Below are 49,911 nucleotides of genomic sequence, written 5' to 3'. Positions count from 1 at the left end.
TAAGCTAGTAACGCTCTATAACAGTTAGAAACTCTACTATAGTGTGTGAAGACTTCTATGACACCCTCACCCATACGTATAGTAAGGGTAGAACCGTGTCCTATGGTGTTGCGATAAAGGCACAGATGATTATGAGTATGAAAAGTCCGATGCTTTTCTCCCCACTTTCTTGACTGAGAAATATCCAAATGAGGGGAAACATGAGGACCGCGGCGAGATGCTGGATTATGGCCATGCTCAGAGTCCTCCCTTCATTTTACTGACGTGCTAAGATGTGTGTGCCTCAATAGCATAATTATGGGGGTTACGTCGACCACATCACTCTAAATTCTGATAGGAGTGGAGTATTCGGGGATATAGTAGTGAAAATAAGGGTGGTTGCACCCCCATGTGGTACCATACTGAGGGAATAGTGGTACCAGATAGACTGATAATCTTAAGTTATCTGTTTTGATGGTACTGGGGTGCTATTTGACTCTCGACGGTGGCGATAATGGTGTGAGTGGCCTACCTTTAGATTAGTAGGGCCATGTGACGACCCACCTGTGGGAAAGAGATGGGGGGTCAAGATTAGAGAGTGGACTAACGATCATGGTAACAGGTGGGAGCAGTACACTCCCTCGATGGAGATGGGGATTAAGGGTAGCATAGTGAATATTCCATAGGATGCTCTCTAAGCGACTTTAGGTGTAATATGACCAATACCACTCAAAAATTATTAAATGGTCCCTATGGCTCTTTCTCGGACTCCTATGAACAACACACAGTTGTAAGTACAGTCACACCCAGAGTAGATCAAGAGACTTCCCCCCTCCGACCCTCTTTTGCTGTTGTTGTGTCACCCTCCGATTGAGTGGATACTCGATGGCGGTGATGGGAGCGAGGGGAACCTACCCCTGCGGTTGGTTCCACGAGCGACCAGAGCCGACGAGAGTTCCACGACCACCCCCATTTTCCACCTATCTGAGAAACTTCCCCTCGAATCTCCTTTACACGCACCCTCGTAGGCGCATAATGCGCTTGCACTCGCCCGATCCAGTAATATGGAATAACATTAGTGGGGTACACCATACGTCTGATATACTATCAATATGAGAGCCACATTACTGTAATATACCATAATAGTGTAATACTGCATTATGATGTTCCTGCGCACGCACGTAGCCCCACCTTTGTCTATAATTTCGCTACCCACCTGAATTTATTTCTGGGGCAAGTAGAACTGACAGCCTGCCACAACGTTTTCGGGGATCGCTCCCGTATTACCGCACGAGTAGGTATGCCGAGTGACGAACCGACCCCCATCGAACGCACCGCGAGCGAACCGGTGGCGACGCGCTACGACCTCGTGCTCGCAGTGATCCCGCTCACGCTTCTCGGCGGGGCGATCGCCGGGATGGCCACCGGGATCGATATCCAGACGGGTGTGGCGGCCGGGAGCGTCGGTGCGCTCTGTACGCTCGGCTACGCGATTTTTGGTGATCCCCCGATCGAACGCGGTGGCGGCCGACAGGCGAGCTAGTTATTTCGCGATCGGATCGTCCGAACGCTGCTGGAACGCCTGTTTCACCTGGAGCGCCGCGGACGCGGCGAGCCCCTGTGCGACTTCCGCGCGTTCGTCCGCGGGCACGAGGTCGGTGTCGTTCTCGTCGAACTCGGGCGTGAACCCGGCGCTGACCGGGTTACCGGCCGGCGGGCGGACGGCGACCGTCGCGTGCGTCCCCTGTTGATTCTGCCCGATCTCCGCGCCGACGATGTACTCGTCGGGGAGATACGTCCGGGTCTCGGCGGCGATCCGCGCGAGACTGTCGCGGAGCGCACGGCGTTGCTCCGGCGTCAACGCCGCCTCGTCGTCGTCCGTCGGGTTCCCGCCCGGTCCGGCGTACGGCGTATTACCGTTCATACACACGAACAGGGGCTACGCGGTTGAAATGCCTTCCCCCACCCTCAGAGAATGGGGTCGCTTTCGCCGTAACAAGCGACGACCACCGCCGACGCGTACTCGCCGGCGTCGGCTTCGATACTGGCCGTCTCGACGTGTTCGCCGTCGAATTCCCAGTCGCGCAGGTCGCGCCCCGCATCGAGGCCGGCACGGACCCGCGTTTCGACGTCGTCGGGATCGGTCTCGTCGGCGACTTCGTAGAAGAGCCCCGGCCCACCGGTCTCGCGCGACCAGCCGAGCCCGGCGGAGACGTGGCGGGGTCCGGCGGCGTTCGCGTGCGCCTCGACCACCGTCAAGCGCTCGCCCGCGGGCCCGAGATCGGGTGCGGTACCGACGGCTTTGACGGTTGCGTCCGCCGGAATCACGGAGGAGACGGCGACGAGGTTGTAGTTGTGGACGCTCGCGTCGGCGAGCGCCGCGTCGTAGGCGGCCATCGCCGTGGGGGCCGTGCCCGTCCCCCAGACGACGCGTATCGTAGCCATACGGCGTCTATCGGCCGATCGGGTGAAGAAGTGTCGAAATCCTACTGCACGTAGGCGGCGTAGCCCGGCGTCCCGTTCTCCTCCTCGCGCTGGATCTTCGCGAGGGCGTCCTCGAAGTCCGCCATCGTCACCGTCTCGCGGTCGTCGCGGATGGCGAACATCCCGGCCTCGGTGGTGAGCGATTCGAGTTCCGCACCGCTGAACCCCTCGGTATCGCGTGCGAGTGCCTCGTAATCGACAGCTTCGGCGAGGTTCATCCCGCGCGTGTGAATGTCGAGGATGCGCTCGCGGGCCTCCTGGTCGGGCTCGGGCACTTCGATGAGCCGGTCGAAGCGACCCGGGCGGAGGATGGCGGAGTCGAGCATGTCGAAACGGTTGGTGGCGGCGATGATGCGGATGTCGCCGCGCTCGTCGAAGCCGTCCATCTCGTTGAGGAGCTGCATCATCGTCCGCTGGACCTCCGCGTCACCCGACGTCTTCGAGTCCGTCCGCTCCGCGGCGACGGCGTCGATCTCGTCGATGAAGAGGATCGCGGGCTCCTCCTGTTCGGCGAGATCGAAAAGGTCACGGACCAACCGGGAGCCCTCGCCGATGAACTTCTGGACGAGCTCGCTGCCGGCCATCTTGATGAACGTCGCGTCAGTCTCGTTCGCGACGGCTTTTGCCATCATCGTCTTCCCGGTGCCCGGCGGGCCGTGGAGGAGCACGCCGCTCGGCGGTTCGACGCCGACCTGCTCGAACTGCTCGGGGTTGACGAGCGGGTCCTCGACGGCCTCGCGGACCTCGCGGAGCTCCTTCTCGAGGCCGCCGATGTCCGCGTACTCGACGGACGGCGACTGATCGACCTCCATTGCCTGCGCACGGGCGTCCGTCTCGTCGTCGAGGACGCCCTGGATACTGAACGAGTCGTTGATTGTGACGCGATCGCCGACCTCGACGCGATCGCGCGTCCGATCGGAGACGTCGGTCAGCACCTCCTGGTTGTTCCCGTGTTGCTTGACGACCGCGCCGTCCTCGGAGAGGTCCTCGACGGTGGCGAGGTAGAGGGACGCGGTCTTCAGCGTCTCGTTCTCACGCTGAAGGTCGTCGACGTCCTCGCGGAGGTCGGCACGATGATCCCGCACCGCCGAAAGCTGCTCTTCGAGCTGGTCGTTGACGTCGACCAGCCGGCGGAGGTGGTCTCTGAGCGCCGCCAACCGCTCTTCCGGGCTCGATTCGGGATCGAGCTCGAGCGTCGGCCGGTCAGGGAGAGTAGGGCTACGAGACATCCGTTGGCCGTACTAGGCACCGCATAAAGAAGTTCCTTTGGGTCACGGACACACCCCCCGGCGAACGGTTACAGGAGGTGGTCCTCGGCGCGATCGAGATACTCCCGGTAGACGCCGATCGCGGACTCGATTGGGGCCGGCGAGGACATGTCGACGCCGGCGTCGCGAAGCAGTTCGAGCGGGTACTCGGTCGAGCCACGCGTCAGGAAGTCGATGTACGCCTCCGCGGCACCCTCCTTGCCTGCGAGGATCCCCTCGGTGAGCGCGACCGCGGCGCTGATCCCCGTGCTGTACTGGTAGACGTAGTAGTTGTAGTAGAAGTGGGGGATGCGCATCCACTCGCGGGCGATGTGGTCGTCCACGCGCGCGTCCCCGTAGAACTCGCGTTTCAGATCTCCGTACTCGGCGTCGAGGGCGTCCGGCGTCAGCGGCTCGCCGTTCTCCTCCATCGTGTGGATGGTGTGCTCGAAGTCGGCGAACAGCGTCTGCCGGAAGAGGGTCGAGCGGAAGCGTTCGAGGTACTGATCGAGGACGTGTGCGCGCAGCGCCTCATCAGCGGTGTGCTCGAGGAGATACTGCGTCAGCAGGCTCTCGTTGACCGTCGAGGCCACCTCCGCGACGAAGATCTCGTAGTCGTTGTAGACGTAGGGCTGGTGTTCGCTCGACAGTTGGCTGTGCAGCGAGTGGCCGAGCTCGTGCGCGAGCGTGTACACCGAGTCGAGGTCGCCCTGGTAGTTCATCAGGATGAACGGCTGGGTGTCGTACGTCCCGCCGGAGTACGCCCCCGAGCGCTTGCCCTCGTTCTCGTAGACGTCCACCCACCCCGACTCCAACCCCTCCGCGACGCGCTCCTGGTAGTCCTCACCGAGCGGTGCGACGGCTTCGACGACGTACTCGCGGGCCTGCTCGTAGTCGATGTCGGGCTCCTCGGCGTCCGTCAACGGCATGTAGAGGTCCCACATCTCCAGGTCGTCGACGTCGAGCGCTCGGCGCTTCAGGTCGGCGTGGTGATGGAGCGCATCGAGGTTCCCCCGGACCGTCTCCACGAGATTGTCGTACACCTCGACGGGGATGTTGGGGCCGTCGAGCGCCGCCTCGCGCGCCGTGTCGTAGCCACGCACCTGCGCGCGCTTCACGTCCCCCTTCGTCGAATACTGCAACGAGGCACCGATGGTGTTCCGAACGTCCGAGATCCGGTCATAGAACGACTCGTGGACCGTCTGTCTGAACTCACGGTCGCGCTCCTGGAGGAGCGTCGTGAAGTTCGCCTGCGTGATCGTGACGTCCTCGCCGGCGGGCCCCTCCACCGTCGGGAACTCCAGATCGGCGTTCGTGAGCATCCCGTACACCTCGCCGGGCGCGCCCATGACCTCGCCGAACTCCGAGATGACCTCCTCGACCTCCGCCGAGCGCGTGTGCGCCTTCATCCGGAAGACGTCGTCCAGATAGTGCTCGTAGAGTTCGAGGCCGTCCGTGGCCGCGACCATCCGATCGAGTTCGTCCCGATCGAGCGACTGGAGTTCGGGTTCGAGGAAGCTCGTCGCCGAGGAGAGTTTGGAGGCGAGCGCGGAGCCCCGCGACTTCAGCGCCTGGGCCTCCTGATCGCGCGTGTCCTCGTCGGCGCGCATCCGGGCGTACGCCGCGAGCGTCGAGACGGTGCGCGCGACGTCCTCGTACGCCTCCAAGAACTCGAGGAGCGTCTCGCCGTCCGCGGTCACGCGTCCCTCGTAGTCACGGAGCTCCTCAATATCCGCTTTCGCCCGCTCGAAGTCGTCCTCCCACGCCTCGGTCGAGTCATAGACGCTCTTCAGATCCCACTTGTCCGCCGCGTCGATCTCCTCGCGCTCGGGGACGGTACTCATTAGGCTGACACAGGGACTGCGGCGCTGTTAAGCGTTCCTCACCGTTCAGAGTCGACGCCCTCGACAACGGTCCCAGCGACGCGGACGAGTGCACGGTGCTCGGCGCGCTCGTCGGCGAAGAACGCACGAGTGTCGCGGGCCGCGCGCCCGTCGCGCTCGAACTCGACCTCGAATCGCGGGCCGTCGTAGTCGACCGCCGCGAGGACCAGCGGCTCCGGCGGCGCTTCGGGGACGCCCGCGTGGCCGGGAAGCGCTGCGGTGGCGAGGACGCGTTCGACCTTCGCCGGCGGGACCGCACCCGTCGCCACGCTCCGTACGAGCGACGCGACGCGGCGGACGAACCCGCGGGGGAAGCCACCGGCGCGCGCCCGTAGGATGAGGAAGTCACCGTCGGGATCGACAGTGAGCGCGAGGTCGCGTTCCGTCCCGGTATCGTCGCTCGTCAAGTTGTGGAAGTCGTGTACGCCGGAGAGTCGCCGAGCGGCCGCGTGGGCGCGTTCGAGGGCCGCGTCCGGTGCGTAGAGGTGGTAGACGTACTCGCGCGCGACGGCGTGGTGCGTGGCGTGAAAGGCGTCCGAAACGTCCGCGTGCGCCCACGCCCAGACGGCGTCGTGGAGTTCGGCGTTGAGCGCGCGCGGCGTCAGCCACTCGGGGCAGTCGAAGGCTACCGTCTGCGCGAGCGCGGAGACGCCCGCATCCGTCCGTCCCGCGGCCGCGTAGCCGGTCGGCTTGTCCGCGTCCATGCCGAGGACCCCGTGCGCGCGCAGCGCATCGAAGAGCGCGTCCTCAACCGTCGGAACGGTCGGCTGGCGCTGGAAGCCGTGGAACGGTCGGCCGTCGTAGGCGAGGCGGAACGCGCGGCGCATCCTCGACGCCTACGCGAAGTCGTCGTGGCGCGGTTCGTCGTGCTCGCCGGGGAACGCATCGACGGGAACCTGCGTCTGGTCGCCCGACGCCATGTCCTTCACCGTCACGTTGCCGTCGGCGAGATCGCGTTCGCCCACGATAACGACCGTCTCCGCGTTGATCGAGTCCGCGTAGTTCATCTGCGCACCGAAGGAACGCCCCGAGACGTCGGTCTCGACGACGTGCCCGCGATCGCGGAGGTCCCGCGCGACGCGCGCGGCGACATCGCGAACGTCACCCACGGAGAGCACGTAGTAGTCCGTTCGGATCTCCTCTTCGGGCCAAACGCCGGCGCGCTGACAGAGGAGGGGGAGCGTCGAGTAGCCCGTGGCGAAGCCGACCGCGGGCGTTGGCTGGCCGCCGAAGGATTCGATGAGATCATCGTAGCGCCCGCCGCCGAAGACCGAGCGGCCGACCTCGCCGGTCGAGTCGAAGCACTCGAAGACGACGCCCGTGTAGTAGTCGAGGCCGCGCGCCGTCGCGAGCGAGACGTCGACGTACTCGCGCACACCGTAGTCCTCCGTCGCAGCGAGTACCGCACGAAGGTTCTCGACGGCGTCCGTCACGCGCTCGCTCTCCGCGAAGTCCACGAGGTCATCGAGGTCGTTCGACGCGATCACGTCGTCAAACGCCTCCGCCTGCGCGGTGGAGAGCCCGGTGCCCGCGAGCCGGTCGATGTAGTCGTCGTAGTCGAGTTTCGCGCGCTTGTCGACGACGCGGATCGCGTCCCGGACCTGCACGTCCGCATCGAAGCTCTCCAGCGCGCCGCCGAGGACGTCCCGGTGGCTGACGTGGAACTCGAAGTCCTCGCCCGTGAGGCCGAGCGACGTGAGTGCGTCCGCCGCCGTCGCGAGCACCTCCGCGTCCGCTTCGGGCTCGCTCGACCCGAAGACGTCCACGTTCGTCTGGTAGAACTCGCGGTTGCGCCCCGACTGAGGCTCCTCGTAGCGCCAGAAGTCCCGCGTCGAGTACCACTTGATCGGCTTCGAGAGCGCCTGCTGTTTCGCGACGACCATCCGTGCCACCGTCGGCGTCAGTTCGGGCGTCAGCGTGACGTGCCGACCGCCCTGGTCTTCGAAGTCGTAGAGTTCGGAAACGATCTCGTCGCCGGATTTGTCCGTCCACATCTCCGCGCGCTCCATCGCGGGCGTGCCGATCTCGCGAAAGCCGTAGCGACGCGCCGCGTCCTCGACGGCGTCCATCGCCTCCCGCCGCGCGCGCATCTCGCCGGGGTAGAAATCGCGGAACCCCTTGAGCCGGTCGTACATATCCCGAAATTCGCTCGGGACGCGCTTGAAGCCTGTCCTTCGACGCCGTCACTGCGCGATCAGCGCGATCCCGGCGACGGCGAGCGCCGACGCCGCCAACCGCGTCCGGAATCCCTCCTCGGCGAGGAGGACGCCACCGAGGACGACCGCCACGACCGACTGGGCGTTGATGATCGTCGCGGCGACGCTCGCCGAGGTCACCGAGAACGACAGCGTCGTCGCGACGCGCGCGAGCGCCACGACGACCGCGATCCCGACGAACAACGGAAGGTCCGCCCGGAGCCCCTCATCCGGCCAGTCACGGGCCGCGATGGGCGCGAGGAGCAACGCCGGGCCGATGAGGCTCACGATCACCCAGTACGCCGTCGGGACGCCGACGTCCTGCAACGCCACGCGTTTCGCCACGTCGCTAACACCGTAACACGCCGCGGAGAGGAGCGCGAGGCGCACGGCGTGCGAGCGCGTGAGGTTGCGCAGCGGATCGAGGACGCGCCCACCCTCGTAGTTCGCGAGGTAGACGGCCGCCGTCACGACGCCGATTCCGACCACCTGCAACGGCCCGAGGGCCACCGGCAGGAGGAGGAGTTCGAGGGGCAGGACGAAGACGGGCACGATCTTCGCGACCGGCGCGACGAGCGTCACGTCGCCCGCCGCGAGCGCGCGCGTCACCAGCAAAAAGCCCAGCGCCGCGAACGCTACCGTGACGCCGACGATCGCGACCCCGAACGCCGAAAACGATGGGAGTGTCGGGAATCCCCCGAGGTAGGCGTACGCCCCCGGGAGGTACCACGCGGTCGCGATCGTGTTGACGACGACGGCGATTACCGCACCGGAGTAGCCCGAGAAATACCGCTTCAGCGAGTAGAGGTAGCCGCCCCACAGCAGCGCGGCGGCGAGGGCGGGGAAGAGGCCGGGGACCATACAGGGGCGACCCCGCCGAGTGCGGAAAGCGTTCCGCCTTCTATCGGCGCGAGATGTCGAAGTCCTTCGAGTCCGGTTTCAGCTCGCGCAGCAGCTCCTTCATCTGCTCCTCGTCGAGCTGGTCCTGAAGGCGTCCCGAGCGACCGAGGGCCACGACCTGCTGTTCGACGCGCTCGGCGAGGTCGGGCTTGCTCATCTTCACCGAGTTCAGCCGGCGGCGCGCGCCGTCCGAGAGGTACTGGCGCAACATCGCCTTCTTCTGGTCTTCAGCCTGCTGTTGGGCCTGCTGCTGGGCCTCGGGGTTCGCACCCGATCCCGCGTTGCCGCCGCCCTGCTGTTGTTGTTTCAGCTGCTCTCGCTTCTGCTTGCGGAGTTCCTCCAGTCGATCGTCGTCAGGGTTCTCACTCATACACCCGTGTAGACGTTCGAGCGGGAAAAAGTCTTAGCACGCACCGTTTTCCGGGTCGGGTGCGCCACAGGCGCACCGTCCCCGCAAAACCCTGCACGAAAAACGCCCGCGAGCGCTCTACGCTCGCGGTACGGAACGGAGACCGCACAGTCAAAAAGCTGGACCAAAAAGACCGCGAGCCATCGGCTCGCGAACACAGAATGGTACGGGCGAAAACAGACTCAGCCTCCCACCTTTTTGCTCGTCGGGTCGGCGACGCCGACCACTCCTCGAAAAAGCTGGACCAAAAAGACCGCGAGCCATCGGCTCGCGAACACAGAATGGTAAGGGCGAAAACAGACTCAGCCTCCCACCTTTTTGCTCGTCGGGTCGGCGACGCCGACCACTCCTCGAAAAAGCTGGACCAAAAAGACCGCGAGCCATCGGCTCGCGAACACAGAATGGTAAGGGCGAAAACAGACTCCCTCTACGAGCGGGGTGCCGCCGTGCGAGACGGCGGTCCGACGCACGCGGGCTGACGAGGCCACGCGTCGGGAGCGATCAGCGGGCGATCGTTCGCGGCACGGGCAGATCCTTCGGGCCGTCCGTGCCGCGATTCACTCGCGCGCTAGCGCGAGGCCCGAGCACCCCCGAAGGGGGTGCGACGGGCTTTTGGTGAAGCTTTTGCAAGCGCGCTTCGCGCGCGCTGCAAAAGGTTCAGGCGTAGCGTTCGAGCTCGGGCCGATCGAGCGCTTCGAGGACGTCGCCCGCGGTGTCGTCGAGGAGGCTGCGGCCCTCGCCGGTGACGATACGGCCCTCCGACCCCTGCTGCTGGACGAGGTCGGCGTCCTCGAGCTGCTGGAGGATGGTGCGGATGACGTTCTTGGAGCCGTCGGTCTTCTGTCGGGGGGCGACACGGTAGCGCGTCGAGCCTTTCGTGAGGGAGCCATACTCGGTGCTGAGGCGCTCGACGCCGACGGGACCGTCGACGGCGACCTTGCGGAGGAGGCTGGCGGCGCGGCGCGCCCAGAAGTCGTCCTGCTGGGGGGGCATCTCGCGGTCGTGGCCCGTCTTCGCGAACTCGGCCCACGCGGGGGCCTCGACGACGTCGTCGAGTTCGTCAGCCAGTGCGTCGATGAGCTCGTCCGTCGGGGCATCGTAGAGGGTTGCCATTACGCGATTACTGGTGGTTGCCGAGGGTTAAAGGCATCGTTAGCGCCGCGCGCGGAGCTCGAGCCAGGCGGCCGCGCCGCCGCCCAGGACGGTCGGAGCCCAGTAGACCGCGGCGCGAAAGACGAGCGCGGCGGAGGTGGCAGTGGCGGCGGCGACGCCCGTCGTGGGGACGAGGAGGAGGACGAGCGCGGCCTCGACGCCGCCCGCGCCGCCCGGGAGGGGCGTGACGCTCGCGATAGTTGCGACGGGGACGGCGATGAAGACGATCGCGGCGTTGACGTCCGTCGTGGGGGTGAGCGCCCACAGGGAGAGATAGAGCGCGAGACAGAGGCAGAGCCACCCGAGCGCGGACCATGTGATCGCGATGGCGAGGTCGCGGCGGCTGGTGGCGACGCGCTCGATGGCGGTGACGAAGCCGTCGACGCGCGCGCGGATGGCGTCGCGGCCCGGCGCGGAGATGCGTGGAAGGTGGCGGCCGACGAACGACCAGATTGGATGGATAACGTCGACGAGGCGACGCTTCGTGGTCGTCCGGTAGCGCCACGCGAGCGCGGCGACGATGGGAACGATGACGGCGAGCGCGACGACGACGCCGAAGACGAGTTGGACGCTGTCGCCGGCGGCGAAGCGGGCGACGTAGTAGGTGAGACCGACGAGCGCGAGGACGATCGAGGGGACGAAGTTGAGGGTGTCGACGCTGGCGATGGCGGCGAGGCCGGTTTCGTACTCGCTCTCGGTGGCGCGCGAGATGAGGAGGGCGCTGAAGGGTTCGCCGCCGGCCTGTCCGAACGGCGTGATGTTGTTGGCGAAGGCCGCGGCGGCGTAGAGGAGGAACGCGTCCCACGCGCTCGCTGCGACGTCGAGTGCATCGAGGACGCGCCGAAGGGCGAGCGCCCACGCGACGAGCCACGCCAGGCCGACAGCGAGGACGGCGGCGAACGTTCGGAGCTTGAGGAGCGCGAGCGTCCGGGCGATGTCGTCGATGCCGACGACCCAGAGGAGCAGGGCGAGGACGGCGGCGACGACGGCGAACCCCAGGGCGATCGCGCGCGAGTCGAAATCCATTCGTTCGACCCGACAGCCGGCGATCGTCTAAAGGCACCGACCGAGAGTGTGCGAAGCGGTGGCGTTTTGCCGGCGGCACGCTGGGTGAGCGTATGGACGAACGGGCCGCGCTCGGCCTCGTCGGCGATCTGGTGGACGCGGCGGGCGACGACGCGGCGGTGCTCGGAGGGACGGTTGTGACGATCGATATGCTCCACGAGACGACGGATTTCCCCGCCGGCACGACACGCTACACCGCCGGGTGGCGCGCGGTCGGGGCGTCGCTCTCGGATGTCGCGGCGATGGGCGCGACGGCGACGGGCGCGGTCGGTGTCTACGGCGCACCGACGTTCGACCCCGACGATGTCGAGGCGTTCGTACGCGGTGCGCTCGACGTCTGCGACCGCGTCGGGGCCGAGTACGTCGGCGGCGATCTCGACGGCCACGACGAGTTCACCGTGGCGACGACGGCGCTCGGGGAGACGGACGCACCGGTGTCACGCGACGGGGCGAGCGCCGGGGAGGTCGTCGCGGTGACGGGCGCGCTCGGGCGGAGCGCGGCGGCGCTCGACGCCTTCGAGGCGGGCGAGACCGAGCGCGCGAACGAGCTCTTCCGATTCACGCCACGGGTGCGGGCGGGCGTCGCGCTGCGCGAGCACGCGAGCGCGATGATGGATTCGAGCGACGGATTGGCGCGCTCGCTCCACCAGTTGGCCGAGGCCTCCGAAATTGGATTCGACGTGGCGAGCGCGGCCGTCCCGATCCACGACGCGCTCGGGGGCGAGGACCGATCGGCGCGGGCGACGACGTTCGGCGAGGACTTCGAGCTGGTGTGCACGCTCCCGGCGGACGCACTCACACGGGCGCGAGCGGCGCTCGACGTGCCCCTGAGCGTCGTCGGCGACGTCACGGAGTCAGGTGTGACGATGGACGGCGATCCGCTTGCGGATCGGGGATACACGCACGGCGAGTGACGCCTCCCGGTCTACACGGCGAGTGACTCGATCGCCAAACAGGGGGCCGGTTCAGCCGACGAGCCGGATTGGAACCGGCATGAAGCAGAGCAGGCCCATGAAGAGGGTGATGGCGGCGACAGCGTGGCGCTTCGTGTCGAGGCCGTCCTCAGAGAGCGGGCGAGCGGACCCTCGGAATGCGAAGAACGACGTAATAAGCCCCCACATCCCCCAGACGACGGCAGCGTTGGTCGCGTCGCGGACGACGTAGACGTACGCGGCGAGGCCGAAGAGCGCGGCGGGGACGAGTGGCACGGCGCGCTCGTAGGTGGGGCCGAAGACGGCGCGCATCATGTGGCCGCCGTCGAGTTGGCCGGCGGGGAGGAGGTTGAGGAAGGTGACGAACATCCCGACCCACCCGCCGAAGACGACGGGGTTCACGGCGAGGCCCTCACCGTACGACAGCGGCTGGCCGAGTACCCACGCGATGAGGCGGAGGAGCGGAGGGTTGCCGAAGCCGATCGCGATCCCGGTCGTCGGGACGGTGGGAACGCTAATCGGCGGGAGCACCAACCCGATCGCGGTGACGAGGACGGTGGCGACGAGGCCCGCGAGCGGGCCGGCGACACCGATGTCGAAGAGCGCCTCCCGATCGGGCATCACGCCCTTCATCCGGATGACTGCACCGAGCGTCCCGATCGGCGAGAACGGGATGGGGATAAAGTACGGGAGGGTGGCGTCGACGTCGTGGTAGCGCGTCATCGCGTAGTGGCCGAGTTCGTGGACGCCGAGAACGCCCATTACGGCGAGGGCGAACGGGACCGCGCGGAGGACGTCGAGGGAGAGGAGGTCGTCGACGTAATACCACTGTGCGCCGGCATAGAGCGTCGTGAGTACAGTGAGCGCGGCGAGGGCGGCGTTCGTCCACGGGAATCCGGGGTCGGCGGCGTCGTCGCTCGTGGGCGTGGCGGCGAGAGTAGTCTCGCCCGGCCGCTCCTCGATCCGGACGTCGTAGCCGTGATCGCTGAACAGGGGGAGGACGGTTCGCTGGAGGGTTTGGCGATCGACGAGCGGCTCACCGTAGTAGACGACCGTCTCGTCCTCGCGCACGACCTCGTAGACGGAGAACACCGACGAGAGCGCGCCGGGGGCGGGCGCGTCGTCGAGCGGGTCGGCGGACATACCGAGAGAACGGTGTCCGCCCGTTTAAATCCAGAGAAGTCCCCCACGGAGTGCCCAGATCAGGACGGCGAGCGTAGCGATACTGCAGACCGTCGTGGTGAAGATCACGGTGCTAACGTACTCCGGGGCGGAGAACGACGTGTCGGCGTCGCCGGAGAACTCGATGGTGAGCACGAGCGGGGTGACGGCCGCGGGCATCGCACACTCGAGGACGAAGACATGTGCGACGTCGCTGTCGGCGAACCCGAGAGGGATCGCGAGCGCGAGCGCGATGACGGGTGCGACGCCTAGTTTCAACGCCGTCGGGACGCCGGCGCGGGTAATCGAGGGCCCCGAGCGGGTGTTCGCGAGCTGGATCCCGAGCATGAGCAACATGACGGGGATTGCGGCGTCACCGACGAGCTGGATCGTCTGCATCAACCCGGTGTCGGTCGGCGGAACAGCGTCAAAGTACCGCGCGACTCCGGCGGCGAGGAGCCCGTACAGGAGCGGGAGCTGAAAGACCATCGTTACGGCCTCCCGGAGGTCGCCCTCACCGCCGCGGGCCGCGAGGAAGACCCCGAGCGTGTACTGGAGAACGTCCAGCGCGACGATATAGAGTACTGCTACGCTCTGTCCGATCGGGCCGAACGCGAAGCGTGCGAGTGGGATCCCGTAGTTGCCCGCGTTCGGGAACGTCGAGCTGAGAACGAACGCCCCCCGGTGCGGTTCGTCGATCCCGAGGACGCGTGCGGCCCCGGACGAGACGACGGTCATGACGGCGACGTAGCCGAAGACGCCGGTGGCGATCTTGACGACTGCACCGCCGCCGAGCGACGTCGTCGCGAGGCTGTAGAAGACGAGGCAGGGGATGAGTACGTAGACGGCGACCGTCCCGAGCGCGTCCACCTGCACGTTACGAACTCGTCCGAGGACAAAGCCGACGCCGGCGACGAGGAGAACGGGAAGGATCGCCGACGTCAGCGCGGAGACGAACGACACGAGTAGCTGTGACGGTGACGGTGGAAAAAGGAGCTTCGGATCGGCGGCCGTGGTGGCCGACGGTGGAGGGGCGATCGGGCGGCTGGCGGTGCTCGTGGTCGGTGGTGCGTCTACGCGTTCTGGACCCGCCACGTTGTCGCGGACGTGTACGACCACTTCTCGATGTCGAGATCGAGCTCCTCGGTCGAGTCGCTGAGCTTCGCCATCAGGGCCCCGATCTCCTTCGTCGAGAGCTCGACGTCGTCGGCGATGAACTTGCTCTTGAAGTAGAGCTCGCCGTCGGCGGCCTTCTCGCGCAGGTACGAGAGCAGCCGGGTTTCCTTGTCGTTGTCCGACGCGGTCGGGGACTGCGCAGTTGCGCTCATGACTACTACCCTCTTGTTCCCGGACGACGGTATAAGGGGAGGAACGTTAGTGTGGTTTCGCGCCGCTTTCGGGGTCACGGGCCATTTCAGCGTCGTTTCACGGATGTTTTACTGAACTATTACATCCGCCTAGACGTTTTATAAACACTCCAGAATATTTGTTTCCGACCTTATTGTGTGAATTATTTTGCCCTCCACGACGGCCATACGGGGTGAGGAGTCGGGGTCGAACGGCCGGATCAGTGCGGGCGCGCGTCAGGCGTCGCGTTCGTGTCGCCAGAACTCGTCGTCGACGGTGACTTCCTTCTTGAAGAACGGGACCTCGTCCTTGAGGCGATCGATGCCGTCCTCGACGGCACGGAAGGCCTCACGGCGGTGGCCGGCGAGCACGACGACGAAGACGATGTCCGCACCGGCCTCGATCCGGCCGGTCCGGTGGTGGAACAGCACGTTGTAGACCCCCTCTTGGGATTCGAGGTCCGCCCGGATGTCGGCGAGTCGCTCGGCAGCGACGTCCGCGTACGACTCGAAGGTCAGGGCCTCGGTCGGCTCGTCGTCGGCGTCCTCCTGGGCGCGGACCCGTCCCGTGAACGTCGCGATCGCGCCGGCGAAGCGCTCGTCCGCGGCGCGTTTCGCGGTCGCGACGAGCGACGCCAGCGACTCGTGGGGTTCGGTCTCGTGGAGAGCGGACAGCACGGCGTCAGCGTCGAGGGACGCGACGTCATCGGTGCGAGCGACCGGGTCGTCGACAGTAGCGTCGCCGACAGCGAGCCGGGGGAGGTTGGCGTCGTCGAAGCCGACCGTGAGCGCGAAGTCGTGCTCGCGCGCGAGGTCGTCGAGCGTCTCGGCGAGTGACGCGCGTGCGGCGGTCGTGGTTCGACGATATCCCTCGCCGAGGCGGACAGTCGTGTGAGCGTCGCTCGCGGAGCGTATCGACGGATCACGCCGAACGACAGCGACCGGTCCCGCGTCCGTGAGCCGCTCGCGGAGCGCGTCGACGATCCTCGTCGGATCGCGTCCCGGAGGCGTCGCGACGTCGAGAACGTACATACGACACGGGAGGTGGGCGGGCGCTTTGTCCGTTTCGACGGCATTCGCTATCGCCGCTTGACAACCCTTAAGGCCGCGACAGGGTTATCCCGCGGTAGTATGAGAGTCGTCGTTTCCGTCGGCGGGAGCGTGCTCGCGCCCGACCTAGCACACGAACGGGTCGAGCAGTACGCCGACGTCATCGACCGGTTGGTCGATGCGGGCTGTTCCGTCGGGGTCGTCGTCGGCGGCGGCGGCGTCGCGCGCAGTTACATCGAGACCGCCCGTGATCTCGGGGCGAACGAGGTCGAACTCGACGACATCGGTATCTCAGTCACGCGCCTGAACGCCCAGCTCCTCATCGCCGCGCTCGGCGACGACGCCGCGCCGAGTCCCGCCGAGGACTACGAGGAGGCTGGCGAGGCGATGCGACGCGGCGACGTCGCGATCATGGGCGGCGTCACCGCTGGCCAGACGACAGACGCCGTCAGTGCCGCGCTCGCCGAGTACACGAACGCCGACCTGCTCGTCTACGCGACGAGCGTCCCCGGCGTGTTCAGCGCCGACCCGAAGACCGACGACTCGGCGGAGCGCTACGACCGCATCACGCCGGGCGAGCTCGTCGACGCCATCGCCGACATCGAGATGAGCGCGGGCAGCTCCGCACCGGTCGATCTGCTCGCCGCGAAGCTCATCGAGCGCTCGCGCGTCCGTGGGATCGTCCTGGACGGCACCGAGCCGACGGCCGTCCTCGACGCCGTCCTCCGCGGGGAGCACAATGGGACCGATATCGTCCCCGAGGGCAGCGAGGAGCGTGTCGATTATTGGGTTCAGAACGAATGAGCGACGCCGAGTACGACCCACACGCGACGCTCACCGGCGAGCGGACGTTTTGGGCCGACGAAGTAGCGGACGCCGTCGAGGCGCGGGGCGGGGACGACCCGATCGTCGTTAAGGGCGGGATCTCGCCCTCCGGCGTGCCCCACCTCGGGAACATGAACGAGGTCATGCGCGGCCACTACGTCGCCGCGGTGCTCCGCGAGCGCGGTCACGAGGTCCGACAGCTCTTCACCGCCGACGACCGCGATCCGCTCCGGGGCCTGCCACGCAAACTCGCCGACCTCGACGGCGAAATCGTCGACCTCGGCGACGTGAACGCGGGCGCGCTCGGCCGAAACCTCGGCCATCCGTACACCGACATTCCGGACCCGTTCGGCTGCTGTGACTCCTACGGGGCGCACTTCTCGAACCTCATCGAGCGCTCGGCCGACCTCCTCGGTGTCGACGTCGAAACCATCTCGAACACCGTCCTGTACGAGGACGGCGAACTGGAGGCGGTCACGCGACACCTCCTCGCGAACGCCGACGACGCCCGCGAGGTCCTCGGTGCGTACCAGGACAAGGTCGACGAGACGTACGTCCCGTTCAACCCGATCTGCGAGCACTGCGGGAAGGTGACGGAGACCGTTACCGCCATCGACGCCGACGCCGGCACCGTCGACTACGAGTGCACCGATATGGAGGCCGGCGATCAAACCATCGACGGCTGCGGGCATCGCGGAACGGCGACCGTGCGAGAGGGGAAGCTCCCGTGGCGCTTCGAGTGGCCGGCGCAGTGGCAGGTCCTCGGCGTCGACTTCGAGCCGTTCGGCAAGGACCACGCCGAGGGCTCGTGGCCGTCCGGCTCCGACATCGCCGCGACCCTCCTCGAAATCGAGCCACCGACGCCGATGGTCTACGAGTGGTTCACGCTCGACGGCGAGCCCTTTAGCTCCTCTGCGGGGAACGTCGTGCTCGTCTCTGACGTCCTCGAGCTCGTCGAGCGCGACGTCCTGCGCTACTTCTTCGCGAAGGACCCCAAGCGCGCACGCGACTTCTCCACCGAGCGTATCGACCTCCTCGTCGACGAGTTCGACCGCTTCGAGCGCCTCTACTACGGCGAGGTCGAGGACGCGAGCGAGCGCGAGGTCGAGCGTGCCGAGCGGATCTACCCGTTCGTCGTCAGGGAGGTCCCGGCGGAGCGACCGATCCGTCTCCCGTACACCTTCGCGGCGGTTCTCGGAATGACCGAGGACCCGGAGCTGCGCGAGGAGATCGCACGCCGCGAGGGGCATATCCCCGCGGATGCGAGCGAAGCGGCCGTCGACGCGGCCCTCGAACGCGTCGAGCGCGCGCGGACGTGGGCGGAGCGCACGGACAACCAGTACAACTACCGGATCGAGCGCGAAACGATGCCGGCGGTCGACGTGGACGAGGAGACCGCCGCGGCGCTCGACGAGCTCGCGGCCTTCATCGAGGAGGAGAACCCGGACGGCGAGAGCCTTCAGGGCGAGGTCTACGAGACCGCAAAGCGCCACGACATCGACATCGGCGACTTCTTCGCCACCGGCTATCGGCTCTTCTTCGACGAGGAGCAGGGCCCGAAGCTGGGGCAGTTCCTCGCGGATCTCGACCAAGCGTTCGTCGTGAAGCGCCTGCGGCGCGAGGGGTAGGTCTCCCCTCGGGCAACCGACCGTCGTGCGGTGTAGTCACAAAACTGGGGGTAAGGGCGAACAGACGACACATGCGTTTTCCACGGGACGGTGCGTCGCCGGTTTCGCTGGGCGTCCCGTGGCGGCTCTCAGAGCACGGAACGACGTAGTCCCGGCTTCGGGTTTGAACGTTTGGGACCGAAGAACGAACCACGGGGCTCGCGTCCGTGACCCGAGTGGCTCGTCAGAGCCCGGTAGGGTCACGGTTCACTCGCGGCTTCGCCGCGAGGCCGACGACTGAGGGGAGCGAAGCGGACCGAAGGAGGAGTGCTTTTGGCCGAGCTTTTGCCGAGCGCCGGCTTCGCCGGCGATCGGAGCAAAAGCTCGAGTATAAAGGTCGTAGTTTAGACGTAGGTGAACCAGTCGTCGTGTGCGTCCGTCTTCCGGTCGACGAGGTCGAAGAAGGCCTGTTGGAGTTCCTCGGTGACCGGGCCGCGACTGCCATCACCGATGACGACGTTGTCGACCTTTCGGATGGGGGTGACTTCGGCGGCGCTCCCGGTGAAGAAGAGCTCGTCGGCGGTGTTGAGTTCGCCGCGCGAGACCGCAGTCTCGTGGACGGGGATGTCGCGCTCCTCGGCGAGCGTGATGACGGTGTCGCGGGTGATGCCGTCAAGGATGCTCTCGGCGAGCGAGGGCGTGTAGAGTTCGCCGTCGCGGACCATGAAGACGTTCTCGCCGGGGCCCTCGGCGACGTTGCCCTCCTTGTTGAGGACAATAGCCTCCTCGTAGCCGTTGCGGCGGGCTTCCTCGCCGGCGAGGAGGCTGTTGACGTAGAGGCCGTTCGTTTTGGCGTTCGTCGGGATCTGACTGGAGGCGTGTTTGCGCCACGAGGAGATCATGACGTCGATCCCGTTCTGGAGGGCCTCCTCGCCGAGGTACGCGCCCCACGGCCACGCGGCGATGGCGACGTCGGTCGGGCAGTCGCCCGGGGAGACGCCGAGCTGATCGTAGCCGTAGTAGGCGACGGGGCGGATGTAGCAGGATTCGAGCTCGTTTCGCTCGATGAGTTCGAGGGTGGCCTCGGTGAGTTCGTCCTTGGAGAAGGGGATCTCCATGTCGTAGGGCTTCGCGGAGTCGAAGAGCCGATCGACATGCGCGTCCCAGCGGAAGAGCGCGGGGCCGTTCTCGGTGTCGTAACACCGCGCGCCCTCGAAGACGCCGGTACCGTAGTGGAGGCCATGAGTGAGTACGTGCGTAGTTGCGTCCTCCCAGTCGGTGAACTCGCCGTTCATCCAGATGGTGTCGAGAGAGTCGCGTTCGGCACGCATCTCGTCGAAGCCGGGCATAGCGCAACGATGTTCGGCCGCCGTAATGAACGTTCCTCGTTAGCGACGAAGCGCATCGAGGAGGGTGCGACCTTCAGCGTAGACGAAGCCGTGTTCCTCCGCGTAGCGGCGAGCGTCGGCGGGCGTGCGCGCCTCACCGGTCTCGGCGTCGAGCATCTCGCAGACGACGACGGCGGGCGGGCGATCGGCTGCCTCGGCCAGCGCGAGGCCGAGTTCGGTGTGGCCTTCGCGGTCCGCGAGCCCGTTCGGCGCGCCGCGGAGGAGGTGGACGTGTCCGGGCGCGCGGAAGGTGGCAGCGAAGTCTGTCGCGCCGGCGTCCGCGCCAGCGTCTGCGGCGGCGTCGGCGAGCGCCGTGATCGTCAGGGAGCGATCGTCATCGGTGATCCCGGTGTACGTATCGCGGTGGTTGACGGTGAGGCTGAACGACGCGCGCTCGTCGTAGTCGAGGCTCTCGTCCGTGACGGCAGGGTGCTCAAGCGCGTCCGCGAGGAACGGGAGGTCGAACGCCTCGCAGACGTCGTGGGAGAGGGCGGTACAGATCAGCCCGCCGGCGTCGGTGCGCATTCGGGCAACGGCCTTGGGCGTAACGTCCGCGGCGTGGTAGATCAGATCGACTTCGCCCTCGCGGTCGGCCGCGTCGTGAACGAGCACCGGTTCACCGCGTTCGAGGGCGGCGACGGCGGCGTTTACAGTGTTGTCAGCGTGCGCAGCGTCGCCGGTGCTCGCGGTATCGTCGGCGTTCGCGGTATCGTCGGCGTTCGCGGTATCGCCGGCGTGCGCAGTGTCAGCCGGGGCGTCAGCGTCTGTACTCGTCTCGGCGTCACTACTCACGCCGTCACTGTGCGACACGGACGATCACCTCGTCGCCGTCGTCGAGGGTAAGTTCGTCGCGGAGTTTGTCCGCGGCGATGAGTTCGACTTTCGTCTCGTCGTGATGGGTGCGGTCGGGGACGATGACGTGGACGGGGTCGTACGAACCGTCGTCAGTCTCGAGCGTGGCGGGATAGCACGTCGCAGAGCCGTAGGTCCGCTCGTCATCCTCCCACGCGTCGATGTCGACGCCGTCGAGCGACTCCATGGCGGAGCGCGCGCGCCGCGAGGGCTCGTCGAGTTCGACGTTGAGCGTCCCCGCGAACGGCTCGTAGCCGAGGCGGTCCTCGAACTGCCGATTGTAACCGGGCAGCGAGATGTAGTGTCGTCCTTCGCCCATCCCACCGGTGACGCGTCCGCTCAGCGCGAGGTCCGCGGGTTCCTCGAACACCCGGCGGTAGTCCTCGTATTCGCGCTGGAGGACGCGCTCACCGTCGTCGGTGATCGTGACCCACTGGCCGTCGCTGACGACCTCCCGATCGACGTAACCGGCCTCTTCCAGCGCTTGGAGGCGTCGAGAAGCGGTCTGCGTGGAGGCGTCGAGACGGTCAGCGAGATCGCTACACGAGGCCTTCACCTCGCCGCGGCGCGCGCCGTCGAGCGCGAGGAGCTTCAACGCGGCGAGCTCGTCGTACCCGACCGCGAGCGTTGCCCGTGACATACACCGCAGTACGGGCGGGCCGAGCATAATGGTTGTGGGATGCGTCTCAGAACTGGGTTAATCGTAGAAGCCACCGCCCGGCGCGAGTTCGGGCACCCACGTCTCCTCGTCGCGTGCGAGCAGCGCGACCGACGAGGGTTCTTGGACCTTCACAACCGGGTGGTCGGGCATGTGTTCGCCGACGCGTTCCGCGAACGACTCGACCGTCTCCGGGGACGGCATCGAGTTCCGGTCGAGGCGGCCGCGTGAGTGACCAACGTGCATGTACGCCTTCAGCTCGACGAAATCCGGGTCCGCACGCCGGTAGAGGCCCGCGTACCAGTCCGGGTTCGTCATGTTCTCGCCGTTCACGAGCGTCGTCCGTAGGACCGTGCGCGTCTCGTCCTTCTCGTGGAGGACGTCGAGCGTGTCGATCAACGACTCCCACGCGTCGTCCTCCGTTGCGCCCACGACGTCGTCGAACGTCGCGCGCTCGGGCGCGTCGACGGAGACGTACAGTTGCGTGGGGTCACACTCCGCCAGCACTTCAGGGCGCGTGCCGTTCGAGACGAGGAACGTCGTTAGCCCGCGGTCGTGGAACGCGTCCAGTAGCTCGGGCAGATACGGGTAGAGCGTCGGTTCACCGTCGAGCGAGATCGCGACGTGCTTGGGCTCCATCGCCTCCTCGAAGCGCTCCCGGGGCACCTCGTCGTTCCCGCCGAACCCCGAGAGCAATTTTTTCTGCAACTCGATGGAGGCGTCGACGACCGCCTCGGGGTCGTCCCACTCGACGCCGTCGAGTTCGTACGCGTGGCCGTTGTGGTCGCGCCAGCAGAAGACACAGCGCTCGTTACAGCGAACTACGGGCGTCATCTGGATGCAGCGATGGGAGCGGATCCCGTACCACGCGTGCTTGTAGCAGGTGCCCTCTCCCCGGAGGGCGTTCGCCGTCCATCCACAGGTCTGGGCGGCCGTGTGGTTCTCGTGGTGGTAGCTCGGCGAATCCACCTGCTCGGGCATACCCGTACACGCGGCGTGCGGGGGGAAAAGCACGGCGGAACGCGGAACCGGCGAACCGACCTTCGGAAACCATTTGAGCGCGCACGCCGCAGGCCGTAGCATGTTCCTTGCACTCCGCTCGGAGGTCGAGGCCGCCCTCACCGGGGCGCTCGAAACCCTTGACCTGCCGACGGACGACCTCGGTATCGAGGAGCCCCCCGAGGGCGTGGACGCCGTCGTCGCCTCCAGCGCGGCGTTCCGCCTCGCGGGCGAGGGAGGCGCGGCTCCACCCGAAGTCGCCGCCCGTATCGCCGATGCCGTCGACGCCGAGGGCTACGAGTACGTCCGCGAGGTCCGCGCGCAGGGCCCCTACGTGAACGTCCTCCCGACGCCCGCGTACTACGCCGACACCCTCGATGCCGGACGAAGCGACGGCTACGGCGAACTCCCTGCGACGGGCGAGGACGTCCTCGTCGAACACACCTCCGCGAACCCGACCGGCCCGGTCCACGTCGGACGCGCGCGCAACCCAATCGTCGGCGACGCCGTCGCGCGCCTCCTCGACTACGCCGGCCACGACGTCACCACCGAGTACTACGTGAACGACGCCGGCCGCCAGATGGCGGTCTTCACATGGGCCTACGAGACGTTCGACGAGGCCGATCTCGATGCGGAGCCCGAGCGCGGGCGCGTCGAGTACGACCTCGTGCGCTACTACCGCAAGGGCAACGCCTACCTCGAAGACGCCGACGACGAGGCGGTCGAGGCGGCCGAGGGCGAGATCCAGTCCATCCTCCAGGGCCTCGAAGACGGCGACGAGGAGACCTACGAGCGCGTTCAGCGCGTCGTTGATCAGGTCCTCGGCGGGATGCGTGAATGCCTCCTTCGCCTCCCCGCGGAGTTCGACGAGTTCGTCAAGGAGACCGAGTTCATGCGCGACGGCTCTACAACGGCGCTCGCCGAACGCCTCAAGGACAGCGAGGAGGCGGTCCTCGAGGAGGGCGCATGGCAACTCGATCTCGCTGAGTGGGGGTACGAGAAGAAACTCGTCTTCCTCCGCTCGGACGGAACGAGCCTCTACACGACGCGCGACCTCGCCCACCACGAGTGGAAGTTCGACCACTACGACCGCTCGGTCACCGTCCTCGGCGAGGACCACAAACTCCAGGCCGGCCAACTCCAGGCCGCCCTCGAACTCCTCGGGAACGATACCGACCAACTCGAGACCGTCATCTACTCCTACGTCAACCTCCCCGAGGGGAAGATGAGCACCCGCCGGGGCACTGGGATCGACCTCGACGACCTGCTCGACGAGGCCATCGGGCGCGCCCGCGAGGAGGTCGAAAAGCGCCTCGACGACCGCATCCGTGAGGACGACATCGACGCCGACGACGTCGAGCGTATCGCCGAACAGGTCGGCGTCGGGGCCGTCCGCTACGACATCGTCTCCAAGCAGCCCTCGAAGGCGATCACGTTCGAATGGGACGAGGCGCTCGACTTCGAAGCGCAGAGCGCGCCATATATCCAGTACGCACACGCGCGTACCTGCGGTATCCTCGACGACGCCGACGTGCCTGTCGAGGCGGACGCGAGTCTCCTCGACGACGAGGCGGAAATCGCACTCCTGCGCAAGACCGCGCGCTTCCCGGGCGTCATCGACGCCGCCGCGAAGGACCTAAAGCCCCACCAGATCGCGACCTTCGCCCGCGAGTACGCCGACGCGTTCAACACCTTCTACCGTGAGTGCCCGGTGCTCGCCGACGACGTCGACCCCGCCCTCCGCGGCGCGCGCCTCGCGCTCGTCGCGAGCGCACGCAACACGCTTGCCAACGCCCTCGACGTCCTCGGGATCGACGCGCCGAGCTCGATGTAGACCATCTTTTTCCCGCTCGGGTTCGCCGGAGGCGAACCCGAGCGGGAAAAAGATGGGTGAAAAAGGCGGCGAGCCTCCGGCTCGCGGTGAATCGCGCTCACTACCGGGTCCTTCGGACCGCTCGTTCGCGCGAACGCTGGCGTTCGACACGCATATCTACTGAACGGCTTTTCCACGACGAAACCCGTTGAGCCGATCCACGGGGATAGCGTTCGCCAAGGAACCTCCGAAGGAGGTGACGACGGCTTTTGGTCGAGCTTTTCCCAGCGAGCCGAAGGCGAGCGCAGGAAAAGGTCGTGGGTCGCAGGGTACTTACCGATACGTACCCCTAGTACCGCGTAATGAGCGAGCAGCAGGGCGAGCAAGCGTCCGAGGACCGCCGGAAGTACGAGTTCCGGAAGGTCATCGAGAAGCTCCAGGACTACTCCGGGAGCGGGACGCAACTCGTCTCGATCTACGTCCCCGAGGATAAGCAGGTCTCGGACGTGGTGGCACACGTCACCCAAGAACACTCCGAGGCCTCGAACATCAAGTCGAAACAAACCCGAACCGCAGTGCAGGACGCGCTGACGTCCATCAAGGACCGACTGCGCTACTACGATACCTTCCCGCCGGAGAACGGGATGATCCTCTTCTCGGGGTCGATCGATGTCGGCGGCGGCCAGACGGACATGGTGACGGAGGTCATCGAGTCGCCGCCCGAGCCCGTCCAGTCGTTCCGCTACCACTGCGACAGCGCGTTCCTCACGGAGCCCCTGGAGAACATGTTCGCGGACAAGGGGCTCTATGGGCTCATCGTCCTCGACCGCCGCGAGGCGAACGTCGGGTGGCTGAAGGGCAAGCGCGTCGAACCCGTGAAGTCCGCCTCCTCACTCGTCCCCGGCAAGCAGCGCAAAGGGGGCCAATCCGCCCAGCGTTTCGCACGCCTGCGCCTCGAGGCCATTGATAACTTCTACCAGGAGGTCGCGGGGATGGCGAACGACCTCTTCGTCGATCGCCGCCACGAACTCGACGGCGTGCTCGTCGGTGGGCCCTCGCCGACGAAGGACGAGTTCCTCGACGGCGACTACCTCCACCACGAGCTCCAGGACAAGGTCCTCGGGAAGTTCGACGTCTCCTACACGGACGAGTCCGGCCTCTACGATCTCGTCGACGCCGGTGGCGAGGCACTCGCCGAGGCCGCGCTCATGGAGGACAAGAACGCCATGAAGCAGTTCTTCAAGGAGCTCCACGACGGCGACCTCGCCACCTACGGTTTCGAGGCGACTCGCCGCAACCTCGTGATGGGGTCCGTCGAGGAGCTCCTCCTGAGCGAGGACCTCCGGCAGGACGTCGCCACCTACGAGTGCGAGAACGGCCACGAGGAGCGCGAACTCATCGAGCGCCGGACAGACGAAATCCCTGAACACGACTGCTCGGAGTGCGGGGCGACCGTCGAAGACGGCGAACGCGAGGACGTCATCGACCACCTGATGAACATCGCGGACCAGCGCGGTACCGAGACGACGTTCATCAGCACGGACTTCGAGAAGGGTGAACAGCTCCTCAACGCCTTCGGGGGGATCGCGGGCCTGCTTCGCTACTCGACGGGCGTCTAACGACCTCTCCGCTCGACATTTTGCTGCACGCTGACTTCGTCAACGCTGGCAAAAGCTCGGCCAAAAGCCGTCGTCGGGTGCTTCGCACCCTCCTCGGCCCGGCGCTACGCGCCGGACGCTAGCCCGCGTGGTTCGGTTCGTCGCTGTTCGTCGTGAAACGGCCGTTCGGTTTACGTGAGGAACGGACGCGACAAAGCAGATAGTCACCGCCGTCGTTTGTAACAGTCTGCTCCCATTCGCGTTCGGCGGTTCAGCTCAACTAACGTCGATACTCTCTATCGCGGTTCTACTGTTCGCATACATCGTCTACAAGCTGTTCTGGAGTGATTGCGCGAGGTCGGTATCACGTCTGTACCGAACGATCCACGCGGGTAGCGTCTGCGCGACGAGCGGTCCGTCAAGACCCGGTGGTCGCGCGGTTCACTCGCGCCGGAGGCGCGAAGCCCGAGCGCGACCACCACGCTCCGGAGGGGCGCGACGGGAGTGCGCTGCGATTTTGGTGAAGCTTTTGCCAGCGCTGGGCACGCTCCGCGCGCCCGAGCGCAGCAAACGGTTCAGGCGTAGTGCTCCTCGAGGTACTCCACGATGTCGTCGCTCTCGGGCATCCCCGCGACGTCGTTTTCGGGGTCGACGAGTACGGGAACACCGGTCTGCCCGCTGACTGCTTTCACCTCGTCGCGCTGGCCGTGCGAGCGCGGCACTTCGTGTTCCACGTAGTCGAGACCGAGTTCGTCGAGCGTCGACTCGACTTTCGCGCAGTACGGACAGCCGGGGAGCTTGTACAGTTCGAGGTCGCTCATGGAGGGGGAAAGGCGCTCCCGACGGAAGAAGGGTGTGGAGGCGGCCCTGTGCGGGTGCGGAGACGGCCAGCTACGCGGGCAAGTGCCGATTACGCCTCGGTCTCCGTGTCGTCGCCGCGCTCCTTGAGGAGGTCGCGGAAGGTGTCGGGGTCGTCGATCCGCTCGAGTTCTGCGCGCTCGATGATGGCGGTGCCGCCGATGGACTCCTGGTTGGACTCATCGACGAAGTAGACGGCGCGCGTGCGAGTGATGCGGCCGACGCTGGCCATGATGCGCGCGCGTTTGACGGCAGCGTCGGTGAGCGAGGAGTGGCCGGTGAGGAGCCCCTCGGGGCGGTTGGTGTCCTCACCGACGGCGTTGAACGGGGCGCGAACAGTCGGGTGGACGTCGAAGCCGGCGCGGGTGAGGACGGCGACGATGGGTTCGTCCTCGGGGTCGGCTTCGGGGTCATCCGGGGTGGGCTCGGCGTCGCGGACCTCGTCCGCACCGTCGAGGACGTCGACGGGGCTGGTGAGGGCGTCGCCGAAGGCGTCCTCGAGTTTGACGGCGACGTCGATACTGGCGTTCATGCCGTCCTCGTACTTCGAGACGGTGCGTCGGGAGACGCCGAGCTCGGTTGCGAGGCGACCGAGGCTCCAGCCGCGTTCCTCGCGTTCGTCCGCGAGGATGTCGCCGTCGATGTTGACGTACAGGCCGCCGGGGGCGGCGTAGACGAGCGGCGGAACGCCCTCGACGAAGAAGTCGAGGGCGGTGTCGGGGCTGATGACGGGGACGCCGTGGCGGAAGTAGACGACACCGCGTTCGAGCTCCTCGTCGCGGGTGCGGAGCCCGACGACCATCGGGGTGCCGTGGAGGTAGTGGCCGAGCCGGCGCATCTCCGCACCCGTCGGGGCGTCGAGCGCGTCGACGTTCCCGAGGATCTTGAGGAAGACCAGGTCGTCGCCGCGGCGGGCGGCGACGTCGAAGCTCTTCGGGCGGATGACGCACCGGTCGCTCACCGCGAACCCCGCGTCCTCCAGCATCGCGGTAACGTTCTCGATGAGTGCCGACCGGGACATATCGGTCCCTAAGCCAGTATGCACATATATGTATTGTGCCGGCGGGAGCCGAATCCCGAAAGCCGTAGGTAGGTACGGCGGGTATGAGGGGGCGTGACGACGGTCGGTATCGACGACACGGACTCGCGGACGCGCGGGATGTGCACGACGTTCGTCGCCCATCGGGTGGCGGCGGGTCTCGAATCGCGGGGCTACGGCGTCGCGCGCGTCCTCCTCGTCCGGCTGAATCCCGCAGTCGAACACAAGACGCGGGGGAACGCGGCGCTCGCAATCCACACGGACGCGACCGTTGACGAGGCGTTCGACGCCGCACGCGAGGCCATCGACGAGGCCGCCGAGGTGGTTGATGAGCGGACGAACCCCGGCCTCGTGGCCGCGCCCGGTGCACCTGGGGACCCCGCCGCGGTTCCAGACGCAGTCGTCGACTTCGCGTGGGACGCGGTGCGCGACCACCACACCGTCGCGGACGCAGTGGCGCTCTGCGACGCCCACAGCTATCGCTCAACGGGGTGGAAGAATGGTCGGGGGCGAATCGGCGCGCTTGCCGCGGTCGGCGCGTGGCGCGCGTTCGACGACTGGACCTACGAACACATCGCGTACCGCGAGAAATCGCGCTGGGGAACGGAGCGCGCCGTCGATCCCGAGTCGGTGTTCGCGGCCGCGGACGCCGCGTACCCGACGGTGTGGGACACGGTCGATCGCGGGGCGGGCGAGACGGTCTGCGTCCCGCACACGCCGGGGCCGATCCTCTATGGGATCCGCGGCGACGACCCCGACGCCTGTCGCGCCGTCGCGGACGGGATCGACGGCGAAGCGACGGCGGCTGCGCGGACGTTCGTAACGAACCAGGGGACGGACATCCACCTGCGCGAGGCGGCGTCGCTCGACATACTCGCTGACGGGCGAGCATACCGGGTGGACGGGACGGTCGCCACACCGCCAGAGACGCGGCGGGGCGGCCACGTCTTCCTCGAAATCGAGGACGATACGGCACAGGTCCCGTGTACAGCGTTCGAGCCGACGAAGCGCTTTCGCGACCGGGTGCGCGACCTCCACGTCGGCGACGCGGTGACGGTCTGCGGGGAGGTGAGCGAGGGCACGCTGAAACTGGAGAAGTTCGCCCTGCGAGAGCGGGTGACGACGGAGCGGACGACGCCGATCTGCCCCGAGTGCGAGCGCACGATGGAGTCGGCGGGCGCGGACCAGGGGTATCGGTGTCGGGACTGCGAGACGAGCGCCCCGGGAAAGGTCGCGACGCCGATCGAGCGTGCCCTCGACGTCGGGTGGTACGAGGTGCCACCGCGCGCGCGCCGCCACGTCGCGCGCCCGCTCGTCCGCGGGTCCTGGGACGCCCCGACGCATCCCGAACGGTAGCCGACGACGGTCGACTCCGAACACCACATATAGCCCTGGTGGCCGGTCTTTCACCCGTATGTGAATGGTTTCGGTTTTAATTTCGCTGTGGATGGACGGCTATATATGTCGCGCGCAACTGCGTCCGGGTGACCGATGCGATCCGATACTACCGTGTCGGCGGCGAATCGGGAGGTGGCTCGATGACCCGCGGGTGCGTCGCGGACGCCGCTTCGAGCGCCGATCTCCGACTCCCGCGGGAGACCGAGACGTGGCCGGAGTTCGACCTCGCGTGCCGCGTTGAGGAGCACGACGACGGCGTCGAATGCACCGTCTACCCCGCCGACGCCGACGAGGAGACGCTCGTGACCACATGGCTCACCGCCGCGGACGACGCGTTCGTCGACGTCGAAACGGTTCGCTAATCGCGTTCACGCTCTCGTTTTGCAGGCCCGCGATCGACGGCGTACGGCCGTCAGTACGTGTCGATCGTCGTGCCGACCGAGCAGACGTACTCGCCCGTCGCGACCTGGGGGAGGCGGCGCGAGCGCCAGAAGATGCCGTCGTTGTCCGCGCTGATTTCGGCTTTCACCTGTCCGAAGGAGTCGATAACGCGAAAGAGCGTCTCGCCACGAGACACCTCCTCACCGAGCTCGACCGCGTAGTCTACGAGACCGCCCGACGGCGCGCCGTAGCGATCGAAGGCGTGCGCGCGCGTCTGCGGTTCCGGCTGGTGGTCGCCGTCGAGGTAGCCGTAGTGGCGTAGGACGTTGAACAGTCCCGTAACGCCGTACTCGATCGACTCCTCGTCCCAGCCGACGCAGCCGCCGAGTTCGGGGTCGATCGTCGGGACGCCCTCGTCGGGCGCGGCACGCGCGAGTTGGCCCTCCGGGCCCTTCTGGTCGAGGATGTGGCCGCAGTCGAAGACCTTCGCCAGCTCGAGACACTTCCGGTGGAGTCGGTGGTGGCGACCACAGCGCACCCGAACCTCGTTGATCATCCGCGACGTCGAGCCCTGATGGAGGTCGATTACCATGTCCGCGCAGGTCGCGGCCTCGAAGGTCGCGTGCGCGATCCGCTCCGACGACGACCCACGATCGTCGCCCGGATACGCACGGTTCAGCTTCGTGTCGTCGATGGGGTTTCTGTGTTCCGCCACCTGAAAGGCGTGGACGTTCGCGATCCCCGTCACGAGGATCGTCCCCGAGAGTTCCGCCGGATCGAGTTGCGGGACGAAGCGCGAGACGACGCCGACGCCGTTCAACTCGTCGCCGTCGCTCGCCGCCTGCACGTAGAGGGTGTCGCCGTCGTACTCGCCGTTGATCACGGCGACCGGGAGGCCGATCGTCGTCCCGTCGCGCGTCTCACCGACCGTGAGCCGCCCCGTGTCGATCTCGCCGGGGGCCGCGCTCGCCGTGCCGAGACTCGTCATTATCTAATGGGGGTCGGTGGCGCGTATTGAGTGTCCCGGAACGGGACGCCTCGACCGTTTGCCGCGCCTTTGGCGCGCCCCGCGGTCGCTCGGCGGCGAGGCTGTTCTTACCCCCTGTCCTCGCCCGCCAGCGCCCGCAACCGCTCCGCGCCGGCGCGGGTGCCCTTCGTGAGCAGGACGTCGCCGGCGTGGAGTGCGGTGTCAGGGCCGGGCTGGATGACCCACGCGTCGTCGCCCCCGGTGTCGAGGCCGTCGGCGGCGTCGGCCTCCCCGTCGGGGCGTCGCACGGCGATAACGCGCATCCCCGTCTCGGTCTTCACGTCGGCATCGCCGAGCGTCGTCCCGTCGAGGTCGCCGCGCTCAGTGACTTGGACGCGGACGATGACCTCGTCGGACTCCTCGACGGCCTCGCGCACGACGACGTGCGTGTCGAGGCCGCGGAGGACGCCCTCGGAGATCTCGACGGCGGCGTCGCTGATGACCTCGGTGGCATTGGCGATCTGGACGAGCCCGCGCAGCGAGACCGGGTCCTCGACGTCCGCGGCGGCGCGGAGGGTCCACGCCTCGAAGCGGGCTTTGAGCGCATCAACTTCGGCTTCGAGTTCGACGACCTCCTCGGCGATATCGTCGCTATTGAAGAGGACGCTGCCGTAGGCGAGATCGACGGCGAGCTCGCTCATGTTCTTCATCAACACGAGCGAGTCGACGGCGCGTTCGAGGTCGGCGATGTCGGGATCGACGGGCTCGCTCGGGGTGTACGGCTCCCCGCTCGCGGTCTCAGAGACGCCGCCGACGGACTCCTCGGGGCCGCGAAGGAGGAGGACGTCGTCGGCCTCGAGCGTCGTCTCCGCGTCGGGGTTCGGGATCCAGTCGCCGCCGCGCCGGACGGCGATGACGCGCACACCCGTCTCGGTTTCGAGGTTGATGTCGGCGAGCGTCCGGCCCGCATAGTCGGAGTCGGGGGCGAGTTCGGCGCGCACGAGGCGCTCGACGGCCTCGGGGAGCGCGCCGCGGATGGCGTCCGGGACGCCGACCTCCTCGAGGACGACCTTCGCGATGTCGCCGCTGGCGTCCGAGACCTTCTCGGCTGCGCCGATGATCCCGAGGACGGGCGCGAGCGTCTCCGCGTCCTCGGGGTTGCGCGCCGCCATTAGGAGGCTCATTCGAGCGCGCAACTGGAGGACGTCCATGCGCTCTTCGAGTTCGAGGACCTCCTCGGCGATGGCCGGACTCCCGTGGAGGACGGCGGAGTAGGAGAGGTCGATGAGGAGTTCGGCGGTGTCCTTCATCTCCGCGAGGAGGTCCTTCACGCTCGCGGGTTCGTACTCAACGCGGCCGGGCATACCGTGACCGTTCACCGTGGCCGCGTAAAAAGCCACTCCCGCACCCAGTGGCGCTGTTCAGATACGGGTTGAATAGTGTAGCGGAGCGTTTCTGAGCGCTTACGCCCGAAAATTGCCCGTCTCAGTGAATATACCGACTAGGCCAAGGTTAACCTACTACACGGGTCGGGTGACCTGTGGCGTTCTTATCTGGAGGAACAGGCGCTAAAATCCCGCCGTTTACGGCGGGGAGGATGTCACCTGGTCACTTCCATGAACACCGTGGAATTGGCTGTAACTAAGGGCGCTAAGCCCCCTTCCTCAGCGAGCGGCGAACCCGCGAGCAGGGAGGAGAGACAGCGCCCGGTGGTCGACGAACCCTGCAGTTAAACGCGACGACTAAGGACGCGAAGAACGAGCGACGCGTACTCGCCGGAGGCGAGCTTCACCGCTCAGTTATCGAAGGCGTCGACGAAGGCCTGTGCGGTCTTCTCGGCCGCCGAATCGGTAAATTCGGAGTAGTTCTGGCTGACGGCGGTCTTGAGGTTGCTCAGCACTTCCGGCGTCGTGGCCAGTCCGTGGCCGGTGCTCGGGGGCTGGGCGCTCGACTCCTGGAAGTCGCTGTACTGGTTGGTCTGGAACTCGCTGAACTCGTCCATGGGGACGTCGCTGCGCGGCGGGATCGAGCCCTTGTGAGTGTTGAAGCGGACCTGTGCGTCCTTGGTGCCGACGTAGGTGAGCCACTTCTTCGACGCTTCCGGCGAGGGGTTGTTCGACGGGTACACCCACGAGTCCATGTTGATCGAGTAGAGCCCGTCCGTCCCAGGGAAGGTGACATGATCCCAGTCGGTGCCGTACTCGAAGTCCTCGGTGCCGGCGTACATGCCGGCCGCCCAGTCGCCCTGGTGGAAGAACGCCGCGTTCCCGTTGATCAGCGCGCTATTGGCCTCCTGCCAGCCGACGGTACCGGCGTCCGAATTGAAGTAGTCGCTGTACGCGTTGATCGTCTTGAAGGCGTCGGCGATCGGGCCGGGGTCGGCCTCGCCGGCCAATCGGCCCAGGAACTCGACGGGTTGTCGTTCCCGAGCCGGACGTTGATGCGCGTGTTCAGGCTCGTGTTCCCGCCGCCGCCGATCGCCTTGTCGTTGACCGTGACGTCCGGGTACGCCTCCTTGAACCCCCCAGCATGCTCTGGAACGCCGCTGCGCCGTCTCCGCCCGTCCAGCCGTGCAGGATCTCCAGGGTGTTCGATCCCCCGCTGCCGCCGTCACCGTCGCTCCCGTCGCCGCTCCCGCCGTTCGCACACCCCGCCAGCGCCGCGACACCCGTCGCGCCCGCCGCCGTCAGATAGTGTCGCCGCGACAGCGCCGTCTCGGAGTCGTTTTCCATCATGGATACGCCATAATTAACTAATTATTATATACCATAGAGTGTAGACGGATACTGACTAATCGGGCAGTAACCTATAAGTCGCCCAACGTTCAAGTAGATCGTAGAGCCGACACGGACCAATACGGTGAGACTCCGGGAGTGGCATGGGATTGCGCTCCGGACCGTGTACTGCGTGTTCGCTGGTAGCAAATCTCGCTGGTCACTTGTTCCGCTATCGGCGTTTGTTCGACTGTGGTAGTGAATAGCGACCAGCGAGTCGGACGTCGGTAGACAGTCGCTCGTCGGCGGTGAACCTGTGACGACCACGCTGAAAGCCACAAGCCGTAGACTACGAAAAATGTGGGTTTGGCGCTTCTACGGCTACTTGTGTAGAAGCGTCGAAAGTGAGAGTGGGACCGCTGAGGTGTGCGCTTCACTCCGTGGCGATTCGGCGGCGAGTCGCGTCGGTATCGTGTCGGGTGTCATTCGTTGTCCTCGTCGAGTCGGTCGAGCAGATCACGGCGTCCGGCGGCGCGGGTCAGGTGCTCGGGTTGATCGTAGACGTCGATCTCGGTCGTGTTCGCTTTCGCCTCCAGGTCGCGACGTGGCCAGCCGCGGTCACGGTGCCAGGTGAACGACCCCGTCCGAATCTTGTGCGGGCTGCGTGCGGACGGGCACTTGTTCCCGTAGCCGTGCTCGCGCGCCTCGCACGTCTCCGGGTCGCGGTCGTGTGGGCACTCGTCGCCGAACTCGCATGGCTGCGTGAGTACGTACATCCAGTTCCTGATCGCCGACTTCGAGAGCCGACCGTCACCCTTCTGAGAGGAGAGCAGCGGCGCGCGTCCGTACTCGTCCTCAACGTCTGCGCGGTTCACTCGCAGATAGTCGGCGACGATCTCGCCGACCTCGTCGGCGAGGTTGATCACGCGCTCGCCCTCGCGGCCGTTCTTCAGTCGCGTCCCCGTTTCGGGTCGGCTCCGCGGGAAGACGAACGGCGTCTCCGCACGGTCGAGCATCTTCTCGACGACGCTCGGCGCGTATCCTTCCTCCTCGTAGTGTCGGAGAAGCCGGTCGAGATCGTCCTCTTCGAGATAGACGTCCTCAACGTCAAGGCCGTGGAGCGCTCCGAGGCGCATCGTCGTCCGCCAGAAGAGCAGGAAGGTGACGTGCTCGCGGGTCGCGTAGCGGTAGCGCTTCAGGTTCTTGAGGATGGTCTCCGCGCGCTCAATCGGGAGCTTCTCCGTGTTGATACGCTCCTCCTTCGTCGGGCTCGGGACGTCAACCGCGTCCGGCACGTCCGAGGAGACGGCGTCGAGCTCCTCGCAGTACTCGAGGAAACGCTGGAGCGTTCCCCACTCGTTCTTCCGCGTGCTCACGTCGAGGCCGTCCGAGATTCGGGCCGACTCGTAGGCCTTCATGTGGCGTGTCGTCAGGTCGTTCAGGTTCTCGATGTCGTACGTCTCGCAGAACCGAATGAAGTGCACCGTCCGGTCCCGGTAGGATCGGATCGTCGAGTCGGACCGATCGTCGAGGCGTGCGAGCCACTCTTCGCGGGCCGCCTCCGGAGACATCGGCTCGAGGTCCTCCTCGGGATCGAGGCGTGCCTCAAGCTCGTCGATCCGTTCGAGAACGTCCGCCGCGCTCGGGTCCTCACTCACCGAGCATCGCCTCCTTCACCCCGTTCGGTCTCCGCAACGACATCACGCTCCCAGCGGTCGCGCGTATCGTCCGGGAGGTTGACCGTGTCCGGGAGCGCGTCGTCCAAACACTCAACACACCGGTTGAGGTCCGTCAAGACCGGCCGCTCCTCGCAGTCCTCGCAGAGTTTCGTTGCGCTCGAAGACTCCACGTCTCGACCACCATCGGTGACGAGATCGTCCGGGTCCGCGTCGTCGAGCGCAGCCGCGAGACTGTCTCCGCGGAGGCCTCCGTCGCGTTTCGGGGGTCTCGTCGCGGGCTCGTCGAAGCGCTCGCCACAGCAGTTGCACGAGTGACGGGTGGGCGTTTCTCGGGAGCCGAATCCACCGCGGGCGGTCTCGAAGTCAGCGCACCGACAGACCGGACAGACCCGAATCTCGCGCTCGCTCACGCGAACCACCCCCGGATCGCGTCGATCATCCCGGCTGGCTCGGCGGGCTCTTCGTGCGACTTTCCCGAACCCGTTCCAACCTGAAACTCTTCCTCGGCCTCGCTGATCTCTCCGAGAGCGTCGCGGAGCGTCTGCGGATTGACTCCGACAGCGCCGCTCACCGCGGCTTGCGTTGCCTTCTCGCCATTCATCATCGCCGCGAGGTAGACGCTCGCGGCGGCGACGGCGCGCGGGGAGCGGTTAATCGGATGCTCGAGTTCCGCACGTCGCGCGTAGCCACGGGCGCGCTCGACCGTCTCCGTCGACCGTTCGAGATCGCGGACAGCGTCCTCGGCGAGCCGCGCCGCCTCGCTCTCTCCGCCGTCCGGGATCAGCCGCTTCTGCCGGTCCTCCTCGACATCGAGCACTACCTCGCCGTCGTCGTTCCGCTCGACGACGACCTCGTCGCCCGCGTGCGCGCCGAGGATGTCGAGCACCGGCGCGGCGATGTTCACGTTCCGCTGCGACCCCTCGCCGCTAACCGCATAGCGCCGCGGGAGTTCGGGCTGATGGCGCTCCCGGTCGCCCATCGCCAGCTGGGCCGCGTTCCGGCTCGCGTGGGTTTCGTCGCTCGTCTCGTTCTCGCGGAGCGTCGCCTGCTCGGGCTCGTACTCCTCGTTCGGTTCGCCCCCGTCGGCCACGAGCACGGACACGCCGCCCTCGTCGTCGCAGTCGTGGTCCGCGAGTTTGCGGACGTCGTCGAAGTCTCTGTCGCAGATGTCGCAGTGACACTCGTTCAGGACCGCGCGGTTCTTGCCGTCTCGTTCGGGGCGTTCAAGGCCCCGCGAATCGTCGTCGTACATGGCTTTCGTGCCTATCTCACGAAGGCCCACGCGGACCCGCTGTCTCCAGCAGCGGGGTCCGCATCGTTTTCGAGATGGACCCATCGAGGAGCGACGGGTCCGCAGTAAGCCTTCGTTAACGACAGAACTGTCTCCCTTGCACTTAGTCTTTGCCGACAGAATTGTCTTTCTAAGAGTTGCTTTTGTATCTCTAACTTGGGCTATGAAAATAGTAATGTGAGGCACTGCTGACTGGCTAAACGATGCAACCACAGCTTGCTTCGTGGATGACTCCAGTAGATCGGGACATCCTCGAGCAGCTGAAGAACGACGACTGTGGGGAACTCGTTCTAACGCCTCGGGTGATCTCAGCGAACCTCGATTGGGGTCGGCAGACAGTTCGGGATCATCTGATGGTTCTTCGCCAACACAACCTCGTTGAGTACCACGACGAGGATGCCGCACTCTATCGTCTCTCTGACCGCGGGCGGGCGTGGCTTCGTGGGGATCTACCGAACGAGGACCTTGAGGACGACGAGGAGACGGACGGATGAGTGAAGACGAGTCTGATCCTGAGACAGTAGATTCTGAAGAGCCCGATATCGAGGCGCTTCGGCTCACGCTGAAGGAGTCTCGGCGGGTGATGGACCACCAAATTGATCTCTTCGATGAAATAGACGATAAGGCGATGCGGTCGGTCCGCACTGCCGTGATCGTAGTTGGCTTCATCGTTTCTGCACTCGGGATCGCCGGACCGGATGCAGCGACTAACGTCGGGAGATACGCGCTATCATTCGGTGTTCTTGGTGTCTTCTCGCTCCTTACAACCGTGTTCGCTGGGATCGGTACATACGTCGTTTCAGACGTTCCGTACGGGATCGGCCGGTCATACCGTGAGGATGTCCGAGATGGAGGATACACTGAGAAGGAGTGGGTAGAGAAGTTGCTGGATGGATACGATGAGTGGACACAGGAGCTGGAAGAGGAGGAAAATCGGAATCGTCGATATCTGGACGTAACGCAGTTCTCGCTATTCCTTGGGGTCGCCCTTCTTGCGATTTCCTCTGGGACTGTCGTCCTACAGAGTGTCTTCGGATTCTCTTCCATAGCTGCCGCTGGGGTTGTAACAGCGATTCTATCGCTACTTGCCCTGTCCCTCTTGATCTCGGAAAAAACTCGATAGCTCTGGGACTTCGGTGCCGGTAGTTTATTGTGTTTCAGGGCGTACCACAGAGTGAGATGGTCAAGTCCGAAAAGACCGGTCGAGAACTCAAACCTCAGCGTGGTCAGAAGGGTGGGCCGATGCTGCGCCGGTTCTACAGCTGGTTCGGTATCACGCCAGCTCGCGAGCAGGACGACGACCAAAGCTAACCACCCTCTACGCTTTCCGGCACGAGTGGTGTCGGTCATTTTTGAACCTCCTCGATCCCGAAGTGCGCGAGCAGATGGGACATCCAGTCGGGGACGTCGTCGCCGTCGACGAGGCGCGCGGTCCGCTGGTCGATCTCGAACGTCCAGCATCGCGTCGGCGTCCCGATCTCGATGCGCGTCGGCTCCAGGTCGTCGCGCACGGTGATCGTGGCGCGCTCGTCCCCGTCCTCACTCGGGTTCGGTACCTTCTGCGTGAGGTGGCGGCCGCGGCCTGATCCCGATCTACCGATGTCGTCGCGCAGGGGGTCAGTGGACATACGCGTCAAAGGCACGACCGATTAACCCATAAGCGAACAGCGGAGCATAGCGGAAAACCGCCGTATCGTCTGAGGCGGCCGAATACTCACAGTAGACGGCTGGGATCGGCATAGCGGAAACGTAGCGGTTAGAAAATATTATATGGGACTTTGAGGTTGGTCCCAAATCTGATAACCGCCGACAGAGAGTGAGGAGTATGGGCGAGTGCGTACGATGCGGGACGTTCACCGATCTCCCCGCAGAAGGCGACTACCAGTACTGCGAGGACTGTCGCGAACGGTTCGCTGAGATTGAGACGAACGGTGTCGTTATCGAGCAGAGCGACGGTGGATACCACGTCTACGCGATGTCCGAGGCCGATATCGACGGCGGATGGGAGGATTCGCAGGTCGCCGCGCTTGCTCGCGGAAAGCATATCGCGGACGATCTCGGTGTTGCCGCGTTGTTCAAGTACGAGGAAACGGGATCCTGGTGGGTGCTCTCGGAGTATCTTCGTGCGCATCCCTCAATCCGAGGTGACGTAGTCGAACGTCTCGCCCGTGTTCCGGATAACGGAGACGAAAGCCTCCTTGATCGGCTCAAGTCCGTATTCCGGCCGTAACCGTCCCAAACGCTATACTGAGCCAATCCGATAATCCGCTATGGCGACACAGGAGTGGTTCTTCGAGCGTTGGGCTGGAACGATACTCCGATGGATAATGGCGTACATCTTTGTTTTCGGCGTGGTACTCACCCTCTCTGGAGTACTCTCGCTAAATATCGTTTCTCTTGTACAGGGGGTTATCCTACTGGCCCCTTACCTCATCATCCGATATCGAGACCCGGACAGCACGACGATCCCGTTCCGCGGCTACATTTCCTGACTACAACTGACGAACCGGGCCAAACGCTATACTCGCACGCTTCGAGACTGCGCCTATGGTGTCAATCGGATCGGTGATTCGCGCACTCCTCGTTCTGGCCTTCGCGGGGACAGCTCTTCAGGGCCAGTGGGTCTCGGCGGGCGTCGTCATCGTGATCCTCGGCGTCTGGTATGGCTGGAAGGGCTACAAACAGGGAGCGGAGGGAGCGGCGGAGTCAACCGAAGAGGAACCGACCTGACTACAACGCCTGATACCGCTTCCCGCGCCCCCTCCCGACACCTTCGATGAGGTCGTACTCCTCGAGGCGGTTCAGATAGCGGCGTCGGGTCGAGTCCGCGACGTGGTTCACCGATCTGCTCTCGTACTTCTCGCGGAGGTCGCCGGCCGAGATCTCGGGGTTCTCGAGAACGATATCGTAGAGAAGTCGCTTCTCAGTATCGAGCTCTCGAATCTTCCGCCGGCGAATGTCTTCGCGCGCGTCCTCCTGCGAGGCGTCGATCAGATCGACGGAAATAGGAGCCTCAGCATCGCCGGCGCGAATCGACTCGACTGCGGAGCGGAGGATCGCGATGGCGGCCCGCGCGTCGCCGGCGGCGAGGTCCGCGATGTACTCGATCTGCTCGTCGTGGATCACGCCGGACTCGAGGCCGTGCCGAACGCGCCCCTTCAGGATCGAGGTGAGCTCGACCGTCGAGTAGCGTGTGAGAGTGATCGTTCGGTGTGAGCTGAAGCGCGAGCGAATGGGTTCCTCAAACGCGGAGAAAAGAGCATGTTCGTCGACGCAGACCATGAGGAGCGTGAGGTTCGGGATGTCCGCGAGAGATGCGAGAACGCGGTACTCGGTTAGGATGTCGACCTCGTCGAGGATGGCGACGACCTGCCGGTCGGCGTCCTTGATTCGGTCGACGAAGCGAGCCGGGCCGTGGCCTTGTCGGCGGAGGTCGGCGGCGAGCCCAGCGCTCGTAGTGAGTTCGTAGAGCATCGAGGTCGGCGTTGAGTTCGTGATGCAGTTGACGTACGCCGTAGCGACGTCGAAGGCTTCGCGCTCGAGGAGGTTCACGGCGTACTGTGCAAGGACGGTCTTGCCCGTCCCGCTGGGGCCGAAGATGAAGCTGTGACGGCCACTCTCGCCGTCGACGATTGCGTCGAGTGACGTGGTCAGAGCATCTACTTCGCCCTCCCGATGATGCAACTCCCCCGGAACGAACTCAGGTTGGAGCGCCCGCGCGTCTGTGATCATGACGACGAGTTCGGCGGGTTCGTAAATAAAGTTCGGAGACTGATGGGAAGTCGAGAGGGAGGGCTGCATAAGCTTAATCGTGTAGGGATTAGGCGTCTCGCGGTCTGTCTCGTGACATGACGCGGTACAACGTCATGCCAACCGCATCGTCTGAACGGTACGACTGGAAGGTCGAAGCGAACGGACGAAAGACGAGCTCGCATCGGACGCAGGGGAACGCGATCTCGGCGGCCCGATCGCGGGCGGGTCCCGGTGACACGATCAAGGTCCACGGCTCTCACGGGCGAGTGCGAGACTCGTGGACGGTTGGGGCATGACTGCAACAGCGGACACGGCGGGGCGTTGTCTCTGCGGGAACCGAGAGACGCGGTGGGTCGACTCGATCGGGGCGCGCGTCTGCCGGCGCTGCTGGAACACGTACCAGTCGCACGCATCGAAGTAGCGCGAACCGGGTTTTGGTGTGAGAGCGAGGGGTCGCGCAGTGGAAACGGAGGGGATCCTCGATTTGAACACTCGCCGAGCGAGACCGTGTTCAAAATCGAGGCCGATCCATCGTGATGGCGCGGGCCGATCCCACTTCTGAGGCACGCTCCGATACCCCTTCATAAGTGCCACCCGAGTCAGTCACTCGCTAAGGTACGGTTTAGGAGGTGGATGTTCAAAATCGAGTATGGCCAAGAGCTTCCGGATGGACACGAGCGGAGACAAGGCTCACCGCGAGGATCTCCTCGAGGACGCGATGGACCGCTTCGACGAGAGCACGAAGTCGGGGGCGGTCGTCGCAGCACTCGACTTCTCGAGACAGATCGAGACCGCGCTCGAACGCGCGAGCGAGCATCCCGATATGACCGAGGAGCTCGCCGACGTCCTCTCGACGAGCCACTTCGAGGTCGTCCACGAGGTCGAACGCGATCTTCGGACGCCGAGAGACTGATAACCTTATTCTGGCCGCTTTATGGACGCTTACGCGTAAGTCTCTGGCAGGATGGGGGTCGAACCGACCGGCGCGTCTGCGGCGACCTCGCCGGGACCGATCTCGCTGGCGTTCGTGGTAGTCGTCGGCGTCGCCGCGGGGTGGATGATCTCGCGGTTCCTCGCGGGAGCACGCACGCGCGAGGAGTTCCTGACACCACCGAGGATCGTCGACGTGCTCGCGCGGCGGCTCGCGGACCGGTTCGGTGACCGACTCCTTGGCGACAGCGAGGACGACGATCTCGACCGGATCGTCGAGCAGGCCGTGGTCACGACCGGCGCTCTGATCGCGGGCTGGATCGTCGCGGTGCTGCTCGCGCGCGACTCAGTCGGGGTTATCCTCTCGACGCTCGCGCTCATCGTCCTCGGCTCCCTCCAGGTCGGCGAGGCGCTCGTCGCGCACGGGGCACGCCCATCGAACTAACTATGGTACTCACAGCATCCGACGTCGTCGAAGGTCGAATCGGCATCGCACTACTCCTCGGGTTCCTCGCGTTCGGAGTGATCGCGAACGTGATCGTCCAGCCGCCCGCGTCGATCCCGGCGGCGATGATGGCACTCGGTGGCGCAGTCGCCATCCTCCTGCAGAACACGCTCACCTACATCAGCCAGTGGGCAGAGGAGAGACGGTCGGAGACACCCGCAGACGCAGCGTAACCCTTCTGTCTTCTTTAGCGTCGATCGAGTGATGCGTCGAGTTGCATCTGTCCGAGGTACGCGGCGACGAGTGCGCGCGGGAGTTCGTCGACGTCGACGTGCCGGTAGCCGTCGTGACTGAAGAGCTCCTTGAGCGTCGACTCGCTGACGCGACCGAACCCGAATCCGACGACTGCCGTCCCGGCGACGCGGAGGTCGTCGACGAGTTCGGCGACGTCTTCGGACTTGCTCGGGCGGCCGTCGGTGATCACGAATACGACTCGGTCGCGGCCCTGCAGCGGTCGCATCAGCCGCGCGACGTCGCGGACTGCGGGGAGCATCGGCGTCCCGCCACTGGGTCTCGTCGCATCGAGGTGCGGCCAACGCCACGACTCATACGGCCCGGTGACGAGCGCACTCTGTCGCTTCCCCTGTGGGAACGCGGTGATGACGATGTCGTCGTCGACAGCGCTCGCGGCGAGGGCGAGCGCGCCGACTGCGGCCTTCGCCTCTGTCTCAGCGTTCTTCATCGATCCGCTCATGTCGAGCGCGATGCCGACGACGCGGTCGCCGGTGTCCCGCCGTTCGGAGCGTGACCAGAGATCGTCGAAGACGGTGTTATCTCCCGCAAGGAATCGGATCACGTTCGGGATGTCGGGGCGCTCGCCGACGCGATCGATGACGCGGATCTCCTCGGCGACGAGGCGCTTGAACTCGCGGACGACTTCGGTTGCCGTCCCGCCAGCTCGAAGCGCATCGCGGATGTCGCTCGCCGGAGCGCCACCGGTGTAGTTCTCCGCGCGCGCGTTGCGTGCACTCCGTCGGTCGGCGAGTCGAGTCGTTGCCTTGCCGCCGCGATGCTTGCCGCCGACCTCGGAGATCTCGCCGGAGAGGTCGTCAGGATCGAGGTCTTCACCGTGGCCGGGGTCGGCGGCAGCGCCCTCCTCTTCTTCTTCATCGTCGGGCGGCTCGACCTCGATGGAGCGGAGGTCGCCGAGTTCGACGCTTGCGCTCGTCTTCACTGGCTCGGGCACCCACTCACGGAGGCCGTCGCCCGCGACGCGCTCGCGCGCGGCGAGATGGTACTCCGTGCCGTCGTTGTCGACGACCAGGGCGCGGCGGCCGTCGGTCTCGCGGATATCGGAGAGAACACCGGAGATCGTGAGGGAGCTGGTGGTGAACGAGACGTCGGCCTCGTCGATGTAGCCGGCAGGGACGGCGGCGATGACGTCACCGACTTCGGTCACAGTCTGCCTCCGAAGTACCGTGTTGTAACTCCGATAGCGAAGATAGTCATGAGTGCTCCGACAGCTTCGACGAGATCGAGTAGCGAAAATCGTGGAACCGTCATGAGCGCAACGTATCCCGCGATGCCGTGGGGTTGTATAGTGAGCCACGTTACGGTCTGTGCCATCAAAATGAGGCCAGCGACGAGCAGCAGCGCGTTCGCAAACCCGAGGAAGAAGCCGTGACTAGATCGGTTCATCAGCGGAATACCTCGGGACGCTCTGACTCAATAACGTCGAGGAACCCACAGTGCGGGCAGATCGTGATGGCCCGATGGATCGTTCGACACCCGACCTCATTCGCCGCTCGAAGCCAAAGAGGTGAGGACACCAGTATGATGCCTCCGACATCGAAGAAGCTGATCATACCGACACCTCGTCGTTCCTGACCACAAGTTCATGCTCTGCCTGTTTCAGCGCGGAGTGGAGCTTCCCGGCGACGTCGCCGGCAGCCTCGCCGTAGACGGGCTTCACGATGGCGGACTGCATCGCCCGACCGACGGGATCGTCGAGGCCGCGCGCGTCGAACGCGCTCGCGGTCTGCGCCCACGATATCACGCCGGGGGTGGGGACCCCTCGCGTGATCCGCGGTTCGGACTCATCTTCAGCGGCGTCTCGAACAACGTTCGCAGCGTCGACCAAGACGCGTGCGTCCGCCGTGTCCATCGGTGTCTTGCCAGCGACGAGCTCCGCCTCGAGATCAGGCGAGTGCTGACCGAGGTACGGGAGCTCCCACTTCAGACCGAGCCGGCGCTCCTCGGCAGCGTCCAAACTCTCGGTCTCGTACTCGCTCCCTTCGTTCATCGTCGCCACCGTGATCAGGTCCTCGGCGCGGCCGGAGACGACCTCGTTGCCGCGGGGCTTGATCTTCACCTCGGCGCGGTGATCGAGCGCGGGGAACAGCGTTCCTTTGCTCCGCGCGGTCGCGCGCGTGACCTCGTCGATCAGGACGACGACCTCGCGGTCCCTCGAGGCGAGGAGCGCGCGGGTGAGCGGACCGTCCACCCACATGACGTCGCCGCCGACGATCTGGGGCGTGCCGAGCAACTCGGCACCGCGGAGCGCGTAGTTGCATTGGATCGTGATCATGGGCGCGCCGCGGTCGGCCGCGACGAACTCGGCGAGCGTCGTCTTCCCGCAGCCGGTCGGGCCGGTGATCTGGAAGCGTGGGAGCTGGCCGGTGGTCTCGCGCGCCTCCAGGACGGCCTCGATCTCGTCAAGCTCCTGGTCGGCCTGTTGGTAGTCCGCGACGTCGTCCTCGCTCGGAACGAACCGATCCCAGTCGTAGTCGCGCGAGCCGAGTATCGGCAGGTCCTCGACGTCGTCGACGGCGTCCTCGGCTGGGATCGTGTAGACGTAGCCGCCGCCGTCGCCGTGGTTCCACTGCCGGTCGAGTCGGACGTCGTCGTTCTCGACCCACTGCTTCAGCTTGCGGTTCGTGTTCGACGGCGACTTCCCGACGTGCTCCGCGATCTCGTTCTTCGTCCTGGCTCCGTTCTCGATTGCGCTGTGAACGTCGTCGAGTTTTAAGTGAGCGCTCACGCTGGTCGACCTCCGCGCGCGCTGCGCTTCGCCGTGGGTGCAACCCCGGTATCATGGTAATGCCATCGTTGCGACGGCTTCCCGCCGCGTATTCTAACACGCGTAATACTATCTGACCAATAGGGGGGGAGGGGGAGGGTCCCCTTCCGACATGGCATAGCACACTCACATAACATCGAGATCGAACCTCCGCTTGAGCAGGCTCTTGACTGTCTTACTCTCGTTCTCGGTGAGCCCGTAGTCCACCTTCAGGAGGTCGCGGTTGATGTACTGGCCGCCGGGCGAGTCCTCGAGGTAGGCGTCGAGCGCGTCGCGCTGCTCGACTTCGTCGACGACTTCCCGTGGAGCGTAGTCGTCTTCCTCCTCTTCGGGTGTGACGGACTCGCGGGCTCCCTCGTTCAGCGAGTCGGTGAACTCTTTCTTGGCTGGCTCGTACTGCTCACGGATCTCGTCGGATGGGAGACCGAAGGTGAGGCCCTTGTACTTCCGCTTCGTGCCATCCCAGCGCAATCTGGGATACCTGAAGTAGTTCTCGCCGGTGCGAGGGTTCGTCTTGATGTTCTTGTACTGTGCCCGGCTCCACTGCTCGTCGTGGTTGATGCGGACCATCTCGAAGTAGCCGTGGAGTCGGGAGCGGGCGACCGGGTCGAGCTTGTCCAGCTCCGGGAGCGTGAGAAGGGCGATCCGGTTCTGATGCCGCCACGTCTGGAGGACGTAGTTGAGGTGCTGATGGGCGTCATCGTACCAATCACGATGACTCGCACCGACGCCGGCCTCGTCGAGGACGATGACCGAGCCCTCGGGACGGTCCTCTTCGACGAGGGTGAAGAACTCCTCGAGGGTGAAGGCGACGTCGTCGATGGAGAAGTGCGGGTCGAGTGCCTCGGCGAGGCGGAGTGAGGCATAGCTCTTCCCTTTCCCAGTCTCGCCGACGACGACACCCATGAAGTTCTGGTTCCACTCGTGGACACGCCGCCAGATGACCTTCCGGAGGATCGCGGAGTTCCGGACTGGGTCCGGGATCTGGTCGGCGGTCGGTCGTTCGATCTGGCTCACTCGTCGGCCCTCCGTTCTGTGCGTGGGACTGCAAGGAAGACTACGCTCGCGGCGACCAGGCTCACGAAGAACCAGAGGAAGCGATCGAGGCCTTCAGGCGCGAAGACGAGTTCGGCTACGGAGAAGAAGCCGCCCCATGCTCCACCCAAGAACAAGAGATACCCCGTCCCGCCTGATAGGACCCGGATCACTCGTTGTCACCTCGTTTGCCGTCCGCAACGGTCCCACGCCCGCCACAGGTGTCACACTCAACGACGCCTGCGTGGACGAGTTCGTATCCGCTCCCCTCGCAGTCAGGGCACGCTGTTCGCTGTTTTGTTCCGCTCATGAGTCGGACTCACCCCGTTCGGCGTCCGCGTCGGCCGAACGGTCCTCAACGCGTCGACGCTGCTCCTCGGGGACGTCCTCGACGTCCACCTCGGTCTTTCCCTTAGCGCGGATTCGACCGTTCTCGCCCACTACTTCGTAGTCGTCAATGAGATACCAAACCCCCGTAATCGGACTCCGCGCGTAGTGTTCGGTTTCGCTCATGATCAGACTGGATCCTTCTCCCACTCTTCGGGGATGTCGCCTTCGGGGCCGAACCCGAGCTTACTCGCGGCCTCGTCGAGGACGGTGTGCACGCGGAGGGTGTGCTTCCGCGGGAGGAACTGCGGAAGATCGCGCGAGACAACCCTCTTACCTTCGAGCACGTCCTCGTAGACCTGCTCGTGCGTCGTCGTCCGCGAACGCCACGCTTGGAGCGACCGGAGGCCGTGCATCGTCCCATCGTCGTCAGGCTGCTCGGGAGCGAACTCGGGCCCCTGCTCGAGATCGTTGAGCGTGTCGAGCGCGGTCTCGGCGTCGAGACCGTAGTAGTCCATGAGTGCGTCGACGACGTTGTTTCGGTCAGAGCCGACGGGTCGGGGCATCAGCGCGATATCGCTCCAGTAGTGCGGGCGGTCGGGAAGATGCGGCTCAAGGCGAGAGTAGTACTCGATGACGCTCGCGAAGTACTCGGCGTCGGCGACCGATGAGTCGAGAGTGGCGTCGGGGACGAACGGGGCGAGTTCGGCGCGCTCGCGGTGTTTCGCGGCGCGCTCGTAGGCGTCGATGATCAACCGGTCGCTCGCGGTCGGCCCGTCGTCGTCTCTAGGCATCGTCCTCACCTCCGAAAGTGAAGGGCCGGATGAGGATGCCGTGCTCTCGAACCTCGATCTCCAGAAGCTCGCCCTTCTCAATCCCGTGGAAGGTCGCGGCGAACTGAGTGATGTTGACCTCGATGGAGTTCGTCGAGTTACCGTTCGCCTGTGCTTGTCGGGTCTTCGTGTCGCTGTGCACCTTCTCGCCGAGCACGTCCTCCGCCGCTCCGTGCTGGCGCGAGCCGGTTCGTGACATCACAGTCAATTATCGAGATACCGGCAAAAGGGGGTATCCTTAAGCTTAGTCCGTGGGTTGGCCGTCAGATTAATTTCCCCGACCTAAGCCTCAGGAGGGAGAGTGGGGGTGCATGGAGGGTCATCCATCCCCCCGCGCCACGCTCAACCGGCGGCGCGATCACAACGCAGAACAGATCGACGACCTCGAGGTCGAAGTCGAAGAAACCGACTCCCTCTCCTCGGAGCAGCAGGCCGGGATCGTCGCCGCCGGACAGGCGGCGATCACCGGTGGCGTGAACGAACTCCGCGAGAAAGTCGACGGTAGTCTGCAGGACTTCCGGACGATGGCGGACCTGCAGCGGCACGTCGCCGACACCTACGCCGAAAAGAAGTTCGAGGAGGTCGACGAGGAGCTCGGACTCGCCGAGACGCTCGGCGAAGACTCGGTGGCCTATGCGGCCATTGAGGGGACGTTCACGCGGATCGTCTCCGCGTCGGTCACACTCATCATCGGGATCTACATCTTTGCGCAGATCTCGTCGACGATGCCGACGCCGGAGAACAACCAGCTAGCCAACGCGACCTCGACGGTGACGTCGACGACTGGGTCGGCGTTCACGTTGGGGGCGGTCGCGGTGATCGTGCTCGTGGCGTCGGTGATCCTCGGTCTCGTCGGCGGCTTCGGTGGCCGCGGTCGCGCCCGGCGCTAACCACCCGACTACTAGACACTTCTTCGATGGAGGTGAAGAAACCTGAACCAGTCACTTAGCAAAGTCGTCACACTCGCGGTGATGCTGCTCGTCGGTCTGTTCGTCGTTAGTTCCATCTTTGGCTCGATCCCGGCGTCGTCGACGTCGACCGTCTCGAACGAGTCGATCTCGATGGCCGTCGGCAACACGACGACTGTCGACGAGACGTACGGATCGGCCTACCGCGAGAACGAGACGGTCACGGCCGGTGGAACGACCCTTAGCGAAGGGACTGACTACGAGTGGTACCCGTCGAATCAGTCGGTCTACTGGTACGGGACGACGAACGTCTCGGACGGCGGGACCGCGAGCATCACGTATAGTTTCGATCACAAACCTGAGACCGCCCGCCGCTCCATCGGGACGATCAGCTCGGCATTCTCTATCGGAGCCGTCGCGGTGATCACCCTGGTTGCGAGTGTTATTCTCGGCCTCGTCGGCGGGTTCGGTGGCAGTCGCGGGCGTCGGAGGTAGTCTCCGATGCTCGTGCTCGCGTACTTGGCCCTGCTGTTTAGCGCGCTCGCGTGCGCGAAATACGCGCTCGTCGACCGGCGGGCGACCCTGACGACGATGCCGGCGAGCATGGTGTTCTTCGCCGCGTTCTCGATCAGTTCGTTCGCCGTCGAGCCACTAACGGGAGGGGAGCCGCGGTCGATGGTCGGGCTCTTCGCGCTCGGACTCGGCGGGCTGCTGTTCATGCTCGCCATGACGATCCTCGAGGCGATTGGCTCACTCCCTGATCACCCGGTCGAACAGGTCTTCGAGATTGACAACCCCGCACGGAGCGGGCGAGAGAACCCACGGAGCGATGACTAACGATGCCTGACTCAAAACAACGACAAAGCGGAGCACAGACCCGGAACGACTGGTCGCCACAGACGTTCGATCATCAGTCGAGCGGGATGAACTACGATAGTCATCCGACGGGCGATCTCCTCTCGGCGCTCAACGAGTCGGGAGCGCCGACGGACGCGAAGCGTCTCTTCGGCTCGGAGCTGAACCAGGACCATATCCTCGGGAAGCTGAACGAGGACGAGCTCTGGTACCGTCGCTTCGAGCTCGAGATCAACCTCGACCTCCTGCTCGCCAGCGCACCGCCGGAGACATCGATCTGGCAGGGTCCCCGACGAGAAGAGGTCGACCTCGGTGGGAAGCCGTGGCCGTTCTCCGCGAGTGAACTGCACGAGGCGCGGGATACGCGCGACGCGGCGTACGCGCGAGCGACGCGGTCCCGCGACGGCTGGCAGCAGAAGCTCCTCGCGGAACAGCAGTCGGAGCGTCGGATCGTCGAAGAGCGAGACGAGGGTTCGGAAGGCCTCCTCAGCAAACTGGTGGGGTAAACTATGCGAGAGACCGATTCCACGGAGAAGGAACTGTTCCTGATCAGAATGGCACTCGGCCTTACGATGCTCCTCATCGGGGGCGCTCCGGCGTATCTCCTTCCGGATCCGACAGCTCCACAACTCCTATGGAGTCTGTACTGGATCCTCAGCGGTGCCGCGATTCTCTTCTTCGGCCGAATCCAAGCCGGGATCGAACGGATCAAGCGGTCTGTCGGCCGGTCATCAGGAGGTGACGTCTGATGGCTGGCTGGCTCACGATCATCCTGACGATCCTCTGGGAGCGGGTGATGCCGATCATCGGCGTCCTGTCGATTCTCGGAATCATGTTCATCATGCTGGGGGACAAGATTCCGGTCGGGTCGATCCGGGACAAACTCGGCCGTCGGCTCATCGGCCGTGGCTCCCGAATCCTCGGGAAGACGCTCATCCTGATCAAGGACGAGGACGGCCTTTGGACGCTGAAGCCGGCGACGTACGACAGCGACAACAACGGCTACTGGGTTCCGACGAGCGACGGCCGCGAGTTCTACGACGCGTCCGGCGTCGGCGGAGACCCCGGTGGATTCTACGGCGGGTCGGCGCTCGCGGTCGCGTACGACGGCCTCGGCAGTCTCTCGACGGTCGCCGGTGCGGAGGTCGGTCGTCAGGCCCGCATCAAGCGGAAGACGTACGCGGAGGACCTCGCGTCCATCGACTACGCGAAGTACAAGGCGGGCGAGACGAGTAAGGACCTCCTCGCCGGTGCAGGTGACGCGATCCGTCGTGCGCTCGTTAGCGGCGACGATGCTGCGACAGACGGCGGCGTGACGGTGGTCGAGGACGACGAGACGACAGTCGTTGGGGAGTGGGAGACCCTCCTGCCAACGCGGAAGGTCGTTGACCTCCGTGACACGCTCGACAACGCGCCGTTCCAGGTGCGCCCCCAGCAGTTCCACCGCGTCGCGGAGAACGCGAAGAAGGGACAGCAGGGCTTCGCATCGCTGGGCCCGCTCGGTCAGGCGGGCATCATCATGAGCGCGTTCATCCTCGGTGCCATCGCGTGCTACGTCGGTTTCTCCGCGACTGGCGGTGGCGGCGGTGGAGCAGGGATCTCGATCCCGATGGGGATGCTGTCGACGGGGGTGCTCGGGTAGATGAGCCGCTCTTCCGGTTCGTCGTCGTCCTCTGCTGGGTCTGAGTCGACGGCCTCGCCGAAGGAGTCTTCGGGATCGACTGGCTCGTCGGGATCGTCGGGGGCGTCGGATAGTGGATCGTCGTTGGACTCCAGTTCGAGGTCGCCGGTAGAGCAGTGGGATTCCGATGGGAATGGGCAGATCGGGCTTGATGAGGTTAGTGCTGCGGGGGATGCGTTTGCGCGGGGGGAGATC

58 protein-coding genes are annotated in these 49,911 nt (G+C 65.5%); 23 read left to right on the top strand and 35 right to left on the bottom strand.

What is annotated here, in order from left to right; all coding sequences use genetic code 11:
* Positions 1-1,279: 1,279 nt before the first annotated feature.
* Complete coding sequence (locus tag ABDZ36_RS09305; RefSeq protein WP_211312383.1) at positions 1,280-1,522, top strand: DUF8015 family protein; 243 nt, start codon at positions 1,280-1,282, stop codon at positions 1,520-1,522.
* Here ABDZ36_RS09305 and ABDZ36_RS09300 read toward each other — a convergent pair whose 3' ends face one another.
* The 10 genes from ABDZ36_RS09300 to ABDZ36_RS09255 form a co-directional block, all read right to left on the bottom strand.
* Positions 1,523-1,903, bottom strand: coding sequence for a DUF5811 family protein (locus tag ABDZ36_RS09300; RefSeq protein WP_211312384.1), 381 nt, complete (start codon positions 1,901-1,903; stop codon positions 1,523-1,525).
* A gap of 44 nt (positions 1,904-1,947) precedes the next feature.
* On the bottom strand, positions 1,948-2,424 hold the full coding sequence (locus tag ABDZ36_RS09295) for a pyruvoyl-dependent arginine decarboxylase (protein WP_211312385.1): 477 nt from the start codon (positions 2,422-2,424) through the stop codon (positions 1,948-1,950).
* A gap of 41 nt (positions 2,425-2,465) precedes the next feature.
* Positions 2,466-3,692: a proteasome-activating nucleotidase Pan2 gene (pan2, locus tag ABDZ36_RS09290; protein ID WP_211312386.1), complete on the bottom strand. Its 1,227-nt coding sequence runs from the start codon at positions 3,690-3,692 to the stop codon at positions 2,466-2,468.
* Positions 3,693-3,760: 68 nt separating this feature from the next.
* Positions 3,761-5,554 (bottom strand): oligoendopeptidase F, encoded by a 1,794-nt coding sequence (gene pepF / locus ABDZ36_RS09285; protein WP_211312387.1) that lies wholly within the window; start codon positions 5,552-5,554, stop codon positions 3,761-3,763.
* A gap of 38 nt (positions 5,555-5,592) precedes the next feature.
* The gene (truA, locus tag ABDZ36_RS09280; RefSeq protein ID WP_211312388.1) at positions 5,593-6,420 is read right to left on the bottom strand and encodes a tRNA pseudouridine(38-40) synthase TruA; all 828 of its coding nucleotides are present in this window, start codon (positions 6,418-6,420) and stop codon (positions 5,593-5,595) included.
* 9 nt (positions 6,421-6,429) lie between these two features.
* The gene (gene hisS / locus ABDZ36_RS09275) at positions 6,430-7,728 is read right to left on the bottom strand and encodes a histidine--tRNA ligase (protein ID WP_211312389.1); all 1,299 of its coding nucleotides are present in this window, start codon (positions 7,726-7,728) and stop codon (positions 6,430-6,432) included.
* A 48-nt stretch (positions 7,729-7,776) separates the two neighbouring features.
* Positions 7,777-8,649: an EamA family transporter gene (locus ABDZ36_RS09270; RefSeq protein WP_211312390.1), complete on the bottom strand. Its 873-nt coding sequence runs from the start codon at positions 8,647-8,649 to the stop codon at positions 7,777-7,779.
* Between the two features lie 40 nt (positions 8,650-8,689).
* Positions 8,690-9,058, bottom strand: coding sequence for a DNA-binding protein (locus ABDZ36_RS09265; RefSeq protein WP_211312391.1), 369 nt, complete (start codon positions 9,056-9,058; stop codon positions 8,690-8,692).
* Between the two features lie 696 nt (positions 9,059-9,754).
* The gene (locus ABDZ36_RS09260) at positions 9,755-10,210 is read right to left on the bottom strand and encodes a 30S ribosomal protein S19e (protein ID WP_211313046.1); all 456 of its coding nucleotides are present in this window, start codon (positions 10,208-10,210) and stop codon (positions 9,755-9,757) included.
* A gap of 39 nt (positions 10,211-10,249) precedes the next feature.
* The gene (locus ABDZ36_RS09255; RefSeq protein ID WP_211313047.1) at positions 10,250-11,275 is read right to left on the bottom strand and encodes a lysylphosphatidylglycerol synthase transmembrane domain-containing protein; all 1,026 of its coding nucleotides are present in this window, start codon (positions 11,273-11,275) and stop codon (positions 10,250-10,252) included.
* 92 nt (positions 11,276-11,367) lie between these two features.
* Here ABDZ36_RS09255 and thiL point away from each other — a divergent pair, with 92 nt between their 5' ends.
* The gene (gene thiL, locus ABDZ36_RS09250) at positions 11,368-12,228 is read left to right on the top strand and encodes a thiamine-phosphate kinase (RefSeq protein ID WP_211313048.1); all 861 of its coding nucleotides are present in this window, start codon (positions 11,368-11,370) and stop codon (positions 12,226-12,228) included.
* A 51-nt stretch (positions 12,229-12,279) separates the two neighbouring features.
* Here thiL and ABDZ36_RS09245 read toward each other — a convergent pair whose 3' ends face one another.
* The 4 genes from ABDZ36_RS09245 to ABDZ36_RS09230 form a co-directional block, all read right to left on the bottom strand.
* Positions 12,280-13,389, bottom strand: a complete 1,110-nt coding sequence (locus ABDZ36_RS09245) for a site-2 protease family protein (RefSeq protein ID WP_211313049.1) — start codon at positions 13,387-13,389, stop codon at positions 12,280-12,282.
* Between the two features lie 24 nt (positions 13,390-13,413).
* Positions 13,414-14,370 (bottom strand): AEC family transporter, encoded by a 957-nt coding sequence (locus ABDZ36_RS09240; RefSeq protein WP_211313050.1) that lies wholly within the window; start codon positions 14,368-14,370, stop codon positions 13,414-13,416.
* A 110-nt stretch (positions 14,371-14,480) separates the two neighbouring features.
* Positions 14,481-14,735, bottom strand: coding sequence for a DUF7123 family protein (locus ABDZ36_RS09235; protein WP_211313051.1), 255 nt, complete (start codon positions 14,733-14,735; stop codon positions 14,481-14,483).
* Between the two features lie 255 nt (positions 14,736-14,990).
* A complete protein-coding gene (locus ABDZ36_RS09230) occupies positions 14,991-15,785 on the bottom strand; it encodes a molybdopterin synthase (RefSeq protein ID WP_211313052.1) in 795 nt (264 codons plus the stop codon).
* Between the two features lie 99 nt (positions 15,786-15,884).
* On the opposite strand from ABDZ36_RS09230, the gene pyrH reads away from it, so the two are divergent.
* Positions 15,885-16,607 carry a UMP kinase gene (pyrH, locus tag ABDZ36_RS09225; protein WP_211313053.1) on the top strand — a complete coding sequence of 241 codons (723 nt, stop codon included), beginning with the start codon at positions 15,885-15,887 and terminating at the stop codon, positions 16,605-16,607.
* Entirely contained in the window at positions 16,604-18,256 is a 1,653-nt protein-coding gene (lysS, locus tag ABDZ36_RS09220) for a lysine--tRNA ligase (RefSeq protein ID WP_211313054.1), read from the top strand. Before pyrH ends, lysS begins: the two co-directional genes overlap by 4 nt.
* Positions 18,257-18,639: 383 nt before the next feature.
* Here the strand turns inward: lysS and ABDZ36_RS09215 are convergent, their stop codons facing one another.
* Genes ABDZ36_RS09215 through twy1 form a run of 4 tightly spaced genes read right to left on the bottom strand, consistent with a single transcriptional unit; the run spans position 18,640 to position 22,114 of the window.
* Positions 18,640-19,584 carry a branched-chain amino acid transaminase gene (locus ABDZ36_RS09215; RefSeq protein WP_211313055.1) on the bottom strand — a complete coding sequence of 315 codons (945 nt, stop codon included), beginning with the start codon at positions 19,582-19,584 and terminating at the stop codon, positions 18,640-18,642.
* Between the two features lie 39 nt (positions 19,585-19,623).
* A complete protein-coding gene (ribB, locus tag ABDZ36_RS09210; RefSeq protein ID WP_211313092.1) occupies positions 19,624-20,415 on the bottom strand; it encodes a 3,4-dihydroxy-2-butanone-4-phosphate synthase in 792 nt (263 codons plus the stop codon).
* A 4-nt stretch (positions 20,416-20,419) separates the two neighbouring features.
* A complete protein-coding gene (locus ABDZ36_RS09205) occupies positions 20,420-21,115 on the bottom strand; it encodes a DUF120 domain-containing protein (RefSeq protein WP_211313056.1) in 696 nt (231 codons plus the stop codon).
* 57 nt (positions 21,116-21,172) lie between these two features.
* The gene (twy1, locus tag ABDZ36_RS09200) at positions 21,173-22,114 is read right to left on the bottom strand and encodes a 4-demethylwyosine synthase TYW1 (protein ID WP_211313057.1); all 942 of its coding nucleotides are present in this window, start codon (positions 22,112-22,114) and stop codon (positions 21,173-21,175) included.
* Positions 22,115-22,214: 100 nt separating this feature from the next.
* On the opposite strand from twy1, the gene argS reads away from it, so the two are divergent.
* Both argS and prf1 read left to right on the top strand, forming a co-directional pair.
* Positions 22,215-23,966, top strand: a complete 1,752-nt coding sequence (gene argS, locus ABDZ36_RS09195) for an arginine--tRNA ligase (protein ID WP_211313058.1) — start codon at positions 22,215-22,217, stop codon at positions 23,964-23,966.
* A gap of 341 nt (positions 23,967-24,307) precedes the next feature.
* Entirely contained in the window at positions 24,308-25,564 is a 1,257-nt protein-coding gene (prf1, locus tag ABDZ36_RS09190) for a peptide chain release factor aRF-1 (protein ID WP_211313059.1), read from the top strand.
* A gap of 554 nt (positions 25,565-26,118) precedes the next feature.
* Here prf1 and ABDZ36_RS09185 read toward each other — a convergent pair.
* Complete coding sequence (locus ABDZ36_RS09185; RefSeq protein ID WP_211313060.1) at positions 26,119-26,364, bottom strand: glutaredoxin family protein; 246 nt, start codon at positions 26,362-26,364, stop codon at positions 26,119-26,121.
* 89 nt (positions 26,365-26,453) lie between these two features.
* Positions 26,454-27,422, bottom strand: a complete 969-nt coding sequence (locus ABDZ36_RS09180) for a transcriptional regulator (RefSeq protein WP_211313061.1) — start codon at positions 27,420-27,422, stop codon at positions 26,454-26,456.
* Between the two features lie 93 nt (positions 27,423-27,515).
* Here ABDZ36_RS09180 and ABDZ36_RS09175 point away from each other — a divergent pair, with 93 nt between their 5' ends.
* Together ABDZ36_RS09175 and ABDZ36_RS09170 are read left to right on the top strand one after the other, a co-directional pair.
* A complete protein-coding gene (locus ABDZ36_RS09175; RefSeq protein ID WP_211313062.1) occupies positions 27,516-28,796 on the top strand; it encodes a TiaS agmantine-binding domain-containing protein in 1,281 nt (426 codons plus the stop codon).
* Between the two features lie 182 nt (positions 28,797-28,978).
* Positions 28,979-29,200, top strand: coding sequence for a DUF7511 domain-containing protein (locus ABDZ36_RS09170; RefSeq protein ID WP_211313094.1), 222 nt, complete (start codon positions 28,979-28,981; stop codon positions 29,198-29,200).
* A 50-nt stretch (positions 29,201-29,250) separates the two neighbouring features.
* On the opposite strand, the gene ABDZ36_RS09165 is transcribed toward ABDZ36_RS09170, so the two are convergent.
* The 7 genes from ABDZ36_RS09165 to ABDZ36_RS09135 all read right to left on the bottom strand — a co-directional run bounded on the left by ABDZ36_RS09165 (position 29,251) and on the right by ABDZ36_RS09135 (position 35,831).
* Positions 29,251-30,207 (bottom strand): succinylglutamate desuccinylase/aspartoacylase family protein, encoded by a 957-nt coding sequence (locus ABDZ36_RS09165; protein WP_211313063.1) that lies wholly within the window; start codon positions 30,205-30,207, stop codon positions 29,251-29,253.
* A gap of 107 nt (positions 30,208-30,314) precedes the next feature.
* A complete protein-coding gene (locus ABDZ36_RS09160) occupies positions 30,315-31,550 on the bottom strand; it encodes a potassium channel family protein (RefSeq protein WP_211313064.1) in 1,236 nt (411 codons plus the stop codon).
* 431 nt (positions 31,551-31,981) lie between these two features.
* Positions 31,982-32,581, bottom strand: a complete 600-nt coding sequence (locus ABDZ36_RS09155; RefSeq protein ID WP_343749289.1) for an extracellular solute-binding protein — start codon at positions 32,579-32,581, stop codon at positions 31,982-31,984.
* A gap of 55 nt (positions 32,582-32,636) precedes the next feature.
* Positions 32,637-32,918, bottom strand: coding sequence for a hypothetical protein (locus ABDZ36_RS09150; RefSeq protein WP_343749288.1), 282 nt, complete (start codon positions 32,916-32,918; stop codon positions 32,637-32,639).
* A gap of 464 nt (positions 32,919-33,382) precedes the next feature.
* Positions 33,383-34,558, bottom strand: coding sequence for a tyrosine-type recombinase/integrase (locus tag ABDZ36_RS09145; RefSeq protein ID WP_211313065.1), 1,176 nt, complete (start codon positions 34,556-34,558; stop codon positions 33,383-33,385).
* The gene (locus tag ABDZ36_RS09140) at positions 34,555-34,989 is read right to left on the bottom strand and encodes a hypothetical protein (protein ID WP_211313066.1); all 435 of its coding nucleotides are present in this window, start codon (positions 34,987-34,989) and stop codon (positions 34,555-34,557) included. Before ABDZ36_RS09140 ends, ABDZ36_RS09145 begins: the two co-directional genes overlap by 4 nt.
* A complete protein-coding gene (locus tag ABDZ36_RS09135) occupies positions 34,986-35,831 on the bottom strand; it encodes a transcription initiation factor IIB family protein (RefSeq protein ID WP_211313067.1) in 846 nt (281 codons plus the stop codon). The genes ABDZ36_RS09140 and ABDZ36_RS09135 overlap by 4 nt, the downstream gene beginning before the upstream one ends.
* 266 nt (positions 35,832-36,097) lie before the next feature.
* Here ABDZ36_RS09135 and ABDZ36_RS09130 point away from each other — a divergent pair, with 266 nt between their 5' ends.
* Positions 36,098-36,364 carry an ArsR family transcriptional regulator gene (locus ABDZ36_RS09130; protein WP_343749287.1) on the top strand — a complete coding sequence of 89 codons (267 nt, stop codon included), beginning with the start codon at positions 36,098-36,100 and terminating at the stop codon, positions 36,362-36,364.
* Positions 36,361-36,993 (top strand): hypothetical protein, encoded by a 633-nt coding sequence (locus tag ABDZ36_RS09125; protein WP_211313069.1) that lies wholly within the window; start codon positions 36,361-36,363, stop codon positions 36,991-36,993. Before ABDZ36_RS09130 ends, ABDZ36_RS09125 begins: the two co-directional genes overlap by 4 nt.
* Positions 36,994-37,216: 223 nt before the next feature.
* Here ABDZ36_RS09125 and ABDZ36_RS09120 read toward each other — a convergent pair whose 3' ends face one another.
* Positions 37,217-37,498 carry a hypothetical protein gene (locus ABDZ36_RS09120; protein ID WP_211313070.1) on the bottom strand — a complete coding sequence of 94 codons (282 nt, stop codon included), beginning with the start codon at positions 37,496-37,498 and terminating at the stop codon, positions 37,217-37,219.
* A gap of 197 nt (positions 37,499-37,695) precedes the next feature.
* On the opposite strand from ABDZ36_RS09120, the gene ABDZ36_RS09115 reads away from it, so the two are divergent.
* The 3 genes from ABDZ36_RS09115 to ABDZ36_RS09105 are packed head-to-tail and all read left to right on the top strand — an operon-like array spanning position 37,696 to position 38,600.
* Complete coding sequence (locus tag ABDZ36_RS09115) at positions 37,696-38,100, top strand: hypothetical protein (RefSeq protein ID WP_211313071.1); 405 nt, start codon at positions 37,696-37,698, stop codon at positions 38,098-38,100.
* 40 nt (positions 38,101-38,140) lie between these two features.
* Entirely contained in the window at positions 38,141-38,362 is a 222-nt protein-coding gene (locus ABDZ36_RS09110; RefSeq protein WP_211313072.1) for a hypothetical protein, read from the top strand.
* 55 nt (positions 38,363-38,417) lie between these two features.
* Positions 38,418-38,600, top strand: coding sequence for a hypothetical protein (locus ABDZ36_RS09105; protein WP_211313073.1), 183 nt, complete (start codon positions 38,418-38,420; stop codon positions 38,598-38,600).
* On the opposite strand, the gene ABDZ36_RS09100 is transcribed toward ABDZ36_RS09105, so the two are convergent.
* Positions 38,601-39,602: a Cdc6/Cdc18 family protein gene (locus ABDZ36_RS09100; RefSeq protein ID WP_211313074.1), complete on the bottom strand. Its 1,002-nt coding sequence runs from the start codon at positions 39,600-39,602 to the stop codon at positions 38,601-38,603. It abuts the gene before it with no gap.
* Between the two features lie 116 nt (positions 39,603-39,718).
* On the opposite strand from ABDZ36_RS09100, the gene ABDZ36_RS09095 reads away from it, so the two are divergent.
* The 4 genes from ABDZ36_RS09095 (at position 39,719) to ABDZ36_RS09080 (ending at position 41,231) form a co-directional block, all read left to right on the top strand.
* Positions 39,719-39,919 (top strand): DUF2188 domain-containing protein, encoded by a 201-nt coding sequence (locus ABDZ36_RS09095; protein WP_211313075.1) that lies wholly within the window; start codon positions 39,719-39,721, stop codon positions 39,917-39,919.
* 353 nt (positions 39,920-40,272) lie between these two features.
* Positions 40,273-40,536: a DUF7692 domain-containing protein gene (locus tag ABDZ36_RS09090; RefSeq protein ID WP_343749286.1), complete on the top strand. Its 264-nt coding sequence runs from the start codon at positions 40,273-40,275 to the stop codon at positions 40,534-40,536.
* Positions 40,537-40,587: 51 nt separating this feature from the next.
* On the top strand, positions 40,588-40,998 hold the full coding sequence (locus ABDZ36_RS09085) for a hypothetical protein (RefSeq protein ID WP_211313076.1): 411 nt from the start codon (positions 40,588-40,590) through the stop codon (positions 40,996-40,998).
* Positions 40,999-41,000: 2 nt separating this feature from the next.
* Complete coding sequence (locus tag ABDZ36_RS09080; protein ID WP_211313077.1) at positions 41,001-41,231, top strand: hypothetical protein; 231 nt, start codon at positions 41,001-41,003, stop codon at positions 41,229-41,231.
* Between the two features lie 14 nt (positions 41,232-41,245).
* Here the strand turns inward: ABDZ36_RS09080 and ABDZ36_RS09075 are convergent, their stop codons facing one another.
* The 6 genes from ABDZ36_RS09075 to ABDZ36_RS09050 all read right to left on the bottom strand — a co-directional run bounded on the left by ABDZ36_RS09075 (position 41,246) and on the right by ABDZ36_RS09050 (position 46,471).
* A complete protein-coding gene (locus ABDZ36_RS09075; protein WP_211313078.1) occupies positions 41,246-42,457 on the bottom strand; it encodes a VWA domain-containing protein in 1,212 nt (403 codons plus the stop codon).
* A gap of 402 nt (positions 42,458-42,859) precedes the next feature.
* Positions 42,860-44,038 carry an AAA family ATPase gene (locus tag ABDZ36_RS09070; RefSeq protein WP_211313079.1) on the bottom strand — a complete coding sequence of 393 codons (1,179 nt, stop codon included), beginning with the start codon at positions 44,036-44,038 and terminating at the stop codon, positions 42,860-42,862.
* A 165-nt stretch (positions 44,039-44,203) separates the two neighbouring features.
* A complete protein-coding gene (locus ABDZ36_RS09065; RefSeq protein WP_211313080.1) occupies positions 44,204-45,094 on the bottom strand; it encodes a hypothetical protein in 891 nt (296 codons plus the stop codon).
* 324 nt (positions 45,095-45,418) lie between these two features.
* Positions 45,419-45,625, bottom strand: a complete 207-nt coding sequence (locus ABDZ36_RS09060) for a hypothetical protein (protein ID WP_211313082.1) — start codon at positions 45,623-45,625, stop codon at positions 45,419-45,421.
* Between the two features lie 2 nt (positions 45,626-45,627).
* The gene (locus ABDZ36_RS09055) at positions 45,628-46,233 is read right to left on the bottom strand and encodes a hypothetical protein (RefSeq protein WP_211313083.1); all 606 of its coding nucleotides are present in this window, start codon (positions 46,231-46,233) and stop codon (positions 45,628-45,630) included.
* Positions 46,226-46,471, bottom strand: coding sequence for an AbrB/MazE/SpoVT family DNA-binding domain-containing protein (locus ABDZ36_RS09050; RefSeq protein WP_211313084.1), 246 nt, complete (start codon positions 46,469-46,471; stop codon positions 46,226-46,228). Before ABDZ36_RS09050 ends, ABDZ36_RS09055 begins: the two co-directional genes overlap by 8 nt.
* 112 nt (positions 46,472-46,583) lie before the next feature.
* Here ABDZ36_RS09050 and ABDZ36_RS09045 point away from each other — a divergent pair, with 112 nt between their 5' ends.
* The 6 genes from ABDZ36_RS09045 (at position 46,584) to ABDZ36_RS09020 (ending at position 49,677) form a co-directional block, all read left to right on the top strand.
* Positions 46,584-47,162 (top strand): hypothetical protein, encoded by a 579-nt coding sequence (locus tag ABDZ36_RS09045; RefSeq protein ID WP_211313085.1) that lies wholly within the window; start codon positions 46,584-46,586, stop codon positions 47,160-47,162.
* Between the two features lie 81 nt (positions 47,163-47,243).
* Positions 47,244-47,675: a hypothetical protein gene (locus ABDZ36_RS09040; RefSeq protein WP_211313086.1), complete on the top strand. Its 432-nt coding sequence runs from the start codon at positions 47,244-47,246 to the stop codon at positions 47,673-47,675.
* 6 nt (positions 47,676-47,681) lie between these two features.
* The gene (locus ABDZ36_RS09035; RefSeq protein WP_211313087.1) at positions 47,682-48,017 is read left to right on the top strand and encodes a hypothetical protein; all 336 of its coding nucleotides are present in this window, start codon (positions 47,682-47,684) and stop codon (positions 48,015-48,017) included.
* A gap of 2 nt (positions 48,018-48,019) precedes the next feature.
* On the top strand, positions 48,020-48,541 hold the full coding sequence (locus ABDZ36_RS09030) for a hypothetical protein (protein WP_211313088.1): 522 nt from the start codon (positions 48,020-48,022) through the stop codon (positions 48,539-48,541).
* A 3-nt stretch (positions 48,542-48,544) separates the two neighbouring features.
* Positions 48,545-48,784, top strand: a complete 240-nt coding sequence (locus tag ABDZ36_RS09025) for a hypothetical protein (protein ID WP_211313089.1) — start codon at positions 48,545-48,547, stop codon at positions 48,782-48,784.
* A complete protein-coding gene (locus ABDZ36_RS09020) occupies positions 48,784-49,677 on the top strand; it encodes a hypothetical protein (protein WP_211313090.1) in 894 nt (297 codons plus the stop codon). The genes ABDZ36_RS09025 and ABDZ36_RS09020 overlap by 1 nt, the downstream gene beginning before the upstream one ends.
* Positions 49,678-49,911: the final 234 nt, after the last annotated feature.

It is taken from the genome of Halarchaeum salinum (assembly GCF_039520965.1).
In the GTDB taxonomy this organism is placed as follows: domain Archaea; phylum Halobacteriota; class Halobacteria; order Halobacteriales; family Halobacteriaceae; genus Halarchaeum; species Halarchaeum salinum.
This window is presented reverse-complemented; position numbering and strand designations above follow the sequence as displayed.

Bases quoted from the DNA above. Each gene is read 5' to 3' on its own strand.
- ABDZ36_RS09305 (WP_211312383.1), top strand. From the start codon at position 1,280: ATGCCGAGTGACGAACCGACCCCCATCGAACGCACCGCGAGCGAACCG.
- ABDZ36_RS09300 (WP_211312384.1), bottom strand. From the start codon at position 1,903: ATGAACGGTAATACGCCGTACGCCGGACCGGGCGGGAACCCGACGGAC.
- ABDZ36_RS09295 (WP_211312385.1), bottom strand. From the start codon at position 2,424: ATGGCTACGATACGCGTCGTCTGGGGGACGGGCACGGCCCCCACGGCG.
- pan2 (WP_211312386.1), bottom strand. From the start codon at position 3,692: ATGTCTCGTAGCCCTACTCTCCCTGACCGGCCGACGCTCGAGCTCGAT.
- pepF (WP_211312387.1), bottom strand. From the start codon at position 5,554: ATGAGTACCGTCCCCGAGCGCGAGGAGATCGACGCGGCGGACAAGTGG.
- truA (WP_211312388.1), bottom strand. From the start codon at position 6,420: ATGCGCCGCGCGTTCCGCCTCGCCTACGACGGCCGACCGTTCCACGGC.
- hisS (WP_211312389.1), bottom strand. From the start codon at position 7,728: ATGTACGACCGGCTCAAGGGGTTCCGCGATTTCTACCCCGGCGAGATG.
- ABDZ36_RS09270 (WP_211312390.1), bottom strand. From the start codon at position 8,649: ATGGTCCCCGGCCTCTTCCCCGCCCTCGCCGCCGCGCTGCTGTGGGGC.
- ABDZ36_RS09265 (WP_211312391.1), bottom strand. From the start codon at position 9,058: ATGAGTGAGAACCCTGACGACGATCGACTGGAGGAACTCCGCAAGCAG.
- ABDZ36_RS09260 (WP_211313046.1), bottom strand. From the start codon at position 10,210: ATGGCAACCCTCTACGATGCCCCGACGGACGAGCTCATCGACGCACTG.
- ABDZ36_RS09255 (WP_211313047.1), bottom strand. From the start codon at position 11,275: ATGGATTTCGACTCGCGCGCGATCGCCCTGGGGTTCGCCGTCGTCGCC.
- thiL (WP_211313048.1), top strand. From the start codon at position 11,368: ATGGACGAACGGGCCGCGCTCGGCCTCGTCGGCGATCTGGTGGACGCG.
- ABDZ36_RS09245 (WP_211313049.1), bottom strand. From the start codon at position 13,389: ATGTCCGCCGACCCGCTCGACGACGCGCCCGCCCCCGGCGCGCTCTCG.
- ABDZ36_RS09235 (WP_211313051.1), bottom strand. From the start codon at position 14,735: ATGAGCGCAACTGCGCAGTCCCCGACCGCGTCGGACAACGACAAGGAA.
- ABDZ36_RS09230 (WP_211313052.1), bottom strand. From the start codon at position 15,785: ATGTACGTTCTCGACGTCGCGACGCCTCCGGGACGCGATCCGACGAGG.
- pyrH (WP_211313053.1), top strand. From the start codon at position 15,885: ATGAGAGTCGTCGTTTCCGTCGGCGGGAGCGTGCTCGCGCCCGACCTA.
- lysS (WP_211313054.1), top strand. From the start codon at position 16,604: ATGAGCGACGCCGAGTACGACCCACACGCGACGCTCACCGGCGAGCGG.
- ABDZ36_RS09215 (WP_211313055.1), bottom strand. From the start codon at position 19,584: ATGCCCGGCTTCGACGAGATGCGTGCCGAACGCGACTCTCTCGACACC.
- ABDZ36_RS09205 (WP_211313056.1), bottom strand. From the start codon at position 21,115: ATGTCACGGGCAACGCTCGCGGTCGGGTACGACGAGCTCGCCGCGTTG.
- twy1 (WP_211313057.1), bottom strand. From the start codon at position 22,114: ATGCCCGAGCAGGTGGATTCGCCGAGCTACCACCACGAGAACCACACG.
- argS (WP_211313058.1), top strand. From the start codon at position 22,215: ATGTTCCTTGCACTCCGCTCGGAGGTCGAGGCCGCCCTCACCGGGGCG.
- prf1 (WP_211313059.1), top strand. From the start codon at position 24,308: ATGAGCGAGCAGCAGGGCGAGCAAGCGTCCGAGGACCGCCGGAAGTAC.
- ABDZ36_RS09185 (WP_211313060.1), bottom strand. From the start codon at position 26,364: ATGAGCGACCTCGAACTGTACAAGCTCCCCGGCTGTCCGTACTGCGCG.
- ABDZ36_RS09180 (WP_211313061.1), bottom strand. From the start codon at position 27,422: ATGTCCCGGTCGGCACTCATCGAGAACGTTACCGCGATGCTGGAGGAC.
- ABDZ36_RS09170 (WP_211313094.1), top strand. From the start codon at position 28,979: ATGACCCGCGGGTGCGTCGCGGACGCCGCTTCGAGCGCCGATCTCCGA.
- ABDZ36_RS09165 (WP_211313063.1), bottom strand. From the start codon at position 30,207: ATGACGAGTCTCGGCACGGCGAGCGCGGCCCCCGGCGAGATCGACACG.
- ABDZ36_RS09160 (WP_211313064.1), bottom strand. From the start codon at position 31,550: ATGCCCGGCCGCGTTGAGTACGAACCCGCGAGCGTGAAGGACCTCCTC.
- ABDZ36_RS09150 (WP_343749288.1), bottom strand. From the start codon at position 32,918: ATGGAAAACGACTCCGAGACGGCGCTGTCGCGGCGACACTATCTGACG.
- ABDZ36_RS09135 (WP_211313067.1), bottom strand. From the start codon at position 35,831: ATGTACGACGACGATTCGCGGGGCCTTGAACGCCCCGAACGAGACGGC.
- ABDZ36_RS09130 (WP_343749287.1), top strand. From the start codon at position 36,098: ATGACTCCAGTAGATCGGGACATCCTCGAGCAGCTGAAGAACGACGAC.
- ABDZ36_RS09125 (WP_211313069.1), top strand. From the start codon at position 36,361: ATGAGTGAAGACGAGTCTGATCCTGAGACAGTAGATTCTGAAGAGCCC.
- ABDZ36_RS09120 (WP_211313070.1), bottom strand. From the start codon at position 37,498: ATGTCCACTGACCCCCTGCGCGACGACATCGGTAGATCGGGATCAGGC.
- ABDZ36_RS09115 (WP_211313071.1), top strand. From the start codon at position 37,696: ATGGGCGAGTGCGTACGATGCGGGACGTTCACCGATCTCCCCGCAGAA.
- ABDZ36_RS09110 (WP_211313072.1), top strand. From the start codon at position 38,141: ATGGCGACACAGGAGTGGTTCTTCGAGCGTTGGGCTGGAACGATACTC.
- ABDZ36_RS09105 (WP_211313073.1), top strand. From the start codon at position 38,418: ATGGTGTCAATCGGATCGGTGATTCGCGCACTCCTCGTTCTGGCCTTC.
- ABDZ36_RS09100 (WP_211313074.1), bottom strand. From the start codon at position 39,602: ATGATCACAGACGCGCGGGCGCTCCAACCTGAGTTCGTTCCGGGGGAG.
- ABDZ36_RS09095 (WP_211313075.1), top strand. From the start codon at position 39,719: ATGACGCGGTACAACGTCATGCCAACCGCATCGTCTGAACGGTACGAC.
- ABDZ36_RS09090 (WP_343749286.1), top strand. From the start codon at position 40,273: ATGGCCAAGAGCTTCCGGATGGACACGAGCGGAGACAAGGCTCACCGC.
- ABDZ36_RS09085 (WP_211313076.1), top strand. From the start codon at position 40,588: ATGGGGGTCGAACCGACCGGCGCGTCTGCGGCGACCTCGCCGGGACCG.
- ABDZ36_RS09080 (WP_211313077.1), top strand. From the start codon at position 41,001: ATGGTACTCACAGCATCCGACGTCGTCGAAGGTCGAATCGGCATCGCA.
- ABDZ36_RS09060 (WP_211313082.1), bottom strand. From the start codon at position 45,625: ATGAGCGAAACCGAACACTACGCGCGGAGTCCGATTACGGGGGTTTGG.
- ABDZ36_RS09055 (WP_211313083.1), bottom strand. From the start codon at position 46,233: ATGCCTAGAGACGACGACGGGCCGACCGCGAGCGACCGGTTGATCATC.
- ABDZ36_RS09050 (WP_211313084.1), bottom strand. From the start codon at position 46,471: ATGTCACGAACCGGCTCGCGCCAGCACGGAGCGGCGGAGGACGTGCTC.
- ABDZ36_RS09045 (WP_211313085.1), top strand. From the start codon at position 46,584: ATGGAGGGTCATCCATCCCCCCGCGCCACGCTCAACCGGCGGCGCGAT.
- ABDZ36_RS09040 (WP_211313086.1), top strand. From the start codon at position 47,244: ATGCTGCTCGTCGGTCTGTTCGTCGTTAGTTCCATCTTTGGCTCGATC.
- ABDZ36_RS09035 (WP_211313087.1), top strand. From the start codon at position 47,682: ATGCTCGTGCTCGCGTACTTGGCCCTGCTGTTTAGCGCGCTCGCGTGC.
- ABDZ36_RS09030 (WP_211313088.1), top strand. From the start codon at position 48,020: ATGCCTGACTCAAAACAACGACAAAGCGGAGCACAGACCCGGAACGAC.
- ABDZ36_RS09025 (WP_211313089.1), top strand. From the start codon at position 48,545: ATGCGAGAGACCGATTCCACGGAGAAGGAACTGTTCCTGATCAGAATG.
- ABDZ36_RS09020 (WP_211313090.1), top strand. From the start codon at position 48,784: ATGGCTGGCTGGCTCACGATCATCCTGACGATCCTCTGGGAGCGGGTG.